Below are 57279 nucleotides of genomic sequence, written 5' to 3'. Positions count from 1 at the left end.
TTGGCAAACCGGTGGCCAAGGCGCCGCAATCGCTCGACGATGAAATGACCAGGCTTCTAGGCGAACTTTCAAGCCAGAAGAAATGATTGGCGCCTGAGGCGCCCCGCCGGCCGGGGTTTGCTTTCGCTTGCTGCAACGGATTTGTGATACAACCAACAAAAATGGCCGGAAAGCCCGGCCATTTTTGACAATGACTTCACTTGTAACTGCCTTGAGATGCAGTCCAGAAGCAATGCGTCAGTCGTCGCGATAGACTTTTTCGCGGCGCTCATGCCGTTCCTGCGCTTCGATCGACAAGGTGGCTATCGGACGGGCGTCGAGCCGTTTCAGCGCGATCGGCTCGCCGGTCTCCTCGCAGTAGCCGTAAGTGCCTTCGTCGATGCGCTGCAGCGCCGAATCGATCTTCGCGATGAGTTTGCGCTGACGGTCGCGAGCCCGGAGCTCGATGGCGCGGTCTGTCTCGGAAGAGGCGCGGTCGGCGAGGTCGGGGTGGTTGGCGTTTTCCTGCTGCAGGATTTCGAGAGTTTCGCGCGCTTCGCGCAATATGTCATTTTTCCAGGTGACGAGCTTCAGGCGGAAGTAGGATTTCTGCCGCTCGTTCATGAACGGCTCGTCTTCGGAGGGTACGTAATCGGCGGTAACGATGTCGTTCATTCGACTCACCCAAACTGCCCCAAATTTGGCGCTTATATATTCGCCGCCCGACGCCTGCACAAGCGCAATCAGTCACCGACTCACGCAATTGTTAAAGTGCCCCCGCGGCACCCATTGGGGCGAGATGTCGCTGATTCGATGGAGAAAGTGCCGCATGATTCTTTGCGAGGAAGAACAAGGGGCCATTGTGCGCGGCGCCCTTCTCGTGGCTAATCGTGCCGCGGCTTCGGCATCATCGGAGGTTGGGTGAGCAGGCTCTATCTGTTGCGGCACGCCAAGGCTGGCTGGGCGCTGCCCGGCATGCGCGATTTCGATCGACCGCTTGATGCATCCGGCCGCGCCGATGCCGAGACGATGGGCGCTGCCATGCGCTCCCGTGGTTATGTCCCCGATTTGACATTGTGCTCCAACGCCCGGCGCGCCAAGGAAACGCTCGAAGGGCTGGCCGGCCAGACCGACACCGGCAAGGTGCTGTTTTTCGACACGCTCTACAGCGAAGACGCGGCCGGCTATCTCCGCCTCATCCGGGAACATGGCGGGCCGGGGTCACTGCTGGTCATCGGTCACAATCCGATGACGGAGGACCTTGCCATGGCAGTGTCAGGCGATGGCGACGAGACGGCGCGTGCCATGCTCAACCATGGGTTCCCGACCTCGGGCCTGGCGGTCGTGCGTTTCCTCGACGATCTGACCAAAGCGGCCCAGGAAACGGGTTATCTCGAGGCGTTCCTGACACCGGCCGATCTCTAACTCTCTGTTTTGGCGCGATTTCGGACGGGAAAACCGCTCCGCACTTTCCTGGAATTGCTTCGGCATCGATTTCCGGCGCCATTTCAAAGCCGGGTTCCAACGCCTATATCGGACGGACCGCAGCCCCGAGAGATCACATTTTGGCATCATCGCTGACCACCTTCACCGACGAGGCAAGAATTGCCCTCGATACGCTGTCGGGACGCGCCACCGGGCTTTTTTCTCCCTCGCTGCGGCTGGGTGTGACGGGCCTTTCGCGCGCCGGCAAAACGGTGTTCATCTCCGCGCTGGTCCACAATCTGATCCACGGCGGACGCCTGCCGCTGTTCGAGGCACAGAAATCCGGGCGTATCGCCCGCGCCTTCCTGGAAGAGCAGCCCGACGACGCCGTGCCGCGCTTCCAGTACGAGGATCATATCGCTGCATTGGTCAACGACCGTGCCTGGCCCGATTCCACGCGCGCTATTTCGGAACTGCGGCTGACCATCGAATACGAATCGGCCTCCGGCTGGAGCCGTATGTTCTCATCCGGCAAACTGTCGGTCGACATCGTCGATTATCCCGGCGAATGGCTGCTCGACCTGCCGCTGCTCGGCAAGTCCTTCGCCGATTTTTCACGCGAGGCCGTGGAGATGGCCACTTTGCCGGTGCGCGAGGACCTTTCGCGGGCCTGGCGGGCAATCTCGGCGGAAATCGACCCGAATGCCGACGCCGACGAGATGACCGCCCGCCGCCTCGCCGAAAGCTTCGCCGCCTATCTCAAGGCCTGCAAGCTCGACGAGCGCGCGCTTTCGACCCTGCCGCCCGGCCGTTTCCTGATGCCTGGCGACCTCGAAGGTTCGCCCGCGCTGACCTTCGCACCGCTGGCCGGCCTCGACAGGCGCCAGCGCCCGGGATCGCTGCACGCCATGATGGAGAGGCGCTACGAGGCCTACAAGACGCATGTCGTCAAACCCTTCTTCCGCGAACACATCACCCGCCTCGATCGCCAGATCGTCCTGATCGACGCCATGCAGGCGTTGAACGCCGGCCCCGGCGCCATGGCCGACCTCGAGCGTGCGGTGACCGAGATCCTCGGCTGCTTTCGTCCCGGCCGGGGCAGCTTCCTCACCGACCTCTTTTCGCGGCGCATCGATCGCATCCTGGTCGCCGCGACCAAGGCCGATCACCTGCACCACGAAAGCCATGACCGGTTGCAGGCGATCGTGCGGCGGCTGGCCGACCGCGCCGTGGCGCGAGCGAACTTCACCGGCGCCGACGTCGACGTGGTCGCCATGGCGGCGGTGCGCGCGACCCGCGAAGGCACGGTCAAGCAAGGCCGTGAGGCGTTGCCTGTCATCATCGGCACGCCGATCGCCGGCGAGAAGATCAACGGTGAAACGTTCGACGGAAAGACCGAAACTGCCATATTTCCCGGTGACTTACCGGAGAAGATTGATGCGGTGTTCGACGTCTCAGGACCCGACCACAGGCAGGATTCCACGGACCCGGCAATCCGCTTTGTCCGATTCCGCCCGCCAAAACTCGAACGCACGGCCGAAGGTGTCACGCTGTCTCTGCCGCATATCAGGCTCGACCGTGCCTTGCAGTTCCTGATCGGAGACCATCTGGCATGACCGCGCCCCGCAAACCGGCGGCCTTCCGCATCGAGCCGGAGGCCGCGCCGACACAAGAGGCGTCAAAGACGCGGCAGGCCGAGCCCCCGCGCAAACCCCGCGGGCTGAAGACCGATGTCGCGCTGGTCATACCGGCGGAAGTCGACGTCTTCGACGAACCCGACATCGTTGCCGCCGAACCGCCACCGGCGGTCGCCCCCAGGAAACGCTCGTTGTTCGGCGGCATCTTCTTCGGCGCGATCGGCGTGCTGGTTTCGCTGGCTGTCGGCCTGTGGACCGACCAGCTGATTCGCGATCTCTTCGCCCGCGCCGAATGGCTGGGTTGGCTGGCCGCCGGCATGGCAGCGATCGCCATATTGGCGCTTGTGGTGATCATGATTCGCGAATTCCTGGCGATCGCCCGCCTTGCCGAAGTCGAGAAACTGCAAAAACGCGCGCTCGACGCCATCGCGCGCGACGACCCCAAGGCGGCACGATCGGTGGTCGACGAGCTTTCGGCTTTCGTCGCGGCCAAGCCCGAGACCGCGGCCGGCCGGCGCGCCCTGGCCGAACTGCGCGGCGAAATCATCGACGGCGGCAATCTGGTGCGTCTAGCTGAAGCGGAAATCCTCGGCCCCCTCGATGCCAGGGCCAAGGTGATGATTCTCGAAGCCGCCAAACGCGTCTCGCTGGTGACGGCGGTCAGCCCGCGCGCGCTCGTCGATGTCGCCTATGTCGTGTTCGAGGCCGGACGCCTCATTCGCCGTCTCTCGGAACTCTATGGCGGACGCCCGGGAACGCTGGGGTTCTTCCGCCTGGCGCGCAGCGTGCTGGCACATCTGGCGGTCACCGGCTCGATCGCCGTCGGCGACAGTTTCGTCCAGCAGATCGTCGGCCATGGCCTGGCGGCACGGCTTTCGGCCAAGCTTGGCGAGGGCGTCGTCAACGGCATGATGACTGCGCGCATCGGCATCGCGGCGATGGAAACCGCGCGTCCCCTGCCCTTCAGCGCCGCGAAGCGCCCGGGACTGGGCGATTTCCTCTCGGCATTGACATCGTTTGCCGCGAAGAAGGACACCGAAACCACGGGCTCCGGCAAATAGCGTCCTGTTCTTCCTAACGATGAGCGGATTGCCGTTTCGAGGCCCCGCAGTGACGAAGCATTAACCAATCTTCTTCATGGTCGAACCGGTTCCAAACAGCCTCTTTGTTGCCGGGTGTCGTCGATGAAAAGCGTAATTCTGTCCAGCGTCCTGCCCCTGGCCGTTGCGATCACAGCAGTCGTCGGTCTCGCCTCGCAGGCTTCCGCCGCAGAGCCCGACAAGCAGTTCTTCCAGTCGGCGGAAGGCAAATGGGTCGGCCCGGGCGAAATCGTCGCCGGCAAGTACAAGGGCACGAAATTCAACTGCAGCTTCACCGGCTCCACGCCGGACGGCAAGATGGGCATGACTCTGGATGGCGGCTGCCGGGTCGGTATGTTCACCCAGCAGATGTCGGCCAAGATCGAACGCAAGGGCCGCGATTACAAGGGTTCCTTCATGGGGGGCGCTGACGGTGCGGGCCTGGACATCATCGGCGGCAACGTCGTCGATGCCCGCAAGGTGGTCTTCACCATCAACCGCAACCAGCTGCGCGGCGTCATGCAAGCCCGTATTCCCGACGACAATTCGATGACCGTGACGGTTGCCGTGCGGGTCCAGGATCAGCTGGTGCCGGTCATTGGTATGAGCCTGAAGCGCGTCGATGCCGTCGAAGTCGGCTCCATCGCCCCGAACTGAGCGCATTATCGCGCCCTACCCCCAAACACATCCCCAAAAGCAAAGAGGCGGCGGCCCATCGCCACCGCCCCCTTTTGAACCAGTCGAAAGGCGCTTAGCCCTTGATGGCGGCCGTCACCTCGTCATACGCCTTGCAGGCGTCGGCGAGTGTCGTGGTGCCCTGGTACTTGGTTGTCACCGCCTGGACCTTGGCGGTCAGGTCAGCCGCCTTGGACGGATCCTTGGTGATCGCTTCCTGCAGTGCGGCGGCCATATCCTGTGCCTTCTTGGTCGCGATCTCGGCCGTGCATTCCGGCGCCTTCGAACAGGCCGAACCCGCAAGCACCGCCAGGCCGACGGCAACAAGCAAAAACTTCTTCATGTCAGTCATCTCCTCAAAAGGGCGCGACTTGATCGTCGCTCACCCTCCAATGGCCGAAGCCGAGCGTCCTTAGCCTTCGATTGTGGCAACAAGCAACGCGCGCATTGCGTAAACTTGTGTAACGCGTCTGCAATATTATCCGGGCCGGATTCGGGCTGCCCGCGTCAGCGGCGGCAAAGTTCAGCTGCGCGGCTGTAACATCGCCAATACGGCTGTCGATGCTGCAAGGATGGCAGTCACGGTCAAAGGCGCTGTAGGGCCATAGGTGTCGACGACATAGCCGCCGACAACCGCGCCGATGGTGATGGCGACCTGAAAAGAGGCGACCATCAGGCTGCCCGCCGCCTCCAGCGCGTCCGGCGCTGCGCGAGACAGATTTGTCGGCAGCACCACCGGCGCCATGCCGAAGGCGAAGCCCCACAGCGTCGCGAAGCCAAAGGCAACGCCAATGTGCACGCCCCAAAGCACCAATGACAGCGCCGCAAACGCCATCAATGCGGCGGTGACCACGAGAGCCACGTGGATATTGGCGTCGGCCATGCGGCCACCGGCAATATTGCCGATCACCGCGGCGATGCCAAATCCGAGCAAAGCCAGGGCAATTGGCCCGGTTGCAAGGTGCGTCACATGTTCGAGAAAGGGACGCACATAGACCGAGCCGGCAAAATGCCCCGTCATCAGCAAAAGGATGGCAAGCATACCAAGTTGAACGCCACGTCTCCGTGTCAGACGAAGGACGTCTGCAAGACTATTGCTTGCCGTTGCAGGCAAGGACGGCAGGCTAAGCAACTGCAGCAGCATGGCAAGCAAGGCCAACCCCGCTGTCATGGCCATGGCGCTGCGCCAACCCAGCCAGTCGCTGATCAACGCGCCCATCGACGGTGCGGCAATGGTTGCGAGCGAGACGCCGAGGGTGACGATAGCCATGCCCCGCCCAGTCGCATTGGCGCCAACCAGCCTCGCCACCACGGCGACCGAAAGTGCCCAGAAAGCGCTGAGTGCGATCCCCAGTCCGGCCCGACCCAGCAACAATAACCAGAAATCGGTCGCCAGCGCCGCAAGAATGTTGGAACCGACCGCCAAGGCGCTGAGACCAACCAGCACTGCCTTGCGGTTCAATCGGCCGATGAGAACATTGCTCAACATGGCCGTCACGGCGCCGACAGAAGCTGTGGCGGTGACGACCTGTCCGGCTGTTCCTTCACTGATACCGAGATCGCGCGCCAGGGGCGTCAGCAGACCTGCCGGCAGAAATTCGGCTGACACCAGAGCAAAGCTGGTGGCGGCCAATGAAATGACCGCGAACCAGGTGGTTGCGCCCCACCTGGCCGGCGCAGCCGCATCAACGTCTATCGCCGCGTCTTCAAGCTGTAATGTTGTGTCTGTCACGGACGTATCTCCAAAGTTTGGAGATCTTCATAACCGAGTCCGGTCGGATGAAATGTATCTTAGAATCCGAAATTCATGTCTATTCGTCCGGGAATTGTGCGACGCACAACGCCAGGGGAGACATTGGTGATGCGCTTGAAGGCGCGAGCGAAGGATGCCTCGGAATCATAGCCCAAGCGGGTAGCAACCTCGGCCACCGACAAACCGTTTTGCCCCAACAACTCGCGGGCAAGCTGCATGCGCAAACGGGCGAGATAGTGTGCCGCGCCTTCTCCCAATACAGCGCTGAAGCGCTCGGCGAAAATGGAGCGCGATTGGCCTGCCAGGCTGGCGAGGCTTTCGAGCGTCCAGTTATGGCCGGGGTCTTTGTGCATGGCTGCCAGAGCGCGGCCAATATTGGGGTCGCGGATGGCGGCGAGCCAACCGGTCGTCGAAGCTCCCGTGCAATTGACCCAGCAGCGAATGAGCCGGGCTGTCAGCAAGTCCGCCATACGCGACAAGATGGTGGCGCTGCCCATCTGTGGTTGCGCGGCCTCCGCGGTCATGGCCGCCAGCAAAGGGCCAATGACCGGGTCATTGCCGGCCACGTCGCAACCCTTGATGATAGGCGGCATCAGCGTGATCAACGGGTTCAACGCATAGGCGCCCAAGGCCATTGAGCCGCAGAAAAGGGTGCTTGTCGTGCCCGTGCCTTCCCGTACGACTTCGCAGACGTTGCCCCCCAACTTGGTCACCCGGCAATCATCGAGCGAGCCGCCTGCAACGTCTGGCGCGCTGGCCAGCCGATGGGTGATGCCTTGTGGCAGCAGCACCAGATCGCCATCGCGCAGCTGCTGCCAGCCTTGCACTTCGGTGTGGATCCAGCATGGACCCTGACCGACAAAGTGAAAACGAAGCAGCGATTGTTGCGGAAATTCTATGCTCCAAGGATGTCGGAGCTCGCAGCGGCCATAATTGACGCCACTCAGGCGAAAGTCTTGCAGGACTTCGCTGAGCGCATCCATCGGAATATGCGGCGCAGGAGACGGCCAGGACGAATGGTCGGTCATCTTGCCGATATATATACCAATCGTCCGGCAGGCAAGCGGAGACCGTAGTGCCACCAGGGGAAACGCTTCGACGGCATCCTACCCGTCCTGGCAGACTACCCGGCCTTGCCTCCCGCTCCAACTGCATGCAAGGAGTGCTGTAGGACATAGGGACAAGAGGCATGGCAGCGGAAACATCAGGCAGCGATCTCATTCAGGTGGTAGCGCTGCTTGCTGCGGGGGTCGTCGCCGTCCCTATCTTCAAACGCATGGGCCTCGGCTCGATCCTGGGCTATCTGGCGGCCGGCGTGGTGATCGGCCCGTTTGGTCTTCGCATCTTTTCCGAATCGGGAGCCATCCTCCACGTCGCCGAACTCGGCGTCGTCATGTTCCTGTTCATCATCGGGCTGGAAATGCAGCCGTCGCGGCTTTGGGGCCTGCGGCGCGAAATCTTCGGGCTCGGCGCGCTGCAGGTCGGAGTCTGCGCGGTCCTGTTGACCGGCGTGGGAATGGCCGGCGGTTTTCCGGTCTCGCAATCCTTCGTCGCCGGCGCCGGTTTCGTGCTGACCTCGACGGCGATCGTCATGCAGCTTCTCGAGGAACGCGGCGACATCGCCTCGCCGAAAGGCCAGCGCATCGTCTCCATCCTGCTGCTGGAAGATCTGGCCATCGTGCCGCTGCTGGCCCTGATCGCGTTCCTGGCGCCCGGCGGCGCCGACACCAGCCTGTCGGAAAGGCTGACCGAGGTCGGCATCGGCCTTGCCGCGATCATCGGACTTGTGCTGGCGGGGCGCTATCTGCTCAACCCGTTCTTCCGCATCCTGGCGGATGCCCGTGCCCGCGAGGTGATGACGGCCGCGGCACTGCTGGTGGTGCTTGGATCGGCGCTTGCCATGCAGCTCAGCGGCCTGTCGATGGCGATGGGCGCGTTCCTGGCCGGCGTGCTTCTGTCGGAATCGACCTTCCGCCATCAACTGGAAGCCGACATCGAGCCGTTCCGCGGCATCCTGCTCGGCCTGTTCTTCCTTGCGGTCGGCATGTCGCTCGACCTGCATGTGGTCGCCGCGAACTGGAAGCTGATCGCCATCTATGTCGTCGCCTACATGATCATGAAGGCGCTCGGCATCTACATCGTCGCCCGCATCCTCAAGACCGGCCATCGCGAAGCCTTGGAACGCGCGGTCTTCATGGCGCAAGGCGGCGAATTCGCCTTCGTCCTCTACTCAGCCGCCGCCGTCGTCGGCATCATCGACAACCAGGCCAACGCGATGCTGACGGCGATCGTCATCATCTCCATGGTGCTGACGCCGCTGGCGATCATCGCCTTGCGCTATGTCACCCCGCGCGACGAGCAGTCGCTCGACGGCATCGACGTCGCCGACGGACTGACCGGCAGCGTGCTGATCATCGGTTTCGGCCGCTTCGGCCAGATCGCCAGCCAGCCGCTGCTGCTGCGCGGCATCGATGTGTCGATCATCGACAACGATGTCGAGATGATCCAGGCGGCCGCCGACTTCGGCTTCAAGGTCTATTATGGCGATGGCACCCGGCTGGATATCCTGCACGCGGCCGGCGCCGGCCGGGCGCGCGCCGTGCTGATCTGCGTCGACAAGGCCGATGCGGCCGTTCGCATCGCCCAGTTGATCAAGGCCGAATTTCCGCTGCTCACCGTGCTTGCCCGGGCTTTCGACCGCGGCACCGCGCTGCAGCTCATTCGCGCCGGCGTCGACTATCAGCTGCGCGAGACCTTCGAATCGGCGCTGGTTTTCGGCGGCTCGGCCCTGGAATCGCTTGGCGTTGATCCCGAAGACGTGGCGGAAACGATCGAGGACGTCAGGCGTCGCGACACCGACCGTTTCGAAACCCAGCTCGCCGAAGGCATTCGCGCCGGCCAGCGCTTCCTGCGTGGCAATATCGGCACGCCGATTCCCACACCGCTCTCCACGCCGCGCCGCCCCGGTCAGGCCCTCAACGAGGAGACGGCTGGCGTTCTGCACAAATCCGAAACAGCCGATTGAACCAAGGAATCATGCATGGAATTGGACAGCAGAGCCCTGTCGGTCACCAAATTCTGGCGCGACGCCGGCGAGGATGCTTGGTTCGAGAAGAGCGACGCTTTCGATGCCGATTTCCGCGATCGCTTTCTCGACCTGCACTATGCCGCGGCACGGCGTGAGTGCGACGCCTGGTCGGGCCATGCCGAAGGTTCGCTGGCGCTGATGATCCTGCTCGACCAGTTTCCGCGCAATTGCTTCCGCGGCACCGGCCACATGTATGCCACCGATCCGCTGGCGAAGCACTTTGCCCATAAAGCGGTCGCTGCCGGGCATGACCTGGCGCTGGAACCGGAAGTCCGCGTGTTCCTGTATTTACCGTTCGAACATGCGGAAAACCTTGCCGACCAGGACATTTCGGTCGAGCTGCACACCGCCAGGGCAGAGTTCAACCTGAAATACGCACTGGAGCATCGCGACATCATCCGCCGCTTCGGGCGGTTTCCGCATCGCAACAGGATGCTTGGCCGCGAGACGACACCGCAGGAGCAGGCGTTTCTCGACGAAGGCGGATTTTCCGGCTGATAGCTAGGTCAGCCACCAGTCCCGGCCGGACGGCAACCGCTCGATTCCGGCGGCGTCGACAGCGCCGAGCCGTTCCGACACGCTTCTCCCGCCGACGGCAAGATCCGGCGCGATTTCGGCCAGCGGCGCCAGGACGAAAGCGCGCTCCAGCATACGCGGATGAGGCACTTCCAGACCGGTCTCATGGATGACGCGGTCACCGAACACCAGAATGTCGATATCGATCAGGCGCGGCCCCCAGCGCTCCTCGCGCACCCGCTTCAGCTTCCGCTCGGCGTCGAGGCAGAGGTCGAGCAGCGCCCGCGGCGAGAGCCGGGTCGACAGTTCGGCGGCGGCGTTGAGGAAATCCGGCTGATCGAGCTTGCCCCAGGGCGGTGTGCGGTAGAGCGACGAAACGGCGGTGACGCGCGTGCCCGCATCGGCGTCGAGAATGCGCAGCGCCGCCGCCATCGAGGCCGCCGGATCACCCAGATTGCCGCCGAGGCTGAGGAAGACGGTGTTACTCGGGCCAGACAACGGTCACCTCGACATGATCGAGCACGCCAGGCACCGGCGCGTTCGGCTTGCGCACGGTGATTTCGGCCCTCTTGATCTGCGGAAACCGCTCCGTCAGCGCCTTTGCCACTTCCATGGCCAGGGCTTCGATCAGGAAGCGCCGCTTCCCGGTGATGATCTTCTCGATCACCGTGAAGGCAATGCCGTAGTTGACGGTTTCCTCGATTGCGTCGTCGACAAGCGCGCGCCCGGGTTCGACCGACAGCACCGCGTCGACATAGAAACGCTGGCCAAGGGCTTCCTCCTCGTCGAGCACGCCATGCCGTGCAAAGAAGGCGCAGTTCTTCAGGCGGATGACATACATGGCTCAGCGTTCCGATGCGGCGGTTTCAAGCGCCAGCATAGCATCCGCCACGGCCAGCGCGTCCACGTTGATTGCGACATCATGGACGCGAAACAGATGCGCGCCCTTGAGCCTGAGAATGACGCTGGTCGCCGCCGTTCCGGCCGCCCGGTCTGCCGCATCGCGGCCGGTGACGGTGCCGATGAAGCGTTTTCGCGAGGTGCCTGCCATCAGCGGAAAGCCAAGCGCATGGAGCTCGGAAAACCGCGCCATCAGGTCGAGATTTTCCTCAGCCGTCTCCTTGGCGAAGCCGAAACCTGGATCAAGCACGATGCGATCGTCCGCAATGCCGTTACGACGGGCGATCTCCAGGGATTTTTCCAGGAACGCAAACTGGTCCGCGATCACGTCGGTCAGCTTCTCGCGATCCCGCCCGGTATGCATGATGATGAGCCCGGCTCCGGTTTCGGCGGCGACCCGCGCGATGTCGGGCTCGCGCTGCAGGCCCCAGACATCGTTGACGATATGCGCGCCGGCAGCCACGGCCAGCCGCGCTGTGTCTGCGCGATAGGTGTCGACCGAAATCAGCACGTCACCGGCGCGCACCAGCGCCTCGATCACCGGCAGGATGCGCGCCTGTTCCTCGCTGGCCGAGATGGCGGCGGCACCCGGCCGGGTCGATTCTCCACCGACATCGATGATCCGTGCCCCTTCCTCGATCATCCGGCGCGCCTGGGTCAGCGCCGCTTCGGGCGCAGCGAACAGTCCGCCGTCGGAAAAGCTGTCGGGAGTGACGTTGAGGATGCCGACGACCACGGCCTTGCCGCCAAGGTCGAGATAACGTCCATGCGCCAGCTGCCATCGCCTCGCCGTCATTGCTCATCAACCATGGCTCATCAACGATGTGTGATCCGCAAAGGATCAATTCCGTTGCGCCGGCAACGGCCGTAACGCAAGGTGGGTAAAGAGGCAATATGATGAAACGATCCCTGCTTTGCGCGCTACTGCTTGCCGTGACCGCTGTTCCGGCGGGCGCGGCCAATCTCCTCAAGACATACAGCTATTTTTCCATTGGCGGCAGCACGCTCGAAGACATCGAGACGCAGCTCTCCAAACATGGGCCGCAGGTCAAAAGCACGGGCTCGCGCCACCCCGGCGCCACCCAGATGGCCTTCACCACCCGGATCAGCTACGCCAGGCAGGCTGACTCCTGCCGGATCGCCGACGCCGCCGTGACGGTCAAGGTCAAGGTGATCCTTCCGGAATGGCGCCGCCCGCGCAAGGCGGATCCCGACGTGAAGCTGTTCTGGGACACGCTGTCGGCCGACATCAAGCGCCATGAAGAACGCCATGTCGAGATCGCCAAGAACTATGGCCGCGAGCTGGAAAACGCGCTGAAGGCGACCTACCGGCGGACGGATTGCGCTGCGGCCAAGGCCAAGGCGGCCGAGATCACCGCCGCCATTCTCGCCAGGCACGACCGCGCCCAGGTGCAGTTCGATCGCGTCGAGAGCGTCAATTTCGAAAGCCGTATCCTGCGGCTCATGCGCTACCGCATCCAGCGCATCGAGAACGGCCGGCTGCCACCTGGCTGAATTTCATCGGCGCACTCGATGGCGCCGGTGCAAGCCAACCGGGCCGAAGCATAGTGCCAGCGTCGGAAAACTTTCGAACGGCGCTCGAAATCGGCCTAAACGGAACGACATATCACGGGTTGGCAAGTACAATCCTCAAGGCACGAGCACCACGACCGATCGCGCGGCGAACGCGTCAGGCAAGCCCAATCGTCGACCCGGATCGCGCGCAAAACACATGGACAAGACTATGGACCAGGCTGTCGACAAGCAGACCATACCGGCTGCCGCCACACCGCTGACCGAAAGCGAGAAGAACGCCATCATCGGCGGCGTCCTTCTGTCCATGCTGCTGGCGGCGCTCGACCAGACCATCATCGCACCCGCCATGCCGACCATCGCGCGAGCGCTCGGCCACGCCGAATATCTGCCCTGGATGGTCACCGGCTATCTCCTGACCGCCACCGCCGTGGCACCGCTCTACGGCAAGATTTCCGACGTCTATGGCCGCCGCCCGACCGTCTACGCGGCGATCCTCATCTTCCTCGCCGGATCACTGGTCAGCGCCATGGCCCCCAACATGTTCGTGCTGGTGATCGGGCGCGCGATCCAGGGTGCCGGCGGCGGCGGCCTGTTTGCGCTGGCGCAAACCGTCATCGGCGACCTCGTGCCGCCGCGCGAACGCGCACGCTATGCGGCCTGGGTGTCAGGCACCTGGGCCGTCGCCAGCATTGCCGGGCCACTGCTGGGCGGCACCTTTGCCGAGCATCTGCACTGGTCGCTGATCTTCTGGATCAACATTCCGCTTGGGCTTTTGGCCATGGCGATCATCAACAAGCCGCTGAAGAAGCTGCCGATCGCAGCCAAACATCACCGCATCGACGGGTTGGGCGCCGTGCTTCTGGTTATCGCCACGGCCCTTCTGCTTCTGGCGCTCAACTGGGGTGGCAGCACCTATCCCTGGTTTTCCCACGAAATCCTCGGGCTGGTGGCCGGTTCGGCCGTGTTCTGGGCCCTGTTCGCACTGAGACTGATGAGGGCCGCCGAACCGCTGATCTCGCTTGAAGTGCTGGGCAATCCGATCGTGCTCGCCGGTGCGCTGTCGATGTTCCTGCTGCAGGCGGCCAATATCGGCGCTTCGGTCTACTTGCCGGTCTATCTGCAAACCGTCATCGGGCTGTCCGTCAGCGAATCGGGAATGGCCATGCTCGGCCTTTTGCTCGGCACGGTCGCCGGTGCCGCCACAAGCGGCCGCCTGATCCCCCGCTTCGTGCACTACAAGCGCATCGCCATGATCGGCATCGCCTTGGCCATTGTCAGCATTGGCGTGCTCAGCGCCATTGCTGGACACGCCTCGCTGCTCGAGGTCGAGATCCTGACAACCCTGATCGGCCTGGGCAGCGGAACGACATTCCCGGTCGCGACCGTCTCTGTCCAGAACGCCGTCGATCGAACTCATCTCGGGGTTGCGACAGGCGTGCTGACCTTCCTGCGCACGCTGGGTGGCGCGCTGGGCGTCGCCCTGCTCGGCGCGGTCGCGCTCGGCTATGGCCTGCCGCTCTCCGCCGAGGGTTCGCAGACACATGTCCAGCTGACATCAGCCTTGCCGTTCGTGATGATCTTCATCACCGCCGGCATCACCCTGGTGCTGGCGCTCGTCGCCATGATGCTGATGCCGGAAAAGGCGCTGCGCGGACGCGACGAAGCGGTTGCGCCCGTCCTCGCGGAATAGGAGCGGTCTTTACTCCACCACGCCGAGCTTCTTCTGCAGGCTGGTCGACGAGGTCGTGTATTGGAACACGATCCGCTCGCCGGGGCTGACGATGCGCTTGGCCGCCTGCGCCATCAGCGCCACTTCATGGAAGCCCGACAGGATCAGCTTCAGCTTTCCCGGATACGAGTTGATGTCGCCCACCGCGAAAATGCCGGGCACCGATGTCTGAAATTTCTCGGTGTCGACCGGAATCAGGTTCTCGTGGAGATTGAGCCCCCATTCCGCGATCGGCCCGAGCTTCATCGTCAGGCCGAAGAAGGGCAGCATGCGTGTGCATGGCACTTCGATATCGCCTTCCGGACCACCCTTGATGGTGGCCGATGACAGCTGGCCGTCGGCGCCGGTCAGGCCGGTCACCTGGCCGACCTTGAACGCAAGCTGCTTCATCTCTTGCATGGCATACATTTTGTTGACGCTGTCGGGCGCCGCGCGGAATTCAGGGCGCCGGTGGACCAGCGTCACGCTTTTTGCCACCGGCTGCAGGTTCAGTGTCCAGTCGAGCGCCGAGTCGCCGCCGCCGACAATGACAAGGTCGTGGCCGCGAAAATCCTCCATCCGGCGCACCGAATAGAAGACGCTCTTGCCTTCATAGGGCTCGATGCCCGGGATCGGGGGGCGTTTGGGTTGAAACGAGCCGCCGCCGGCGGCGATCACCACCACCTTGGCCTCGAACACCTCGTTCTCGTCGGTGGTGACGCGAAAGCTGCCATCCTCCAGTTTCTGGAGGCTGGAGACCATGCGGTTGTAGGTGAAGTCAGGCTTGAACGGATGGATCTGCTCGAGCAGCTTGTCGACCAGCCCTTGCGCCGAAATCGAGGGCCAGCCGGGAATGTCGTAGATCGGCTTTTCCGGATAGAGTTCCGCGCATTGGCCGCCGGGTTTGTCGAGGATATCGATCAGGTGGCATTTCATGTCGAACAGGCCGAGCTCGAACACGGCGAAAAGGCCGACAGGCCCTGCCCCGACAATGAGAACATCCGTCTTGATTGTTTCGGTCATGCGATGTGGTCCCCTTGGGAATGGGGCGAGACTGCATGAGCCGTGGCCTGCTGCCAAGCAGCCAATGTCAAAGAAATTGGAACGTCGCCGAAGGCATATTGAGTTTCAGGTCAGGCCGAGCCGGAGTCGAAGACGGCGCGAAGCGACCAAACAGGGTTGATACCGAGAACCGGAGCGCAACGTACTTTTCATATGCGAGTACCGGCCTACCCGGGCCATAGCCCTAGCTGCCACGATCCCTCGTCAAGTGCTTCGGCCGGCGAAGGCCGGAGGAAGCCGCCGTTTGCAGGCCGGCATCACCCGAATATCAACACGCCCTAGCCCTGGCGCTCCGGCACCCGCACCACCAGGCCGTCAAGCGCGTCGCGTACCTTGATCTGGCAGGACAGACGCGAGTTCGGCTGGACGTCGTAGGCGAAGTCCAGCATGTCCTCTTCCATCGCTTCCGGCTCGCCCACTTCCGCCGTCCAGGCCTCGTCGACATAGACATGGCAGGTGGCGCAGGCGCAGGCGCCACCGCACTCCGCCTCGATCCCCGGCACGGCGTTGCGGATGGCGTTTTCCATGACCGTCGAGCCGTTTTCGGCGTCCACGTCGAATTGTGTGCCGTCATGGGCGATGAACGTCAACTTGGTCATTTGTCACCTGAAGGGAGTTTCCGCCGAGATAATCACTCCGGCAGACAAGTCAACTGCCGTGCGAAAGCGCCGCTCGGTGACGTTTTTCCACAAACCGGGTCAGCGATTGATGGCGGCGATGAAATCGCGCACTTCGTCGATCAGTTTGCCGAGCCGCTTGAGGGTCTGGCCGTCTTCCGGCTGCCGCTCGATCTCGGTGGCACAATCGGCGATGGCGAAGGCGCCAACGCCGCGAGCAGACCCTTTCAACCCATGCGCCAGCAGAAGCCGGTCCTTGAGATCGGCATCGACAATTTTGTCGCGTACCGACAGCGCCTGCTGTACAAACAGCGCCAGCACCTCTTGCTCGAGGGCGCGGTCGCCCATCGTTTGCCGGGCAAGGTGTGCCAAATCGACCGGTCGGGACTGCCTGGTTCCCGAGACGTCGCCTCCGGGCATTGAAAAGGCAATGCCGCTTTCGCCACGCATGAACTCGAACTCCGTTTTCTTCGGCCGCCTGAAAAATTAGGCGAATCCAATGGACAACGGGTTAATGAATGGCCCGGAAAAATGTTGCGAAAGCGGCGCACGGATCACGGTTCCGTTAACCTTATATTTAAAGTTTTACGTATCCCGCGGAATGCATGTTTTCTTTACCCCCCTGTGTCATTACGATACGAGGGTCCATTTTCAGCCTCCTGCGCGGGGGTACGACAAAGACAATTATAAGCCCCGCGGCAGCTAGTACAGGGTAGCGAAGGCATGGCAAAGAAACCAACGACGACGACGAGAAATCTCGACAGCGACGTGGCCAGGGAACTGGAAAAAGCGCTCGATCTCGACCTCAGCGGCGACATCGGCAGCGGCGATCTCGATATCGCGGCTTCGATGGAAGATCTGGAAGCGCAGATATCCCAGGCCGCCGACGAGCTGGCACGCGAGGGACGCAACCAGAAGCCGGCACCCGCCGCCAATCAGGCCCCCATTGCCAATCAGCCCGCGAGTCCCGCGCCGAAGGCCAAGCCGGCAGAACTGCGCCCCGTGGAGACACGCAATGGCAATGGCAACGGCGCGCAGCCCACGGGCTTCGCGCCGGCCAATGATGATCGCCAGAAGGATTACAAGACCCTGCTGCACGGCCTCAACAGGCGCGCCTCCAACACCGTCTACTGGATCGTCGCCTTCGTCTCGCTCGCCTGGATCGCCGGCGCCGGCGGGCTCGCCAACCTGCTATTCGGACCGAGCATCTGGAGGATCCGCACTCTCGACCAGTTCCTTGCCCGTCCCGAACTGATTGGCCTCGCCGTCGCGGCGATCGTGCCGATCATCCTGTTCTGGGCCTTCGCAGCCATGATTCGCCGCGCCCAGGACATGCGGATTGCCGCCCAGTCGATGACGGAAGTGGCCTTCCGCCTGACCGAGCCGGAAAACATGGCGCAGGATCGCGTCATGATGATCGGCCAGGCCGTTCGCCGCGAGGTGGCGGCCATGGGCGAAGGCATCGAACGCACGCTGGCCCGCGCCGTGGAGCTGGAAACGCTGGTCCACAGCGAAGTCAACCAGATCGAGCGCTCCTATTCGGAAAACGAAACCCGCATCCGTTCGCTCGTCGACGGGCTTGGCAGCGAGCGCGAGGCGGTCGTCAGCCATGCCGAGCGCGTCCGTGCCTCGATTGCCGGTGCGCATGAGACGCTCAGGGATGAAATCGGCTCCGCCAGCGACATCATCCGCGACTCGATCCTCAATGCGTCGACCAAGCTGTCGATGACGATCACCAATTCCGGCGACACGCTCATCGACCGCATCAATGAAAGCTCGATGTCGATCTTCGATTCGGTGGAAGGCCGGCTCGACACCATCACCGACAAGCTTTCGACCTCCGGCGAGGCCTTCGCCAGCCTGCTCGACACGCGCATCGCCAAGCTGACGGATACGACGGACGGCCTGACCCGGTCGCTGACCGATCTGCTCGACGATCGCACCACCGGCATGGTTTCGCTGCTCGGCGGCGCCGCGCGCACCCTCAATTCGGAATTCGAAGCCAGCCTCAACGGCATCGAACGTACGCTGGCCGAACGCGGTCAGGCCCTGATCAGCGAATTCCAGACCCGCGCCGAAGCGCTGGACACCGGCACGCAGAAGCTCAACGCAGCGCTCGAGGCCCGCGCCCGCCAGATCAACGAGACGCTGGTCGAGCGCGCCCGCGAAATTGCCCACACCTTCGCCGAGAGCAAGGATACGCTGGCCGCGATGATCGATCAGGGCAAGACCCAGATCGGCGCCGACATGGCCGACATCGTCACCTCGACATCGAGCATGCTGGAGGCTCGCGCCAGCGACTTTGCCGGTCGCATGGAAGCGGCGCGTCATGTCGTCTCGCGCTCTTTCGATAGCGACATCCAGCGGCTCGCCGACGCCCGTGTCGGCATCGAGGAAGCCGTCGAAAACCACAGCCGCAAGCTGTCCGAAAGCCGCGAGCGCATGGCGGCCGCCATGCAGGCGGACCTGGAGAAATTCGCCGAAAGCCGCGACGGCATCGATGCCGCGGTGACCAACCAGGTGCAGAAGCTGGCCGAAGGCCGCAGCCTGATCGCGCGCGCCCTCGAAGAGGATCTGCGCAAGGTCAACGAATCGCGGGCCGCCATCGACGCGTCGCTCGGCAGCCACCTCGAAAGGCTGGAAGAAGGCCGCAACAGGCTTTCGCTGGCTCTCAACGAAGACTCCGGAAAACTCGTGCAAGCCCGCACGATCATTGATGAAATGGTCGCCGGCCATGTTGGAAAGCTCGCCGAAGGCCGCAACATCCTGTCGCGTGCCCTGGAAGCCGACCTCGGCAAACTGTCCGACAGCCGTGCCAGCATTGACGGGCTGGTCGCCGGTCAGGTCGAGAAGATCGCCGAAGGTCGTGCGGTGCTCGCCAAGGCCTTGGAAAACGATATCGCCGGCATCAAGGGCCTGATCGAGGCGCATTCGGCAAAGCTCGTGGATGACCGCAGCCAACTCGGCCGTTCGCTCGAGGACGACCTATCTGGCATCAGGGGCTTGCTTGACGATCATTCGGTCAAACTCGCCAACGACCGCAGCCTGCTGTCGCAGACGCTGGAAGCCGACCTTGCCAAGCTGGCCGAAAGCCGCTCGAGCATTGACGGCCTCGTCGCCGGCCAGGTCGAGAAGCTGGCCGAGGGCCGCGACATTCTCAAGCGCGCGCTGGAATCGGACCTCAACACCATCAAGGGTGTCATATCGAGCCAATCGGAAAGGCTGGCGGAGGATCGCGGACTGCTTTCGCAGGTCCTCGAAGCCGACTTGCAGAATGTGAACAGCGTAATCGCCGACCACATGAACAGGCTCGTTCAGGATCGTTCGACATTGTCGAAGGCTCTCGAGGACGACCTCGCCAAGCTGGCCGACAGCCGCTCCAGCATCGACGGGCTGGTCGCTGGTCAGGTCGAGAAGCTGGCCGAAGGCCGCGACATTCTCAAGCGCGCGCTCGAAGCCGACCTCAACACCATCAAGAACACCGTTGCCGACCAGTCGCAGAAGCTGGTCGACGACCGCGCCCAGTTCGCCAGGGCGCTCGAAGCCGATCTCGAAAGCGTCAATAGCCTGGTCAGCAGCCATTCCGATCGGCTCGTCCAGGATCGTTCGACCCTGTCGAAGGCGCTGGAAGTCGACCTCGACAACGTCAACGGCCTGGTCAACAGCCATGCCGAGCGACTCATCCAGGACCGTTCGACGCTGTCGAAGGCGCTGGAAGCCGACCTCGAAAGCGTCAGCGGCCTGGTCGGCAGCCACGCCGACAGGCTTGTCCAGGAGCGCTCGACCCTGTCCAGGGCGCTCGAGGACGACCTTGCCAAGCTGGCCGAGAGCCGTTCGAGCATCGACGGCCTGGTCGCCGGCCAGGTGGAGAAACTGGCCGAAGGCCGCGACGTTCTCAAACGCGCCCTCGAAGCCGATCTCGCCAAGCTCGCCGAAAGCCGCTCCAGCATCGACGGGCTGGTGGCCGGCCAGGTGGAAAAGCTCGCCGAAGGCCGCGACATTCTCAAGCGCGCCCTCGAGGCCGACCTGCAGAAGCTGAGCGAAAGCCGCGGCGAGATCGACGGCGTCATCGCTGGCCATGTCGGCAAGCTGGCCGAAGGCCGCAACATGCTGAGCCGCGCGCTGGAAGACGATCTCGGCAAGCTCGCAGAGACCCGCAAGGACGTCGACCGTTCGCTGTCCGGCCACATCGACCAGATCGCTGCCAGAAGCACCGACATTTCGGCCGCGATCGCCGCCGATGTAGAGAAGATCGAGCAGGCGTTCAGCCGTCAGACCGGGATCATCGAGGAACGCGCCGGAACCATGGAGCGCGCGCTCTCGACCGGCGTCGACAATGTCCGCAGCGTGCTCGAAAAGAGCGCGGTCTTCGTCGCCGGCGCCTTGCGCGAAAAGGTCCTGGAGGTCACCAGCGCGCTGCATGAGCAGGCCGGTGCAGCCTTCAGCGATGCCGACCGCAAGATCGCCGAGCGCGCCGAACAGACGTCCGCCGCCCTTTTGGCGCGGGCCGAAGACATCGCCCGCACCTTCGAGGAAGCCGACCGTCGCCTGCACGCCCGTGCGGAAGATACGTCCAACGCCTTGCTCGCCCGCGCCGACGACGCCTCCAGCTCGCTGCTGGCCCGCGCCCACGAAACCGCCGATCAACTGGCCGCCCGCGCCGGCGAGATCGCCGGCACCTTCGAGCTGGCGGACCAGAAGCTCGCCGCCCGCGCCCAGGAAACGGCCGACCAGCTGGCTGCCCGGGCCCAGGATACTGCGGACCATCTGGCGGCCCGTGCAAGCGAGATTGCCGGCACCTTCGACGCAGCCGACCAGAAACTGGTCGCCCGCGCTGTCGAGACGGCACAATCGCTGGCCGCCCGCGCCGGGGACATCCTGCGCAACTTCGAAAGCGCCGACCAGCGGCTCGGCATGCGCATCGGCGAATCCGCCGAGGCGCTCGCCGCCCGCGCAACCGACCTTGGCCGCATCTTCGATGCCGCCGATCAGCAATTGGTCTCGCGCATCGCCGAAGGTTCGGATGCTCTGTCCAGCCGTGCGTCCGAGATCGGCCGCATCTTCGACGAGGCCGACCAACGCCTGGTCTCGCGCATCGCCGACAGCTCTTCGACGATCGGCGAGCATGCGCAGACCATCGTCGGGGCTTTCGCCAGCACCGAGCAGAAGGTCGCCGACCGTGCGCGCCAGACCGGCCAGGAACTGGCCGTGCACGCCCGCGAAATCGAGCAGGCACTTGCCGGCGCCGACGAGCGTCTTGCATCGACCGCGGCGGCTGCGGCCGCCCGTGTCGAGGAGCAGATCGCCAGCGTCGAGAACCGCCTCGCCCATACCACCGAAACAATGGGCCAGAGGCTCAATGAGCAGGTGTCGAGCGCCGAGGCACAGCTCGTTTCGCGCGCCAATGTGATCGCCGAGACCTTCACCGCTGTAGGCCAGCATATCGGCCAGAGCACCAACGACGCCGCCAAGACGATCGGCGCCAACACACGCGAACTCAACACCATGCTCGCGGCGCGGTCGGCCGAAATGTCGAAGATCCTCGACGAAACCGCGCGGCCTTTGGTCGAACGCTTCGCCCAGGGTGGCTCGGAACTGCAAAAGAGCATGGAAGAGGTCACCGAACGCGCCACCGAGAAGCTGCGCAGCGAAAATGCCGCCCTGGTCAACGCGCTCGCCAACCGCACCGCCGAGACTTTGTCGGCGGTCGAAGGCGCCCGCTCGTCGCTGTCCGACAGTGTTGCCGATCTCATCGGCCGCATGACCAAGTCCAGCTCGCAGCTCGGTCAGCTGATCGAGCAGGCCGCGGTCAATCTCGGTCAGGTCGACGAACGCCTGACCGGCAGCACGCAGAGCTTCGCGGCGACAACAGAAAAGGCGGCGCAGACCTTTGCCAGCTCGGCGCGCCTTGTCGATTCGAACACCACAAGGCTGACGGAACTGTCGTCGTCGACCTTGCGCGAAGTGGCCTCGATCGCCACCAAGTTCGATGAACACAGCCGCCTCCTGGCCAGCGCCTCGGACCTGTTGAGCTCGGCCCAGAGCAACCTCGAGCACACGCTGGAAAGGCAGTCATCGCTCGAAGACCTCGCCGTCGGTCTGGTCAAGAAGTCGGAGGATCTCGAAAGGGTCATGCGCTCGTTCGAAAACCTCGTCGGCCAGACGCTGCAGAACGCCGAAGGCAAGACGATGGAGTCGGCCGACAAGATCCGCAATGCCATCACCGACGTGGTCGATTCGGCAACCAAGCGCTTCGCCGATGCCACCGATGAGATGCGGCGCACCGCGAGCTCGATCAAGAGCGAACTCGATCTCACCCGCGCCGAACTCAAGAAGGGCGTCATCGAGATGCCGGAAGAGGCAAAGGAATCGACCTCGGCGATCCGCCGCGCCGTTTCCGAGCAGATCAACGCCTTGAAGGAGCTTTCCGACATCGTCGCGAAGTCCGGCCGCGGCGGCGGCGACACCTCGGAGCCACGCAATCTGCGCCCGGCGTCGCAAGCGCCGGCAGCACGTCCCGCCGAACCGCCACGTCGCGCGCCGGCACCGCAGCCGGAGCTTCGCACGCCTCAGGCGCCGTTGGGCGGCACGGCGCTGCGCGGCACGCTCGATCTCGAGCGTCCGGCCGAGCCGCGCCAGCGTCCCGAAGCCGGCGCCCGCACGCCACAGGGCGGCTGGGTGCGCGACCTCCTGACAGCGGCGTCGAACGATGCGGATCTCAGGCCGGCGGCAGCACCCTCGGCGCCCGTGGAAGCGCCGCGCGCGGCCCCTGCCCAGCGCTCGCCGCTGCATGTCGTGGAATCGCTGAACTCGCTATCCGTCGACATCGCACGGGCAATTGACCACGATGCTTCGATCGAGCTGTGGAACCGCTATCGGCGTGGCGAGCGGGACGTGTTCACGCGCCGGCTCTACACGCTGAAGGGCCAGCAGACGTTCGACGAAATCCGCCGCAAGTATCAGGGCGAGGCCGAATTCCGCGCCGCCGTCGACCGTTACTGCGACGACTTCGAAAAACTGCTCAAGGACGTCTCGCGCAACGACCGCGACAACATCATGGCGCAGACCTACCTGACCTCGGACACCGGCAAGGTCTACACCATGCTGGCCCACGCCAGCGGGCGCCTGCACTAAGCGTCAGCGGCCAGATGGCCGGGATCTGCTTGCGGAAACCTCTGCGTTTCCGCAAGCAGGCACCCAAACGCCCGGTTCACCGATAAAAGGGTGCTGACCGTGAAGACGGCAATCATATTCGACTGCGAATTTCTCTGCCTTGAGGGGTCGCAACGTCGGTTTTGGTGCGCGGCTCACGATCCCGACCCTGTCATCGCGCAGATCGGCGCGGTCAAGTTTGGTCTCGAAGACGACTTTCCGCTGCTCGGCACGCACAAGGCCTATATCAGACCGATCGACCGGTTTGGCCGGAAATACGAACTCGATCCGTTCTTCACCAGACTGACCGGCATAACCGAGAAAAACATCGAGACCGAAGGGGTTGCGCTTGGAGAAGCACTTGCCGGGGTCGATCGCTTTTCCGATGGCGCGCGGTTCTGGTCCTGGGGCAAGGACGAACTGAACATGATCGCCATCAGTTGCTATGTCGCGGGCATTCAGCCGTCCATCCCCGCCACCCGGTTCGACAACGCCGTCAAGCTGCTGATCGCGGCGGGGATGCCGCTCGAGGATCTCGCACGGACGCCAAGCAACAAGCTTGCGGACTATCATGGCGTCGAACACCCGCCATTGCAGGGACATGACGCGCTCGACGACGCGCTGTCCGTCACCTACACGCTGCAGCACTTGATGAAGACTGGAAAGCTGCAGCCGGAAGCCTTCGACAGCTTGTAGCTTGAAGCGTCTGGCGGGATTGCGCTCAGATCACCGAATCGGTCCAGCGAACGATCTGTTTGGCGGCATCGCCGAACGCGCTGTCGAGCGCACTGACATAGGCAGGATTGCCGCTGCCCGAAACCGGCGCGGACGCGGTGAAGCTCTTGGAAGCGCGTACCTCGCCGTTGCGATCGTTGAGCAGGCGCACGAACAGGTCGACTTCGGCATGTTCGCCACCGTCGACACTCACTTCGAAGGAACGGATCTCGACGATCACCTGGTAGTCGATCGCCAGGCCCTCGCCCGGCTTGCCGACGCCGGCAAAGCTGCCCGAACGCTGGAAGGTCTCCGCCAGCCGCGCCTGCACGATCACCGGCAGCCGGTCGGCCCATTGCGCGCCCTTCAGATACTGGATCGAGCGGTCGGAGGGTTTGATGACGATGTTCTGGCTGTCCAGCGCCTTGAGTGCCGAGGGCTGGGCGATCAGGATTTGCTTGCGGCTATGGCCGCGGGCGTCAACCGACGGCGCCGAAAGCTCGAATGTGTCGAGCGGCGCAGGCTTGCCGCCCAGTACCGCACAGCCGGCAAGCGATAGCGCAAGCAGCGCCGCAGCCGGTGTCAATCCACCCGTTCTCACCCATACCGACTTCACGCGCGATCCCCGTTGTCCCCGGATCGTAAGATCAACCCGCATCCGCGGCTCATGTTCTTGGGGCGAGCAGACGCCGAAGTCAACGCCGCGCCCTGCCGTCGAATTGCCGAACCTCGCCCTCGCCACCTGAAAGAATGCGCTGCGGATTGCGGCTGAGATCCGTGACCGCTTCCTCGATACGCGTGATCGAGCGGCGGCTGTCCTGCACCAGCGCCTCGACATTCGAGAGGCCTTGGCCTGAGAAGCGCGACAGATTGTCGGTGATGGTGCCAAGGCGCGCATTCAGCGTGTCGGCGACCTGCTTGAACGACTTCAGCGTGGCCCTGGCGTCCGCCATCACACCGTTGGCCTCGCCGGAGCCGAGCAAATTGTCGACCTTGGCCAGAATGCCGTCGACCCGCACCGAGGCATCGTTGAGGCGCTGCGCGAGTTGTTTGGCGTCCTTGATCGTCTGATTGATATCGTCGGCGCGGTTGGCGAACTTGTCGGTCACCATTGCAATGTCGGCGGCGGCCTTGTTGGCGTTTTCGCTGGCCTTCTGGATGTTGGCCAGAGCCGTACGCACCTGTGCCGGGTCGACACCGTCGAGCACGCCGTCGACCTTGGTCAGCGTGCCTTGCGTCTGCTTGGCGAAATCATTGACGGACCCGACCGCCGTGTCGACATTCTTGATCACGCCGTCGAGCTGCTGCGATGTCTGCTTGAGGTTCGCGGTCACCGTATCGACATTGGCGACGATGCTCTTGATCTTGTCCCTGTCGACGGCGTTGAGCAGGCCCTCCGCCGCCTTCAGCGTGCCGTCGAGCTTGCCGGACACGCCCTTCAGCTCTTCGGACAGCGCGCTGACGCTGGACAGGAACTTGTCGATGCCGTCGGAATTCTTGGCCAGCGCATCGGAGAATGTCTGCACGTTCTGGACAGTCTGTGTCAGCGGCCCGCGAACATCCCTGGTGAAGCCCTCGAGTTCGGACAGCACCTTGTCGGCGCGGGTGAAGATGTTCTGCGCCGTCTGCAGCAGATTGGTCACGGCGGAAGGGTTGGCTACGATCTCGGCGACCTTGCCTTCCTTCTCGGCCTGATCGAGAAGTTTCACTTCCTTGGGATCGGCTCCCTTGAGCTCGATATTGGCCTGCCCGGTGAGGCCGGCAAGCCCGATATCGGCCTGCGTCGACTTGGTGATCGGCGTCATCCGATCGATCTCGGTGTCGGCGATGGCGACCGTCGGATTGTCGACGTCGATATAGACGCGCTTGACGTCACCGACCTTGACGCCGTTGAACAGCACGAAGCTGCCGCGGCCAAGACCGGAAGCCGAACCAGGGATGCGCACGCGCAGCAGCGTCGTCTCGCCCCTGTCACCGATCGCCGCCGTCCAGTAGACGAAGCCGAACGCCGCCAGGATCGCAACCAGCGTAAAGATGCCGACAATGACGTAGTTGGCTCTGGTTTCCATTATTTCACTTATGGCTATGCACGTGCGGCAAGATCAAGTTGGCGGGCGCGTTTTCCGCGGAAATAGGATTTCACCCACGGTTCCTCGCTCTTCAGCATGTCGTCGATGGTGCCCTCGACCAATACTTTCTTCTTGCCGAGCACCGCCACGTGGTCACAAGCGGTAAACAGCGTGTCGAGGTCGTGCGTGACCATATAGACGGTCAGATCCATGGTGTCGCGCAGCTTGACGACGAGTTCGTCGAACTCGGCAGCACTGATGGGATCGAGGCCGGACGTCGGCTCGTCGAGAAAGACGATATCCGGATCGAGCGCCAGGGCGCGCGCAAGTGCTGCGCGCTTGATCATGCCGCCGGAAAGTTCTGATGGGAATTTCTGCGCCGCGTCCGGCGGCAGCCCGACCAGCTCGATCTTGAGCAGTGCCAGCTCGTCCATCAGCTTCCTTGGCAGGTCGAGATATTCGCGCATCGGCACCTGCACATTCTCCTGCACGGTCAGCGCCGAAAACAGCGCGCCATGCTGGAACAGCACGCCAAGCCGCATGTCGATGCGCAGGCGCTCGATATCGCTTGCTTTGTCGACGTCGACGCCAAACAGCCTGATCGTCCCGGACTGCTTGGGCATCAGCCCGAGAATGGTGCGCAACAGGACGGACTTGCCGGCGCCCGAAGCGCCGACGAACCCCAGGATCTCGCCGCGCTTGATGTCGAGCGAAAGCTTGTCGAGGATCAGCTTGTCGTCGATGGCAACGGTGACGTCACGCACCGAAAGGACGATCTCGTTCTGGTCCTTTTCCTCCGTCTTGATGCCATTGCCCTTCGCCATTGTGTCAGAACTCGATAGCTGCGTAGAACATGGCGAAAAGCCCATCGAGGATGATGACGACGAAGATCGACTTCACCACGGAGGCAGTCACGTGCTGGCCGAGAGATTCGGCGCTGCCGCCGACCTTCATGCCTTCGACCGAGGCGATCGTGCCGATGATCATGGCCATGAACGGCGCCTTGATCAGCCCGGCGAAAATCGTGCTGAGATCGATGGCGACACGCAGGCGGTCGATGAATGCGGCGGGTGGGATATCGGAGTAGAGCCAGGCCGCGGCAATGCCGCCGCCGAGTGCCGCGAAATTGGCGATGATCGTCAGGCACGGCAAGGCGATCACCAGCGCAACCAGGCGCGGAAAGACCAGGACGCCAATCGGATTGAGACCGATGACCTTCAGTGCGTCGACCTCCTCGCGCATCTTCATCGAGCCGATCTCGGCGGTGATCGCGCTGCCGGAGCGGCCGGCGATCATGATTGCCGTCATCAGCACGCCGAGTTCGCGCAGGATCAGCACGCCGACGAGGTCGACGACGAAGATGTCGGCGCCGAAATAGCTGAGCTGGTAGGCGCCTTGCTGGGCAACGATGGCGCCGACGATCGCCGACATCAGCACCACCACGGGAATGGCGCCGACGCCCATGCGGTCGATCTGGTTGAAGATCGCCGCCGGGTTGACGGCATGGCCACGGCCGAGCTTCATCTGCGCGCCGCGGATGGTGGCGCCCAGAATATTCATCGAGGCGAGGAAATCGTCACGCATCTCGTAGACGCGCCGGCCAACCGCCTCGAGGGCACGAATGGCGATATTGGGCGGCCGCGCCGGGCCGGATTCGGGTTCGCGCCGGACAGCCTCGCCGACCGCGTCGAGCAGGATGGCGGCGATCTCGCTTTGGCCTTGCAGCCGAACCTCGACCTTCTTCTTCTCGAAGGCGCTGACGAGCCGGTCGATTAACCAGGCGCCGGCGGTATCGATCTTCTCGATTTTCGAAAGATCGAGCGCCAAAGTCTTGAAACCGTTTCGTTTCTCGATCTTGCGCATGTCGGCGTCGACCAGCGCCACAGTCCGTGTCGTCCAGATTCCGGAGAACGCGCAGCCGAGCACGCCACCCTCCTCGCCGACCGCGACGCGCGGTTGGTGGTCAGCCTCCGAGGCGGTGGTGCCGCTTGCGTCGCGCTTGCCGATGGTCAACATGGCGTCCTGTTTAGCCTGATGGGTCCGACCTTGTCGATTTGCCGACAACCCTTCTCGCACAGCCGGAGCAGAAAAATATGGCGCGTGTCATTTCGGTTGAGGCCGAGCGTTTTCCAATCGCCGGCACTTTCACCATTTCGCGCGGCTCCAAGACCGAGGCCGAGGTCATCACCTGCACGATCAGCCAGGACGGTCATAGCGGGCGCGGCGAATGCGTCCCCTACAAGCGCTATGGGGAAACCATGGACGGCGTACACGCCGCGATTGAGGCCATGCGCGAGCGGATCGCCGGTGGCATCGACCGGACCACGTTGCTCGACGCTATGCCGGCGGGAGCCGCCCGCAACGCCGTCGACTGCGCGCTGTGGGACCTTGAAGCCAAGATCAGCGGCAAGCCGGTGGCAAACGCAATCTGGCCGGCGCCGCTGCGCCCGCTGGAAACCGCATATACATTGTCGCTCGGCGAAGCCGAAGCGATGGCGGCACAGGCCCGCGCCAATGCCGGCCGGCCACTGCTGAAGGTCAAGATCGGCGGCGACAACGACACCGCCAGGATTCGCGCCGTGACGGAGGCCGCGCCTCGGAGCCGAATCATCCTCGATGCCAATGAGGGCTGGACCGACGACAACATCGTGGCAAACCTCGCTTTTGCGGCGGAGCGAGGCATTGCGCTGGTCGAACAGCCCCTGCCCGCTGGCCATGACCAGGTCCTGCGCCACATCGCCCATCCTGTGCCGATCTGCGCCGATGAAAGCGTGCATGAGGCGAAGAACCTGGAAACGCTGGTCGGCCTTTACGACGCCGTCAACATCAAGCTCGACAAGTCGGGCGGACTGACGGCGGCGCTCATGCTGCGCGACCGCGCCCGCGAGCTCGGTTTCGGCATCATGGTCGGCTGCATGGTCGGCACGTCGCTTGCCATGGCGCCGGCGGTGCTGCTCGCCCAGGACGCCGATTTCGTCGACCTTGACGGTCCGCTGCTACTTGCCCGCGACCGTGTGCCGGGTCTCGTCTACCAGGGATCGCTCGTCTCCCCCCCGGACCGGGCGCTTTGGGGCTGAGCGCGCAGCAAGCCCGATCAGCACCAGGCCGGCGATCGCGATCGGGATCATCACCAGGAAACCATCGACGCCGAGACGGTCATAGAGCGGGCCGGAAGCCAGCGTAACGGCGGCCATGAAGAAGCCGTTGAAGAAATAGGCGATGCCTTGCGCTGCACCCGTGCGCTCTTCGGAGACGGTCTCGGCGATCATTCTCTGCAGGCCGATGAGCACCATGGCGACAGACACCGAGTGCAGTGACTGCACGGCGAAGAAGCCGGCGATACCGAGCCCGAGCGGCCAGACCAATGGAAAGATGATCCAGCGCACGATGGAGCCGATGCCGGCGATCACCATCACCTTGACGACCGACACGGAAGCGAAAATGCGGTTGAAAAACAAAAACATGCAGACTTCGGACACCACGCCCCATGCCCACAGCAGGCCGACGACGGAATCGCTGATGCCGATCGATTTCCAGTAGATGGAAACGAAACCGTAGAGGAAGGCGTGGCTGGCGGTGATAATGCCGACGCCAAATGTGAAGTAGAGGAAATAGGCGTTGAACAGGCTCGGGGCCGCGTGCTGGATTTCCATGGCCGACAACGGCGAGGCCTTGCGCGGGCGCCCCATGCGCGGCGCCAGCAGGCCGGCGACGAGCGCCGCGCCAAGGGCAAGGAGTATGATCACCGGAACGGCTTGGGGTCCGGTGGCCGCCAGGATGAAGCCGCCCGCGACATTGGCGCAGAGATAACAGATCGATCCCCATTTGCGCATGCTTGCATAGTTCGAGCCGAAGCGGCGCACGCCCGAAAGCGCCAGCGAATCGGCGATCGGCGAATGCGGCGTCCAGACAACGGTGAGCGCCAGCGACACAGCCAGCACCATCGCGTAGGTCGGGGTGAGGAAATAGCCCGCCGAGAGCAGCAGCGAGGCTGCCACCAGCGCGACATAGACATTGGCGCGGTCCCTCGCGCGATCGGCCAGCGTCGTCAGCAGCGGCGTGGTCACCACGCGCAGGAACATGGGCGCGGCCAGGATGACGGCGATCTGCTCGGCGTGAAACCCCTTGGCCTGCAGCCAGAGCGGAAAATAGGGCAGATGCGTGCCGAGCGATATGAACAGTGTGCCGAAGATCAGGCTCATGCGCAGTTCGAAATGGCGCGGCTTGACGAGCTGTTCTGGCGAAAGCGGCGGCAGGGACATGAATCGATCCAATTACGCCGCGCTCGATCAGCCTGCGACGTGGATCGATCCCTTAACATGGCGGAAAAGCAGGCGAAACCGGCTGGACCAATGATTGACGCTTAAAGTCGTCGCGACCTTCGTGTCAGGCCGCCTGCCCGACCCGATCCTCGATGAGCATCGGGATGAAAGGTTCGTCCAGCGACTCCGGCAGCACCTGCGCCCAGGTCAGGATTTCCATCCGGCCATCGAAGTGCTCGACCACGGCCGTGCAGCTCTCCACCCAGTCGCCGGTATTGATGTAGCGCACGTCGTCGAAATTCTCGATCGCCGCATGGTGGATATGGCCGCAAATGACGCCGTCGACATGCGAGCGGCGGGCTTCCTCGGTCAGCACGGTCTGGAACGAACCGATGAAGTTGACCGCCTTCTTGACCTTGACCTTGGCCCAGGACGAGAACGACCAGTAAGGCAGGCCGAGCAGTTGGCGCAGCCGCGTCACCACCCGGTTGACGTTCATAGCCGCGTCGTAGGCGTGGTCGCCGAGATAGGCGAGCCAGCGCTGATTGTGGACGACGGTGTCGAACTGGTCACCATGGATGACGAGGAGGCGCTTGCCGTCGGCGGTTTCATGGATGGCGCGGTCGGCGACGACGATGCCGCCGAAATGCACGCCCTGGAACTGGCGGGCGAATTCGTCGTGATTGCCGGCGATATAGGTGATCGAGGCGCCCTTGCGCGCCTTGCGCAGCAATTTCTGCACGACATCATTGTGGCTTTGCGGCCAGTGCCAGCTGCGCCGCAGCCGCCAGCCATCGACGATGTCGCCCACCAGATAGATGATATCGGCGTCATGGTAGCGCAGAAAATCGATCAGGAACTCGGCCTTCGCCGCCTTCGAGCCGAGATGGACGTCGGAAATGAACATGCTGCGGAAAGTGCGGGGCTCGTGGCCTGGCATCGCGATTTCATCCTTGCTTTCGCGCAGCCTATGCCCCGATTCATGCAACAACCGTGTGACGGTTGCGATTGGTCCAGCCTAGGGACTAGCTTGCCGGCCAAATCACAGGAGAAATCGTCATGGATCTTGGTATCCGCGGAAAGAAGGCCATCGTCTGCGCTTCGAGCAAGGGTCTTGGAAAAGGCTGCGCCATGGCGCTCGCCGAGGCCGGTTGCGATATCGTCGTCAATGGGCGCAACGCCGAACTGGTGGCCAAGACCGCAGCGGAACTGCGCGCGCGTTACGGCGTGACGGTGACGGAAGTCGTCGGCGACGTTTCGAAACCGGAAGTGCAGAAGGCGCTGCTCGCCGCCTGCCCGGAGCCCGACATCCTCGTCAACAACAATGGCGGCCCGCCGCTACGCGATTTCCGCGAACTCGATCGTGCGAAAATCCTCGAAGGCGTGACCCAGAACATGGTGACGCCGATCGAACTGGTGCAGGCCGTCCTCGACGGCATGGCGAAGCGCGGCTTCGGCCGCATCGTCAACATCACCTCGCTGTCGGTCTATGTCCCAATTCCCGGTCTCGACCTGTCGTCGGGCGCGCGCGCCGGCCTGACCTCCTTCCTCGCCGGCGTGGCGCGAACGGTGATCGACCGCAACGTCACCATCAACAGCCTATTGCCCGGCAAGCTCGACACCGACCGGCTGCGCGGCCCGCATGAGGCCGGCACCGTCGAGGACCCTGCCGCGGCAGCCGCGCGCAAGAGCCGCATCAGCGCCGATGTCCCGGCCAAGCGGCTCGGCACGCCGGAGGAATTCGGCCAGATCTGCGCCTTCCTCTGCTCGGTCCATGCCGGCTATCTCACGGGCCAGAACATACCGGTCGATGGCGGCCTCTACGTCAGCGCGTTTTGATCGCAAGGTCTGCGAAGCGGCGCGACTCATCTGGCATGAAGTTGCCATAAGAGTTTGATATTAAATGATTTTCTATGCGCCGCCACTTAATGCTGCCGGCGCGTCAATTAGCGTCGCGAAAAATCTTGGCCGCATGCTAAAAGGACTCCCGACACAGGTTTCGAGGGAGCGGCCGTATGGAAGGCGAGAACAAGAAAACGGCACGTTCGGACCTCGACGAAGCCGCCCTCTACTTCCACAAGCACCCGACGCCGGGAAAGCTCGAGATCCAGGCAACCAAGCCGCTCGGCAACCAGCGCGACCTGGCGCTCGCCTATTCTCCCGGCGTGGCGGCGCCTTGTCTTGAGATCCGCGACAATCCGGCAACCGCCGCCGATTACACGGCGCGCGCCAACCTCGTCGGCGTCGTCTCCAATGGCTCGGCCGTGCTCGGCCTCGGCAATATCGGCCCGCTGGCCTCCAAGCCGGTCATGGAAGGCAAGGCGGTTCTGTTCAAGAAGTTCGCCGGCATCGACGTCTTCGACATCGAGATCGACGCACCCGAGATCGAGCGCATGGTGGAGACCGTCGCCGCTCTCGAACCCACTTTCGGCGGCATCAACCTCGAGGACATCAAGGCGCCGGAGTGTTTTGAAGTCGAGGAACGGCTGAAAGCTCGCATGAGCATACCGGTGTTCCACGACGACCAGCATGGCACCGCCATCATCGTCGCCGCCGCCGTGCTCAACGGACTGGAATTCGCCGGCAAGACCATCTCGGACATCAAGGTCGTCACCTCCGGCGCCGGTGCCGCCGCCCTTGCCTGCCTGAACCTGCTGGTCTCGCTCGGCGTGCGCATCGAAAACATCTGGGTCACCGATCGTTTCGGCGTCGCCTACAAGGGCCGCACCGACGAGATGGACCGCTGGAAAGACCCCTATGTGAAGGATACCGAGGCGCGCACGCTGGCCGATGTCATCCCTGGCGCCGACGTTTTCCTCGGCCTGTCAGCGGCGGGTGTGCTGAAGCCGGAACTGCTGCAGCACATGGCGCCAAAACCTCTGATCCTGGCGCTCGCCAATCCCAATCCCGAGATCATGCCGGAAGTGGCGCGCGCGGCGCGTCCCGATGCCATGATCTGCACCGGCCGCTCCGATTTTCCCAATCAGGTCAACAACGTCCTGTGCTTTCCTTACATTTTCCGTGGCGCGCTCGACTGCGGCGCCAGCGCCATCAACGAGGAGATGAAGATGGCTGCGGTGCGGGCCATCGCCGCCCTTGCCCGCGAAGAGCCTTCGGACGTCGCCGCACGCGCCTATTCGGGCGAGACGCCGATCTTCGGACCAGATTTCCTGATTCCCTCGCCTTTCGATCCCAGGCTCATCCTGCGCATCGCGCCGGCCGTCGCCAAGGCGGCCTGCGACACCGGTGTGGCGACACGGCCGATCACCGACTTCGCCGCCTATATCGACAAGCTCAATCGCTTCGTCTTCCGCTCCGGCCTGGTGATGAAGCCGGTGTTCTCGTCCGCCAAGGCATCGAGCGCCAAGCGCGTCATCTATGCCGATGGCGAGGACGAGCGCGTGCTGCGCGCCGCCCAGGTGGTGCTCGAAGAAGGTATCGCCGAGCCGATCCTGATCGGCCGTCCGCACGTCATCGAGGTCAGGCTGAAGCGCTACGGGCTGCGCATCAAGCCGGGTGTCGATTTCGGCCTGATCAATCCCGAGGACGATCCGCGCTATCGACACTATGTCGACCTGCTGATCGAACTCGCTGGCCGGCGTGGCGTCACGACGGAGGCCGCGCGCACCATGGTGCGCACCGACAACACCGTGATCGCAGCGCTGGCGCTCAAGCGCGGCGACGCCGATGCCATGGTCTGCGGCCTCGAAGGGCGCTTCGAGCGGCATCTGCGCAACGTGACACTGATCATCGGGCCGCGCGCGGGCATCAAGGACTATGACCTGTCGACGCTTTCGATGCTGATTTCGCAGCGCGGCATCATCTTCCTCACCGACACCCACGTCTCCGTCGACCCGACGGCCGAGGAGATCGCCGAGATGACCGTGCTGGCGGCCGAGGAAATCCAGCGCTTCGGCATCGAGCCGAAGGCGGCCCTTCTGTCGCATTCGGATTTCGGTTCGCGCGATTCACCAAGCGCGCTCAAGATGCGCCAGGCGGCGGCAATCCTGGCGCGCATCGCGCCGGAGTTGCAGTGCGACGGCGAAATGCATGCCGATTCCGCGCTGTCCGAGCATCTACGCCAGCGCGTCTATCCGCATTCGCGGCTCAAGGGCGAAGCCAATCTGTTGGTGTTCCCCAACCTCGATTCGGCCAACATCACGCTGACGGCGTTGCGCGCCATGATGGATGCGCTGCATGTGGGGCCGATCCTGCTCGGCACCGACAAGCCGGCGCACATACTGACGCCCTCGGTCACGTCGCGCGGTGTGGTCAACATGACGGCTCTCGCCGTGGTCGAGGCAGCGCACAAGGCGCAGGCCGTCGCCAATCTGGACTAGGCTGAAGCCGGCTTCAACAGGCCGGCCCGGTCTTCCGGGCGGCATCCTCACATGCCGGCGACAACTTGTTGCAAACGGGGTGTTGCCGACCGGCAACTTGCGATTGCGGAAAATCAACGTTGCCCGGAAGCGGATTTCGCGGGGAAGACCGACCTGATATGGTTGCGCATCTGATCTGACGGCGAGGACGTCATGAAAGGCTTGTTGCTCGCATCCGCATTGCTGTCGCTGATCGGCGGACAAGCTCTGGCCGCGGACGCCATCAGTGCCGAGCCCGCGACGGTCCATGACTGGTCCGGGGTCTATGTCGGCGGTCAGATTGGCTACGGTTTTGGACGGACTGACGCGACGTACAATTTGCCGAACACCCCAACGATCCGGGGTTCGCAGGATTACGATACCGATGGTTTCCTGGGCGGCGTGCAGATCGGCTACAACTATCAGATCAACTCCGCGGTTCTTGGCGTCGAGGCCGATGTTTCCGGAGCCGACATCAAGGGGCACTCCGACGAGATCACCTCCGGCTTGGGCGATGTTTACGACACCAAGGTGGACTGGTTTGGAACGCTGCGCGCCAGGGCGGGCTACGCGCTCGATCGTAGCCTGATCTACGGCACCGGTGGCCTGGCGTTTGGAAACGTCGAAAACCGGTATCTCGACGGTCCCCTCGACTCCTTTTCCGAGAAGAACACCAAGGTTGGCTGGACCATCGGCGCCGGACTGGAGCAGGCGATCACGGACCATTGGTCGGCGAAGTTCGAATATCAATATGTCGATCTGAGGGACCAGACCATCGACTATGCCCCGAACTCCAACACCACGTTCGACAACACGTTCAACGCGGTCAAGATCGGTATGAATTACAAGTTCTGACAGTCGGTGGAGAGATCTGCCGCGCCCCGTCGCTTTCCGGCTGATTGAACCCCGCCCGCTGCCGCGATCGAGGGCAGGTAGCGGACCGCATCCGAAATAGACGATTAACCGGCAACGGGGTAGTTTGGCGGGCACAGGCCAGCGGGATTGAGGCGGATGACAAGCGGAGGGTTGAAGCGGGCGCATGCTGCCATGCTGCTTGGCCTCCTGCTGTCAGGCGCCACCATCGCCGAGCCACAGGCCGCCTCGCGGGTCTGCCGTCAATTGGAGGCCGATCTTGCCGCGGCTTCGCGTGGCGGCGGCGGTGGTCCGGCAATGATCCGCAAATACGATGCCGCGATCGACCGGCAGCGCGAACAGATCTCCAAGGCCCGCAGCCAGGCGGACAATGCCGGTTGCGGGTTTTCGCTGTTTTCCCGCAACATCAATCGATGCGCCGGGCTCAACGCCACCATCGACCGCATGAACGCCAATCTCGACGGTCTCCAGGCCAAGCGTGCCCAACTCGCCGGTGGCGGCGGCTCGCGTCGCGACCGTGGCCGCATCCTGGCCGCACTCGACGCCAATGGCTGCCGCGACGACACGGTTGCGCCGCGCCGCGCGCCGCTGCAGGAAGCCGACCGCGAGGAAGACGGCAACACCAACCTGTTCGACCAGCTTTTCGGCGGCGACGACCAGCCGAGCGACACGCCTGACCAGCCGGACGATCCCGGTGAGGAACGCAATGTCGGCCGCGTCCTGAACCTGCCCGGCGTTCCAGACGCTCCGGGCACCGGCGGCGAGTTCCACACCACCTGCGTGCGCACCTGCGACGGCTATTTCTTCCCGATGTCGAATGCCGCCTCGGTCGGCGATTTCGAGCGAGACCAGAAGAATTGCGAATCCAGCTGCCCCGGCACGGAGATGCAGGTCTTCTATTCGCGCGGCATGGACGACGATTCGGCCTCGATGACCTCATCGGTCACCGGAAGGCCCTACAGCGAGCTGCCGACCGCCTATCTCTACAAGCAGTCCAACATGTCGCGGCCGCCGGCCTGCGGCTGCAATGCCGCGCAGAACTTCCAGATCATTGGCGGCAACCCGCCGGCCCCGCAACAGTCGCTGCCGGAAACGGAAGCGGCACCGTTGGTTCCCATGCCGGCCTCCAAGCCCGATCCGGGGGCCGACCCGGAAACCCTGGCCAACAGGGACGGTGGGCTCGACCGCGAGGCCATCAAGCGGCTTTCCGCCAAGCCGGTGACGTCGCCGGTATCCGCCTTGCCGCCGGAGCAGCGCAAGGTCAGGGTCGTCGGGCCAACGTTCCTTCCCGACCCATCAGCGGCAATAAATCTGCAAGCTCCGGCCCGGAAGGCAGTCCAGTAAGGGCAAGCCTCAGTGGCATGAACAGCCCCTTGCCCTTGCGCCCTGTCGCTTCCCTGATCTTGCCGGTCCAGTCCTTCCAGACCGCTCCGTTCCAGGGCTCTTCGGGCAGGACTTCGAAGGCCTGTCCGAGGAAGTCACGATCGTCGTCGGAGAACTCCGGTCTGTCCTGCGGCCCCTCGCGCAGGATGCGCCACCAGCCCACCGCATCGGCGAGCCGGTCGAGATTGCCGCGTACCGCCAGCCAGAACGGCTCGGCCTGTTCGCCGGAGATGCCAAGCACCATCAGCCTGTCGCGCGCCTCGTCGAACGGCATGTGGTGCAGCAGCACGCGGTTGAGCACGAACAGTTCGTCCGGATCGAACTTGGCCGATGATTTCGAGGTCGCGGCCGGGTCGAAATGGCCGGCGAGATCGGCGAGATCATGCGCGGCCGCGACATTCTCCGAGGTGCCGACCAGAACGGCGAGCGACGCGACGGCCATCGGCTCGATGCCATCCTCGCGCAGGCTTTCGATGGAGAGTGCGCCGCTGCGCTTAGACAGCCCTTCGCCCGAGACGGTGGTCAAGAGATTGTGGTGGCCGAAGACAGGCGGCTCGGCGTCCAGAGCCTTGAACAGGGCAATCTGCACGCCGGTGTTGGTGACATGGTCGTCGCCGCGGATGACGTGGCTGACACCCATCTCGATGTCGTCGACGACCGATGGCAAAGTGTAGAGATAGGTGCCGTCCTCGCGCACCAGCACTGGATCCGAGAGCGAAGCGAGATCGACCGTTTCCTCGCCACGCACCAGATCGTTCCAATGAACCTCCGTGCGTTCGGGCTGCAGCGGATCGCTGGTGAAATTGGGCAGCAGGAAGCGCCAGTGCGGCCGGCGCCCGTCGGCCTGGTATTCGGCCACCTGCTCCTGTGTCAGCGCCAGGGCCTCGCGGCCATAGACCGGCGGCAGGCCCCGCGTGCGGCGCACCTTGCGCCTCAGGTCGAGTTCTTCCGGCGTTTCATAGCAGGCGTAGAGAACGCCCGCCGCCTTCAGCCGCTCGACCGCCGCGTCATAGACCTCGAAGCGCCGCGACTGATATTCGGTGGCATCGGGGAAGATGCCCAGCCAATGCAGGTCGTAGAGGATGGCGTCGGCGAATTCCTGCTTCGAACGGCCAATGTCGGTGTCGTCGAAGCGCTGGATGAAGCGGCCCTTGTTGTTCAGGGCAAACAGCCAGTTGAACAGAGCGGTGCGCGCATTGCCGATATGGATGCGGCCGGTCGGTGACGGGGCGAAACGAACGGTAACTGTCATGAGCGGGGCGTACCGGATGCCTTTGTGATTGACAAGATGCGCCCCCGCGCTGGTCGGCACACATAGAACATGACGCGGGCGATGAAAAGACTGAGGCCATGCGCGGCGCATGGCCCTTATCCGATCAGAACAGCTGGTTGAAAGCGATCAGCGGCCGAAGTCGTCGGAACTGAGGCGGGTCCAGCGGTCGCCCATCAACCCACCGATAAAGATGTCGCCGGAGCGGACCGCTTGCGCGACCTCGGGGATGCGCGAGCGCACCATCGTCCCCCCGGCATAGCGGAAGAAGACATTCTTGTAGCTGAAGAGTTGCGGCATGAACCTGCTCTGCGTCTGCCCGATGATGCCGGCGCAGCCCATATTCCACGCGTCCTCCATCACGCCATCCAGCGTCGCACCCCAGTGAGGTCCAGAGGACTGGAGTTGCAGCAGGTTCGCGATGCCGCCGGCCTGACCGTAGAAAGCGTAGCAACCGAGCATTTTACCGGCTTCGTCGTAGGTCCCAGCAAAATGAAGGGGGCCGTCGGCCCGTTTCTCGGCCGCCAGCGCCAGCAGCCGTGGCAGCTCGCCATCCTGCCAGCGCGGCCGCAGCGAGTAATCTGAGACAAGGGTCGGCAGCCGCTCCGCAAATAGCGCGGCATCCATCGGTTCGCGATGGATCCGGTGTGACGAGGAATGCTGGACAGGCGGCTCAAACCTTTTTCTCGTAAAAGCATCGAATGCTCGGGCGCAGGGATCGAGCACGAAGCGCGGCAGGCCCGGCCATTTACCGCGCGCCACGGCCGATGCCACCGCGGCCGGGCGGAAAATGCGGGTCCATCCCAGACAATGCGTCGGCAGCAACTGGTATTTCATCGGGCGCGCGAAGGCCAGGGATACCCGGTTGGCCGAATCGGTCAGGTGCAGATCGAATTCGCCTTGATGCACGGCACGCAGCAATTGCGGCCCGGCCGAACCGTGATCGGTGCCGGTGTCAGCCATGAGCGGACCGATGATCGCGGCATTCAATGTCGCGCCGTTGAGCTCGTAGCGGGCCTTCAGGACACCGAGGAAGCCACCCAGATCTCCCTGCGGGTTGATCTGGACAAGAGCGTTGCTCGCGCCTGGCTGGCCGGCAGGGTCGAGATAGATCTTTCTCATATACTCGGCCGTCTCAGCGATGGCGCGATCGAGGAGGTGACGTCGCCGACGGCGAAACTTCGTCAGGAAGAGTGCGGCGACCCGCTCGAGATCTTCGGCGGCGAGTGGCCGAACCGAGCCATGGTGAATTGCCAGCACCGGCGGCGCAGCTACTTTTTCCGCACCGGTATCTTCGGAAGCAAGATGCATAGTGAAGCCGAAATCCTGCGCTGACCAGTTTGATCCCAGGGCACGGGCTTACGATCCCTGGGTTGCTTTTGCGTAAACAACCCGCAACCAGTGGTAGAAATAGCGTGTTGTACCCCGGCATTATAAAAAAGTATGCCGCGCAGGTCACTCTGTCTGACAGCGCCTGATGGAGATGGCCTCCGGCCGATGGCGGAGGCCATCTCAGGTCAGATGACCAGTCCCTTGGTGAGTTCGAGCGCCTGACGCTCGAACAGGCGGCGGTAGATGCCACCCTTCAGCCGGATCAGTTCGTCATGCGAGCCTTCCTCGACGACGTTGCCGCGATCGAAGACCAGCAGCCTGTCGAGCGCTCGCACCGTCGACAGCCGGTGCGCGATGACCAGCGTGGTGCGGCCGACCATCAGCCGCTCCATCGCCTGCTGGATCAGCACCTCCGATTCCGAATCGAGGCTCGACGTCGCCTCGTCCAGGATCAGGATGCGCGCATCGGCCAGGAAGGCGCGCGCGATGGCCACGCGCTGCCGCTCGCCGCCCGACAATTTCACGCCGCGCTCGCCGACCAGCGTGCCATAACCCTTCGGCAGGCTGGTGATGAAGTCATGCGCGCTGGCCAGCTTCGCGGCATGCTCGATCTCCTCCTGCGTCGCGTTTGGCCTGGCATAGGCGATGTTTTCGGCCAGCGAGCGATGGAACAGGATCGGCTCCTGCTGGACGATCGCGATCTGCCCGCGCAGCGACGCCTGCGCCACCCGCGAGATGTCCTGGCCGTCGATCAGGATCTTGCCCGCATTGACGTCATAGAGCCTCTGGATCAGCTTGACGAAGGTCGTCTTGCCCGAACCGGAGTGACCGACGAGCCCGACGCGTTCACCCGGCGCGATATCGACCGAAAAGTCGCGATAGAGCGGCGACCGGTGATTGCCGTAGTGAAAAGTGACCTTGTCGAAGCTGATCGACCCTTGCGTGATCCGGATCGGCCTGGCGCCGGGCCGGTCCTCGATGCCGAGCGGTTCGGACTGGAAATCGACCAGTTCCTCCATGTCGTTGATCGAACGCTGCAAATTGCGGATATGCGTGCCGATATCCCTGAGATAGCCCTGCAGCACGAAGAACGAGGTCAGCACGAAGGCGACGTCGCCGGCGCTCGCCTGCCCCCACGACCACAGCAGCAGCGACAGGCCGATCACCGCGGCGCGCATGACCAGCAGCAACGCCCCTTGCGTGGTGCCGTTGACGGTGCCGCGCACCCAGGTGCGCCGCGTGCGCGCCCGCCATTTGGCGACAACCTTGGCGAGGCGGCGCTCTTCGCGCACCTCGGCGCCAAAGCCCTTGACCACGGCGTTGCAGCTGACAGCGTCGGCAAGCGAACCGCCAAGGCGCGTGTCCCAGGTGTTGGCGAGCCTGGCCGCCGGCGCGACAAAGCCAAGCGACAGCATCGCCGTCACCATGATGAACAGCACCGAGCCGGCGGCAACGACCACACCCATCAGCGGCCAGAACCAGCCAAGCAGCAGCGTCGAGCCGACGAGCATGACGACCGATGGCAAGAGCGCGATCAGGATGGTGTCGTTGAGCAGGTCGAGCGCCCACATGCCGCGCGTCACCTTGCGCACGGTCGAGCCGGCAAAGCTGTTGGCGTGCCAGTCGGTGGAAAAGCGCTGGACGCGATGGAAAGCATCGGCGGCAATGTCGGCCATCATCTTCAGCGTCAGTTCGACGATGCCCATGAACGCCAGGTTGCGCAGCACGACGCCCGTCAAGGCAAGCGCCATCAATATCGAAAACGCCGTCATGGCGGCGTTCCAGGCAATGGCGTCCGCGCCGGCGCTGCTGGCGACGGCGTCGACCAGGCGGCCGGAATAGAGCGGCGTCAGGACGTCGGCCAGCGTCGACAGCAGGAAACCACCTATGACCAGCGAAAGCCGCCACGGCTGGCGCCGCCAATGGGTAAGTGTGAAACCAAGAACGCTGCGAAAGGCGCTCGCGCGCAAATCGATCTTGAAACGAGCCATGATGTCATTCGGGCGCAAACGAGCCCGATCCCAGTAAGGTCGAAAATTGAAGAAGCCGCGCAAGGGGCGAATGATTGCCCAGAAGCGGGATGGCATATTTTGGCGTCACGCCCGCAATCGGGCGGCGACCGGCATCGGCATAAGCCTGTGCTCAATTTGGCTCCGATGCGAAGGACGGACCTTCGCGCGGCGCCAGATGAGGCCTAGGCTTCGCGGCCTCGCATTACCATTTTAAATACTGCCATTCGGACCTCCCGCAAATGAATCGCGGAGTGGTCCTTATAGAGACGCTCTGATGCAACGCCAAGACGGGCCTTGCCAAAAAGCGTATCCGGTGCAACCAGTGCGATTATTTTGCAACAACGGCGGCGGGAGCTTTCGCCGCGTTGCGGTCACTGGGCGTGCGGTCCAAGCGCATCTATCGGCCATCGGTCGATGCCTTGAAGCCCAGCTTTTCGTAGACCCCATGCGCATCACCGGTCGACAGGCTCCAGTGCGAGACGGTGCCGAGCTCGGGATGATCGATGAGTGCCTGCACCAGCCGCTGGCCAATGCCCTGCCCGCGATTCTCGGGCCAGACGATGATGTCGGCGAGATAGGCGAACACCGTGCGGTCGGTGATCGCCCTGCCGAAACCGACCTGCTTTCCGTCGATGTAGGCGGCGGCGCAGAACGAATTGGCGAAGGCCCGGCGATGAAACTCGTCGCTGCGTCCCGCCCCCCAATAGCTCGCCATCAGCAGGTTGGAGGTCGCACGGAAGTCGATTCGCGCAAGGTCGAAGCTGATCTCACAGTCCAGCATGGCTGTCTCGCCCCGCGGCATCGCGTATTTTCGCCCATTGGACGAACTGCGCGTTACCCACGATCCCTGAAACGGTTGGTGATGGGATAGCGGCGATCGCGGCCGAAATTCTTACGGGTGATCTTCACCCCCGGTGCCGCCTGCCGGCGCTTGTATTCAGCGATGTAAAGCAGGTGTTCGATGCGCGTCACCGTCGCCCGGTCATGGCCGCGCGCGACTATGTCGTCGACGCCCATCTCATTCTCGACCAGGCATTCGAGGATGTCGTCCAGCACCGGATAGGGCGGCAGTGAATCCTGGTCGGTCTGGTTCTCGCGCAACTCCGCCGACGGTGCCTTGTCGATGATGTTCTTCGGGATGATCTGGCCCGATGGCCCGAGCGCGCCCGGCGGCACATGGCTGTTGCGCCAACGCGACAGCGCGTAGACCTGCATCTTGTAGAGATCCTTGATCGGATTGAAGCCGCCATTCATGTCGCCATAGAGCGTGGCATAGCCGACCGACATCTCGCTCTTGTTGCCTGTCGTGACCACCATCGAGCCGAATTTGTTGGAAATCGCCATCAGAATGGTGCCGCGCGCGCGGCTCTGTAAATTTTCCTCGGTGATGCCTTCCTTGGTGCCCTCGAAGAGCTGCGTCAGCGCATGCAGGAAACCTTCAACCGGCTCGAAGATCGGCACGATGTCATAGCGGCAGCCGAGCGCGCGGGCGCAATCCTCGGCGTCCTTGAGCGAATCCTTCGAGGTGTAGCGGTAGGGCATCATCACCGCGCGCAACCGCTCTTCGCCGAGCGCGTCGACGGCAAGGGCGGCACAGATCGCCGAATCGATGCCGCCGGACAGGCCGAGCACCACATTCTTGAAGCCGTTCTTGTTGACGTAGTCGCGCAGGCCCAGCATGCAGGCGCGATAGTCGGCCTCCTCCCGCTCGGGGATCTTCGACATTGGCCCTTCCGAGCAGACCCAGCCGTCCTCCCCGCGCTTCCATGTGATGACGTCGACCGCTTCCTCGAACTGGCTCATCTGGAAAGCCAATGTCTTGTCGGCGCCGATGGCAAACGACGCGCCGTCGAAGATCAGCTCATCCTGACCGCCAAGCTGATTGGCATAGGTGATGGGCAATCCGCATTCGATGACCTGGCGGATGACGACCTGATGGCGGACATCGATCTTGGCCCGATAGTAAGGCGAGCCGTTCGGCACCAGCAGGATTTCTGCCCCGCTTTCCGCCAGCGATTCGCAGATGCCGACATCGCCCCAGATGTCCTCGCAAATCGGAATGCCGATGCGCACGCCACGGAAATTGACAGGTCCCTGGATCTCGGGTCCTGCCTGGAACACGCGCTTCTCATCGAACTCGCCATAATTCGGCAGGTCGAGCTTGTAGCGTTCGGCGATGATCTTGCCACCATCGGCGACGACGATCGAATTGTGCGTCCCGCTCTTGCGCTTCAGCGGCGTGCCGATGATGACGCCGGGGCCGCCATCCGATGTATCGGCGGCAAACTCCTGCGCCGCCTTTTCGCAGGCCTTCAGGAAGGCCGGCTTCAGCACCAGGTCCTCGGGAGGATAACCGGCGAGGAAAAGCTCGGTGTAGAGCACGAGATCGGCGCCCTGGCGCGCGGCATCCGCCCTCGCCTCGCGGGCCTTGGCGAGATTGCCGGCGACATCGCCGACGGTCGGGTTGAGCTGGGCGATCGCGATGCGCAGTAGGTCGGGCTTCTTGGTCATGCCTGCTGACTTAGCGCGGCACAATTCGCCTCGCAATGGCGTTGGCTTGGACCACCCCGACCGAGACCGTCGATCAGTCGTCGCCCATATATTCGCGCAGCGACTGCGGAGAATGGTTCTCGCCGATCGACATCGCCAGGATGCGCGAAATGTGCCGGCGCGGCAGGCTGGTGTCCGCCACCCATTGATTGATCTGCGCCTGGATCTTGTCGAGGTCCCTCTTCGAGGTCGGGCTTTCGGCGATGTCGAGGCCGGCGTCACGAAGCGCTGCTGCCATGTCGGCCGAGATGACGAAGGCATCCCAGCCCAGCCAGCGCAGGAAATACTGGCCCGTATTGCCGCCCAGCCGGCTGCCATGCTTGCCGAGATAGGCCATCAGCCCGACCTGGTCGTCGGCAGGCCAGTTGGCGAGGAATTCGCCGAAGCCGCCATGCTCCTTCGACGCGCGTTCGACGAAGGCAGCGTTGTCGCGCACGGATTTGATTTTCTGCGGGTTGCGCACAATGCGCTGGTCGGAAGCCAGATCGTGCCAGAAATCGTCAGGCTGGAACAACAGCCGCTTCGGCTCGAAGCGCAGAAACGCCTCCTCGAAACCGGGCCATTTCTGCTCGATGACCCGCCAGACGAAACCGGCGGCAAAGATCCGCTCGGCCATGGTCGAGAGAATGCGGTCGTCCGGGGTATCGGCGACCGCGGCATTGTCGGGCACTGGCCCAAGCAGCGTTGCAAGCTCGGCTTCGCCGCCCTTGCGCTTTGCCGCGCGCAGGCGAATTTTCTGGAAATCGGCCATGGGTCCCTCGCTGTTGGCTTGAATGTAACACTTCCCGCGAGAGGCGGCAGCCTCTACGTCTATCTCCACTGACGACGGAGACGGCCATGAACAAGACAATCGACGACCTGGCGAACCGCTGGCTCAAGCGACGGCCGGACGGCCTCAGCCAGTTGGAGAGCCGCGTGCTGCAATCGACGCTCGAGCGCACCACTATCTCCAGGGACACCAACAAGGCCGTCGCTTTCCACCAGACCTTTGGCGACCGCCTCGCCGATACGATCGCCCGCATCGGCGGTTCCTGGTCCTTCATCCTGGGCTTCATCGCTTTCCTGGTTGTCTGGACAGTCGGCAATGTCTGGCTTTTGACGCGCGATGCCTTCGACCCTTACCCGTTCATCTTCCTCAATCTGGTGCTGTCGATGGTCGCCGCCTTGCAGGCGCCGGTGATCATGATGGCGCAGAACCGCCAGACCGAACGCGACCGCATCGACGCCGCCCATGATTATGAGGTCAATCTGAAGGCCGAGATCGAGATCATGGCGCTGCACGAGAAACTCGATGAACTGCGCCACAGCCAGATCATCGGCATGCGCGACGAGATCGTGCGGCTGACGGAAGCGGTCAAGCGCATCGACGAGAGGCTGGCGCGGCAGCAGTCGGCCTCATGACCGAAGCCATCCATCCTTTCATCGAACAATATGGGCTGCTTGCCGTCTTTCTCGGCTGCGTCGCCGAAGGGGAAAGCGCCGCCATCCTCGGCGGTTTCTTCGCCCACCAGAATGTTTTCGTGCTGTGGCACGCTGTTGTCGCGGCAGCGCTCGGCGCCTTCGCCGGCGACACCTGCTTCTTCATCCTGGGCAGAAGTTTTGCCGATAACCGCCATGTCGTCAGGCTGCGCAGGCGGCCGGGCTTCCGCCGCGCCTACCGTCTGCTCAACACCCATCCCAACATCTTCGTGCTGTCGAATCGCTATGTCTACGGCATGCGCCTGGTTGGTGGCATCGCGGCCGGCCTGTCGACCATAGCAGCACCCCGCTTCGTCATCCTCAACGCCATCTCATCGACGATCTGGGCGGTGCTGTTCAGTACGATCGGCTATGTCTTCGGGCTGGGCGCCGAGCATTTCGTCGGCCAGGCGCTGATGCGCCACGAGCGGCTGTTCATCGGGCTCGGCATTGGCCTCACCGTGGCCGTGCTGGCCTGGCTTGTCGCCCGCCACATCGCCAAGCGGGAACGTCGCCGGGAGCAGTGATGCCGCCGGCCTCGCTCGGAAGGTCAGATCGGAAAGCCGGTGATCCGCTCGATGAGCGCGATACCCCAGACGCCGGCGACGATGACCACCGAGATCAGCACCGCCAGCGAACCGCAATCCTTGGCCAGCTGGATGTCGACATTGAACTCGCGGCTGAAGGCATCGCAGGCCGCCTCGATGCCGGTGTTCAGCACCTCGACCATGATCAGCAACAGCACCGCCCCGACCAGAAGCGCATAACCACGCCAGGAGACTGAAACGAACCACGCAGCGGGCAAGGCGAGCACCAGCAGCATCAGTTCCTGCTGGAAAGCCTTCTCGCTGGCGGCCAGCTTGCGAAACGCCCGCACCGAATTGAAAAAAGCGTCGATCAGCCGCTGCATGCCCAAACCTCTTTGCGAGTTACCGGCACGAGATAAAGCAACGGCCCGATCAAGGGAATAAGGCGTCTTGTCCAAAATTCATTCAGCGACCGCTATCGAAGGCGTCGACTTTTCAAACTGCGGCAACCCGTCGTCGATCGAATAATAGTCGCCCTTGTCACCAACGAAGATATGACAGTCGCCCTTGAGACCTGTCGGCTTGTCGAACGCTCCCGCCATGACCGAAATATAATCTTGAGCCCTTGGCTTCCAGAACAGCACGGAGCCGCAAGTCTTGCAGAAGCCGCGCCCGGCGAAAGCGGACGCTTCATACCATGTGATGCTTTCGGCGCCTTCGATCACGATGTCGGCGTCGGCGACATTGGTCGCGGCATAGAAATGCCCGCTTTGCTTCCGGCATTGCGAGCAATGACAGTAGACGACGCCGCGCAATGCTCCCCTTGTCCGGAAGCGGACCGCTCCGCACAGGCATGATCCCTGGTGACTGTCACTCATTTCGGCGCTCCTGGAGAAACCTCGCCCAGCATCATTGCCAGGATTCCAGCTTTGCGGTGGTTGCGCGCAAGCAAATGCGACATCGATTGGCGTGACAGATTCGAAATTCCATCGGGACAACAGGCGGATTTCGAAGTCAAAGCCCTCAAACCGGACGCTTTCCCGCTGTGGTGGTACAAGATTTATGCTTCTACAGCCACAGGTAGCGAAAAACCCATGGAGGTCGTGCGGATTAAGGAAACTTTAGCGCCACCGCATCTATGGTCACGCCAAGCGAAGATGGCGGGTGGGGACGCGTCTCTTCGCAAGATGTTCTGGACTATCGGGTCGCGCTCCCCAGGTCGGCGATCAATGGAACCCGCAAATTCCGCGTCGGGATCCGAGGGGAAGAGTGGATCAGACATGCAGCCGGCAGCAGCCACGACCGAACGAAACACCGACATCGCAGCCACGGTTGTCGCGACCATGCGCCAGCTTGGCGTCCTCGGCCTGCCGCGCAACTACGAAATCTTCTACGAGGCATTGAGCGGCACCAACCGCGAGCTCAGTCTCGCCGTCGTGTCGCTGAGCAGCCGGCCGACGCAGGATGAATTGGATAAGATCGGACGCGCCTTCTTTGCCCAGAACCACGGCCCCGGCATCGTCGAGCATGCGCGGGACGTCATCGCCCGGGAACTCGAGGAGGTCGCGGCGCTTTTGCGGAGCGAACGCAGCCACATCGAAAAATACGGCAGGATCCTCGACGAGACATCGAACGGCCTGAGTGGCCGCAGCTTGCTCTCGCAGGACCTTCTGCAAAAAATCGCCAACGCCATGGCCGTTGCCACCAATTCGACGATCGATCACGGCAAGCAGATCGCTTCGACGCTCAGCGACAAGACGGCCGAACTCGAAAGCGTCAAGTCGAAGCTCGAGGAATACAAGCGGCTGGCCGATACGGACCCGTTGACCCAGATTCGGAACCGCCGCGCCTTCGACAAGGAAATCACCCGGATCTACACCAGCAACAAGGGTATCCTGTTCAACGCCTTGATCCTTGCCGACATCGATCGGTTCAAGGACATCAACGACCGCTACGGCCATCCTGTCGGCGACAAGATCATCCAGATCATCGCCGAGATTTTCCAAACCAGCATTCGCGGCGACATGTTCGTCGCCCGCACCGGCGGCGAGGAGTTCGCGCTGATCATCGAGGGTGCCAGCGAAGACGCCACCTACGAGATCGCCGAGCGCATTCGCGCCCTGATCGAGCAGACGCCGTTCACCAGCAGCCAGACCGGCATGAATTACGGAACCGTGACCGTCTCGATGGGCATCTGCATGGCATCCGAGGCCGAAGGCCCGGAGGACCTCTACACCAAGGCCGACCGTGCACTCTACCGTTCGAAAGTGAGCGGCCGCAACCGCGTCACCAAGCATTCGACGATGGCCGGCCGCGCCGGCAAGAGCTGGCTGCTCTACAAGAAGGATTGACGCCTTCTATCAGCTGATCGCGCTGGCAGCTGCCGAGAACACAAACGTGAGCTAAAACGAAGAAGGCGCCGGATTTCTCCAGCGCCTTTCCTTAATCGGGTCATTGGCCGGCATCAGCCGTTGACGGCCTGCTTGTGCTGCACCGGGTGGCTTTTCTTCAGGAGATCCGACACCAGGAAGGCGAGCTCGATCGCCTGGTCGGCATTGAGGCGCGGGTCGCAATGCGTGTGGTAACGGTCCTGCAATTCCTCGGCCGTGATGGCGCGCGCGCCACCCGTGCATTCGGTGACGTTCTTGCCGGTCATCTCGACATGGATGCCGCCCGGATGCGTGCCTTCGGCGCGGTGCACCTCGAAGAAGGTCTGCACCTCCTTCAGGATGCGGTCGAACGGCCGCGTCTTGTAACCGGCGGCCTCAATCGTGTTGCCATGCATGGGGTCCGACGACCAGACCACGCTGCGGCCTTCCTTCTGCACCGCGCGCACCAGCTTCGGCAGATGGTCGGCGACCTTGTCGGAGCCGAAGCGGGCGATCAGCGTCAGCCGGCCGGGCTCGTTCTCGGGGTTGAGCAGGTCGATCAGCTCCAGCAAGCCGTCAGCGGTCAGCGACGGGCCGCATTTCAGGCCGAGCGGGTTCTTGATGCCGCGGCAATACTCGACATGGGCATGATCGGGCTGGCGCGTGCGGTCGCCGATCCAGATCATGTGGCCCGACGTGGCATACCAGTCGCCGGAGGTCGAATCGACGCGGGTCAGAGCTTCCTCATAGCCAAGCAGCAGCGCTTCATGGCTGGTGTAGAAATCGGTCTCGCGCAGCGCGTAATTGGTCTCCGAGGTGATGCCGACGGCCTTCATGAAGTCCATCGTCTCGGTGATGCGGTTGGCGAGCTCACCGTATTTTTCGCCCTGCGGGCTGTCGGCGACGAAGCCGAGCATCCAGCTATGCACGTTCTCCAAGCTGGCATAGCCGCCCTGGGCGAAGGCGCGCAGAAGGTTGAGCGTCGCCGCCGACTGGCGGTACGCCATTTCCTGGCGGGCAGGATCGGGAATACGGGACTTGGCGTCGAATTCGATGCCGTTGATGATGTCGCCGCGATAGCTCGGCAGCGTCACCTCGCCCTTGGTCTCATTGTCAGACGAACGCGGCTTGGCGAACTGGCCGGCGACGCGTCCGACCTTCACCACCGGCTGTGCGCCGGCGAAGGTCAGCACGACCGACATCTGCAGGAAGACGCGGAAGAAGTCGCGGATGTTGTCGGCGCCGTGCTCGGCAAAGCTTTCAGCGCAGTCGCCGCCCTGGAGCAGGAACGCCTCACCGGCAGCGACCGCCGCGAGCTGCTTCTTGAGCTTGCGCGCCTCGCCGGCAAAGACCAGTGGCGGGTAGGTGGCGAGTTGGGCTTCGGTGTTCTTGAGCGCGGCAAGGTCCGGATAGGCAGGAACCTGCTTGATCGGCTTTGCTCTCCACGAATTTGGCGACCATTTCGTCATCGCTGCACCCAACACTCTTTCCGGCGAGCACCCTCGCCCGCCATTTCCGCCCCTATATGGGTTGGCGGCTCCATACACGAAGCCGATTTCCTATTCTAGACCGGAATTTCAGCGCTGGCGAATGGGTCGGGGGGCTACGCAGCCTTCTCAACCAGGCGCGCCAGTTGTGTCATGACCACCGCCGAGCCCGCCAGCCGTTTCTCGGCGGTCGGCCATTCGCGGGCGAAGACGACGCTGTGATCCGGGCGGATCTTGGCCAGCGAACCCTGCTCGCCGATGAACTTGACCAGGCCGACCGGGTTGGAGAACTCGCGCTTGCGGAAATGAATGACGACGCCCTTCGGCCCGGCGTCGAGCTTCTCGACATTGGCCTTGCGGCAAAGCGCCTTGATGAAGACGATTTTCAACAGATGCTTCACCTCGTCCGGCAGCGGGCCGAAACGGTCGATCAGTTCGGCGCCGAAAGCGTCGATCTCCTCAGTGTCTTCGAGGTCGCCGAGGCGGCGGTAGAGCGCCAGCCTGAGCTGCAGGTCCGGCACGTAGCTTTCGGGGATCATCACCGCCGTGCCGACGGCGATCTGCGGCGACCAGCCGCCATCCAGGACCTCGCCGGAATCCTTCACCTCGGCGACAGCCTCTTCCAGCATCTGCTGGTAGAGTTCGAAGCCGACCTCCTTGATATGGCCGGACTGCTCTTCGCCCAGGAGATTGCCGGCGCCCCTTATATCGAGATCGTGGCTGGCGAGCTGGAAGCCGGCGCCCAGCGTGTCGAGCGATTGCAGCACCTTCAGCCGGCGCTCGGCCGTATCGGTGAGCTTGCGGTTGGCCGGCAGCGTGAACAACGCATAGGCGCGCACCTTCGAGCGCCCGACCCGGCCGCGCAGCTGGTAGAGCTGCGACAGGCCGAACATGTCGGCGCGGTGGATGATCAGCGTGTTGGCGGTCGGGATGTCGAGGCCGGATTCGACGATGGTGGTCGACAGAAGTACGTCGTATTGCCCGTCATAGAAGGCATTCATGATGTCGTCGAGCTCGCCCGGCGGCATCTGGCCATGGGCAACCGCCACTTTCAGTTCGGGCACGGATTCTTTCAGGAAATCATGGATTTCCGAGAGGTCGCTGATACGTGGAACGACATAGAAGGAGTGGCCGCCACGATAGCGCTCGCGCAGCAGCGTCTCGCGAATGACCAGCGGATCGAAGGGCGAGATGAAAGTGCGCACCGCCATGCGGTCGACCGGCGGCGTGGCGATCAACGACAGCTCGCGCACCCCGGTCAGTGCCAGTTGAAGCGTGCGCGGGATCGGCGTCGCCGACAGCGTCAGCACATGGACGTCGGTCTTCAGATCCTTCAGCCTTTCCTTGTGCTTGACGCCAAAGTGCTGCTCCTCGTCGATGATCAGCAGGCCGAGATTCTTGAACGAGATCGACGAACCGAGCAGCGCATGCGTGCCGACAACGATGTCGACCTGCCCCTCGGCCAAAGCCTTCTTCGTCTCCGCCAGTTCCTTGGCGCCGACCAGCCGCGAGGCCTGGGCGACGCGGATGGGAAGGCCTGAGAAACGCTGCAAGAACGTCTTGTAATGCTGGCGCGACAACAGCGTCGTCGGCACCACGACCGCGACCTGGAACCCTTCCATCGCCGCGATGAAGGCGGCGCGCAGCGCCACTTCCGTCTTGCCGAAGCCGACATCGCCGCAGATCAGCCGGTCCATCGGCTTGCCGGCGCCGAGGTCATCCCTGACGGAGTCGATGGCCGTCTGCTGGTCGTCGGTTTCCTCGTAGGGGAAACGCGCGGCGAATTCGTCATAGAGGCCTTCGGCCGGCACCAGAGCCGGCGCGGCGCGCATCTGCCGCTCGGCGGCGATGCGGATCAGCTGCCCGGCCATGTCGAGCAGGCGCCGCTTCAGCTTGGCCTTGCGCGACTGCCAGGCGCCGCCGCCGAGCTTGTCCAGCGTCGCTTCGGCCGTGTCAGAACCGTAGCGCGACAGCAGCTCGATGTTTTCCACCGGCAGGAACAGCCGGTCGTCGCCGGCATAGTGGATTTCCAGGCAATCATGCGGCGCGCCGACCGCCTCGATGGTGCGCAGACCGATGAAGCGGCCAATGCCATGGTCGGCATGGACAACGATATCGCCGGCCGACAGCGCCGAAGCCTCAGCAATGAAGTCGGAGGCGCGCTTCTTGCGCTTTGAACGCCTGATCAGCCGGTCGCCCAGAATATCCTGTTCGGCAACGACGACCAGTTTTTCGGTCTCGAAGCCGGATTCGAGCGGCAGCACGGCCAATGCCGCCTGCCCCGGCTCGAGCTGTTCGGCTTCCGCCAGCGTCCCGACCTGCTTGAGATTGCCGAGGTGATGCTCGGTGAGGATCTGGCCAAGCCGGTCGAGCGAACCTTCCGTCCAGCCGGCGATGACAATACGCCGACGTGCCGCGCGCTCGTCGGCGATATGCCTGACGACGACGTCGAAGACGTTGACGTTCGGATCGGCGCGCTCCTCAACGAAACTGCGGCCATGGCGCGAGCCGGCGTGGTAGACCTTTTTCGCGCCGGCATCGGGCGCGTCGAAGGGCGTGAAGTCGATCGCGTCGCGCGGACCGAGCGAGGCGATCAGGTTTTCCGGCGAGAGATAGAGCAGATCGGGCGCAACCGGCTTGTAGGGCACCGCATCCTTCAGCGCGGCGTCGGCCTGCTTTTTGCGCGCTTCATAATGGTCGAGGATCAGCGTGTGACGCTCCGCCAGCGCTTCATGCGCCAGATGGTCGAAAACGACAGGCGTATCCGGCAGATAGTCGAACACCGTCTCCAGCCGCTCATAGAAGAACGGCAGCCAATGCTCCATGCCGGCGAACCGCCTGCCCTCGCTGACTGCCGTGTAGAGCCCGTCGTCGCGCTGCGGCGCGCCGAACGCTTCGATATAGGAGCGGCGGAAGCGGCTGATGGTTTCAGGCGTCAGCGCCACTTCGCTCATCGCCTGCAGCGCCATCGACTTGCGCTGGCCGGTGGTGCGCTGGGTGGCGGCATCGAAGACGCGGATCGATTCCAGCGTATCGCCGAAGAAATCGAGGCGCAGCGCCTCGGTCCAACCCGGAGCAAACAGGTCGAGAATGCCGCCGCGCACCGCGAACTCGCCGATGCCGCGAACTGTCGGCACCCGCTCGAAGCCGGACGTTTCCAGCCGCGCAATCAGCACGTTCATGTCGATCTGGTTGCCAGGCCTGGCATGAAAGGTCTGTGCCTCGACCAGGTCGGCCGGCGGAACGCGCTGCAGAAGCGCATTGGCGGTGGTGAGGATGACGGCGCGATGCGGCTTCTTCGCCAGCGCGATCATCGCTGTCAGGGCATCGAGGCGCTTGGCGGCGGCATCCGAGCCGGGCGAGACGCGATCGTAGGGCAGACAGTCCCAAGCCGGCAGTTCCAGCACCGGCAGGCCAGGCGCGGCAAAGGCCAGTGCCTCGATGATAACAGGCAGGCGCTGGCCGTCACGCGCCACGAACAGCACCGGCTTGTCGGGCGCGATCTCGAGTGCGGCCTGCACCAGTGCGAACGCCTCGTACCCATCGGCGACACCATCGACGATGAATTGGCCGGCACGGCCTTTCGGCAGACCAATGGTGGGAATGAGGCTCATCAAATCACGGTCTTTGTTTGTCGCAATTCCTGTGGGAAAACCGCTTCGCACTTTTCCTGGAATTGCTGTTGTTCAGAAAGTCATGGTCCGGCGGGACGCCAGGATCTTTTGCAGGACAGGACAATCGATATCCGCCGGGATCGGGCGTTCACCGGTGATAAGCGGTAGGAATTCGGTGTCGGAAATGTCGAGGAGCCCCTCATATTGTTCGATTTCATCAGCCGTCAAGGCGCCGATCTCGGCGTCGGCGAAGGTGCCGAGGATGAGATCCATCTCGCGCATGCCGCGATGCCAGGAGCGGAACAACAGCTTGCGGCGGTGGGCGTCCAGCCCCTCGCTTGATCGTTTCGTTCCGGTCATTGTGGCGCATCCTCACTTGCTGCGGCGCATATAGCGTGGATAGAAGGGGCTGTCAGCCTTGCGCTGTAGCCGTCGCGACATAAGCTGACATCATGCGTCCTTCCATCCTCGATCCGCTGTTTGTTCCGATTACTTCGCTTGCCGGCGTCGGACCGAAGGTCGGCGCGCTGATCGAGAAGGTCGTCACCGCTGATCTTGGTGATCGAGCGGCCCGCGCCGGCGAGCTTCTGTTCGTGCTGCCGCATACCGTCATCGACCGCCGCAGTCGGCCGGGCATTGCCGGTTCCGCGGAAGGCCAGATCGTGACCCTCGACGTGCGCATCGATCGCCACCAGCCGCCGCCACGCGGCAACCGGTCGGTGCCTTACAGGGTCTACGCCCATGACGATACCGGCGAGATCGGCCTGACCTTCTTTCATGCGCACGCCGCCTATCTCGAAAAGGCAATGCCCGTGGGCGAGCATGTCGTGGTCTCGGGCCGCATGGAATGGTTCAACGGCCGCCCGACCATGGTTCACCCCGACCACATCGCGCTGGCCAGCGAAGCGGAGAACCTGCCGCTGGTCGAACCGGTCTATCCGCTCACCGCGGGCCTCTCGGGCAAGGTGCTGCGCCGCGCGATCGGCCAGGCGCTGGCGCGACTGCCCGAATTTCCGGAGTGGCAGGACGGCGCCTTCATGCGCCGGCACACCTTTCCCAGCTTTGCCGACGCGCTTACCCGCATCCACAATCCGGCCGATCCCATCGACGTTTCCATCGACGGCGCGGCCTGGCGGCGTCTTGCCTATGACGAGTTGCTGGCGGGCCAGGTCTCGCTGGCGCTGGTGCGGGCAAAGATCCGCCGCCTGTCCGGCCGCCCCCTGGTCGGCGACGGCCGCATCGTCGAGAAACTCCGTGCAGCCCTTCCCTATTCGCTGACCGCAAGCCAGGAATTCGCGCTGGCCGAAATCAATGCCGACCTTGCCGACCCCGAGCGCATGCTGCGGCTGCTGCAGGGCGATGTCGGCTCGGGCAAGACGGTGGTCGCGCTGCTTGCCATGGCGCGCGCCGTCGAGGCCGGCGGCCAGGCGGCACTGATGGCACCGACCGAAATCCTGGCGCGCCAGCATCTGGCGACGATCGCGCCGCTCGCCGCCAAGGTCGGCCTGCGCATCGCCATCCTCACCGGCCGCGAAAAGGGCCGCGAACGCACCGAAACATTGGCCGGCCTGGCAAGCGGCGAGCTCGACATCGTCGTCGGCACCCACGCGCTGTTCCAGGAGACGGTGACCTTCCACGATCTGGTGCTCGCCGTCATCGACGAGCAGCATCGTTTCGGCGTCCACCAGCGGCTTGCCATCACCGCCAAGGGCGACGCGCCAGACATGCTGGTGATGACCGCCACACCGATCCCACGCACGCTGGTGCTGACCGCCTTCGGCGACATGGATGTCTCCAAGCTGACGGAAAAGCCCGCCGGGCGACAGCCGATCCGCACCGTCACGCTGCCGCTGGAGCGTCTCGACGAACTGGTCGACCGCATGGAGGATGCCGTCGCCGGGGGCCAGAAAATCTACTGGATCTGCCCGCTGGTCGAGGAATCCGAAGAGATCAAGCTGATGTCGGCCGAGGATCGCTTTGCCTCGCTGAAACCGTTGTTCGGCGACCGCATCGGCCTTGTCCACGGCCGCATGAAGGGCACCGAGAAGGACGAGGCGATGCGCGCCTTCAAGGAGGGCGAGACGCGCATCCTGATCGCCACCACGGTCATCGAGGTCGGCGTCGACGTGCCCGATGCCACCGTCATGGTCATCGAGCATGCCGAGCGCTTCGGCCTTGCGCAACTGCACCAGCTGCGCGGCCGGGTCGGGCGCGGCGACAAGCCATCCTCTTGCGTGCTGCTCTACAAGGACCCGCTCGGCGAGACGGCAAAACGCCGGCTGTCGGTGATGCGCGAGACCGAGGACGGCTTTTTGATCGCCGAGGAAGACCTGAAATTGCGCGGCGAAGGCGAGCTGTTGGGCACCCGCCAGTCCGGCACACCCGGCTTCCAGGTGGCGCGCATCGAGGCGCATGCCGATCTCCTGGAGGCTGCCCGCGACGATGCAAGGCTTATCCTGTCACGCGACCCGGAGCTGCAATCCGACCGCGGCGAGGCGCTGCGCCTGCTGCTCTATTTGTTCGGCCGCGACGCGGCCGTTCGGCTTCTGCGCGCCGGGTGAGGCCCCAATGGCGGATTGGCGACGGTTCCGTTGATCGGCTCGCCATTCAGCGTCACCATCTTGCTTTTCACCTCGGGCGCCACCAGTCCGGCCGAAACGATTAGCTTGGCGCCGTCCTCGATCGTCATGTCGAGCAGCACGATGTCCGACTTCAGCACATACATCAGGAACCCGGTCGTCGGGTTCGGCGTGCAGGGCATGAACACGGCGATCAGCGGGTCGCCTTCCTGATCGAGCTTCTCATTGATCTCGGTTTCCTTCTCGCTTGCGACGAACACCAGCGACCACACGCCCTTGCGCGGATATTCGACCAGTCCGACCTGGCGGAACATGTCGCCCTTGTTCGACAGCACGGTCTCGAAGATCTGCTTCAGCGAGCCATAGATGCCGCGCACCAGCGGCATGCGGCCAAGCAGGCGCTCGCCGAAACCGACAATGGCGCGGCCGACAATGTTGGCGGTGAGGAAACCGATCAGCGTGACCAGGATCAGTGCGACGATCAGCCCGAACCCGGGGACCGGAAACGGCAGATAGGTATCGGGGCTGTAACGCGCCGGAATATAGGGCTTTACCCAGGAATCGACCCAGCCGATGAACGACCAGGCGATATAGGCGGTGATCGCCAGCGGTGCGCAGACGACGAACCCCGTGAGGAAATAGTTCCTCAGCCGGGTCATGCCTGAGGTCTTGGAAGCATCGGACATGGTTCACCGGGCGCGGGTTGCAGCGCAACATTAGTGAACCGGGACGCCGTTTGGAACTGCGAAGTTTTTAAAAGGACTCGCTCTATGACGCGGCTCTCAGTGTTCCAAACGGAAGCTGCTGCCGTTCGCGATTAGGCCGAAACATCCCTCCCTCGTCATCCTCGGGTCTGCGCAGAAGCTTTGCTCCTGCTCCGCCCGTGGATGACGAAAGAAGGGCTATCGCCAGCTGGACTTCGAATTGCTGCCCGCCAAGCAAGCAGTGACAGTGCTATTCCACCGTGACCGATTTCGCCAGATTGCGCGGCTGGTCGACGTCGGTGCCCATGAACACGGCGGCGAAATAGGCCAGCATCTGGATCGGCAGCGCGTAGATGATCGGCGAGATGATTTCCGGCACGTCCGGCAGGATGATCGTCTCCATCGTCTTGACGCTCACCTGTGCGGCGCCCTTGGCATCGGTGATCAGGATGATCTTGCCGCCACGCGCCGCCACTTCCTGCATGTTCGACACGGTCTTCTCGAAAATGCGGTCATGCGGCGCAATGACGATGACCGGCATGTTCTCGTCGATCAGCGCGATCGGCCCATGCTTCAACTCGCCCGCCGCAT

The 57279-nt window shown here is 63.4% G+C and carries 49 protein-coding genes (1 of these 49 only partly in view); 20 read left to right on the top strand and 29 right to left on the bottom strand.

The window, feature by feature from the left end:
* Positions 1-86, top strand: partial view of a flagellar biosynthetic protein FliO gene (locus tag CK228_RS26300; RefSeq protein ID WP_095789693.1) — the final stretch only. The gene continues 658 nt to the left of window position 1, outside the view; 86 of the gene's 744 nt are visible here — the last part of the coding sequence; the start codon falls outside the window, past its left edge; its stop codon occupies positions 84-86.
* A 151-nt stretch (positions 87-237) separates the two neighbouring features.
* On the opposite strand, the gene dksA is transcribed toward CK228_RS26300, so the two are convergent.
* The gene (gene dksA / locus CK228_RS26295; protein ID WP_010909647.1) at positions 238-654 is read right to left on the bottom strand and encodes an RNA polymerase-binding protein DksA; all 417 of its coding nucleotides are present in this window, start codon (positions 652-654) and stop codon (positions 238-240) included.
* Between the two features lie 246 nt (positions 655-900).
* Between dksA and CK228_RS26290 the strand changes: the two genes are divergently transcribed.
* The 4 genes from CK228_RS26290 (at position 901) to CK228_RS26275 (ending at position 4777) form a co-directional block, all read left to right on the top strand.
* Complete coding sequence (locus CK228_RS26290) at positions 901-1404, top strand: histidine phosphatase family protein (protein ID WP_095789692.1); 504 nt, start codon at positions 901-903, stop codon at positions 1402-1404.
* Positions 1405-1544: 140 nt separating this feature from the next.
* Entirely contained in the window at positions 1545-3020 is a 1476-nt protein-coding gene (locus CK228_RS26285) for a YcjX family protein (RefSeq protein ID WP_095789691.1), read from the top strand.
* Positions 3017-4102, top strand: a complete 1086-nt coding sequence (locus CK228_RS26280) for a YcjF family protein (protein ID WP_095789690.1) — start codon at positions 3017-3019, stop codon at positions 4100-4102. The genes CK228_RS26285 and CK228_RS26280 overlap by 4 nt, the downstream gene beginning before the upstream one ends.
* A gap of 123 nt (positions 4103-4225) precedes the next feature.
* The gene (locus CK228_RS26275) at positions 4226-4777 is read left to right on the top strand and encodes a hypothetical protein (protein ID WP_095775365.1); all 552 of its coding nucleotides are present in this window, start codon (positions 4226-4228) and stop codon (positions 4775-4777) included.
* Positions 4778-4871: 94 nt separating this feature from the next.
* Here CK228_RS26275 and CK228_RS26270 read toward each other — a convergent pair whose 3' ends face one another.
* The 3 genes from CK228_RS26270 to CK228_RS26260 form a co-directional block, all read right to left on the bottom strand.
* A complete protein-coding gene (locus tag CK228_RS26270) occupies positions 4872-5138 on the bottom strand; it encodes a hypothetical protein (protein ID WP_019858327.1) in 267 nt (88 codons plus the stop codon).
* Positions 5139-5318: 180 nt separating this feature from the next.
* The gene (locus CK228_RS26265) at positions 5319-6527 is read right to left on the bottom strand and encodes an MFS transporter (protein WP_095775364.1); all 1209 of its coding nucleotides are present in this window, start codon (positions 6525-6527) and stop codon (positions 5319-5321) included.
* A gap of 59 nt (positions 6528-6586) precedes the next feature.
* Positions 6587-7576 (bottom strand): AraC family transcriptional regulator, encoded by a 990-nt coding sequence (locus CK228_RS26260; protein WP_179296056.1) that lies wholly within the window; start codon positions 7574-7576, stop codon positions 6587-6589.
* A 161-nt stretch (positions 7577-7737) separates the two neighbouring features.
* Here CK228_RS26260 and CK228_RS26255 point away from each other — a divergent pair, with 161 nt between their 5' ends.
* Together CK228_RS26255 and CK228_RS26250 are read left to right on the top strand one after the other, a co-directional pair.
* Positions 7738-9573 carry a monovalent cation:proton antiporter-2 (CPA2) family protein gene (locus CK228_RS26255; protein ID WP_095789688.1) on the top strand — a complete coding sequence of 612 codons (1836 nt, stop codon included), beginning with the start codon at positions 7738-7740 and terminating at the stop codon, positions 9571-9573.
* Positions 9574-9588: 15 nt separating this feature from the next.
* Complete coding sequence (locus CK228_RS26250; protein ID WP_095789687.1) at positions 9589-10134, top strand: DUF924 family protein; 546 nt, start codon at positions 9589-9591, stop codon at positions 10132-10134.
* Positions 10135-10137: 3 nt separating this feature from the next.
* Here CK228_RS26250 and folK read toward each other — a convergent pair whose 3' ends face one another.
* The 3 genes from folK to folP are packed head-to-tail and all read right to left on the bottom strand — an operon-like array spanning position 10138 to position 11848.
* Complete coding sequence (gene folK / locus CK228_RS26245; protein WP_095775360.1) at positions 10138-10650, bottom strand: 2-amino-4-hydroxy-6-hydroxymethyldihydropteridine diphosphokinase; 513 nt, start codon at positions 10648-10650, stop codon at positions 10138-10140.
* Positions 10634-10993, bottom strand: coding sequence for a dihydroneopterin aldolase (gene folB, locus CK228_RS26240; RefSeq protein WP_095775359.1), 360 nt, complete (start codon positions 10991-10993; stop codon positions 10634-10636). Before folB ends, folK begins: the two co-directional genes overlap by 17 nt.
* A 3-nt stretch (positions 10994-10996) precedes the next feature.
* On the bottom strand, positions 10997-11848 hold the full coding sequence (gene folP, locus CK228_RS26235) for a dihydropteroate synthase (protein ID WP_095789686.1): 852 nt from the start codon (positions 11846-11848) through the stop codon (positions 10997-10999).
* Between the two features lie 98 nt (positions 11849-11946).
* On the opposite strand from folP, the gene CK228_RS26230 reads away from it, so the two are divergent.
* Together CK228_RS26230 and CK228_RS26225 are read left to right on the top strand one after the other, a co-directional pair.
* Positions 11947-12567 carry a DUF922 domain-containing protein gene (locus CK228_RS26230; protein ID WP_095789685.1) on the top strand — a complete coding sequence of 207 codons (621 nt, stop codon included), beginning with the start codon at positions 11947-11949 and terminating at the stop codon, positions 12565-12567.
* Positions 12568-12784: 217 nt separating this feature from the next.
* Positions 12785-14278, top strand: coding sequence for an MDR family MFS transporter (locus tag CK228_RS26225; RefSeq protein WP_245438114.1), 1494 nt, complete (start codon positions 12785-12787; stop codon positions 14276-14278).
* A 9-nt stretch (positions 14279-14287) separates the two neighbouring features.
* Here the strand turns inward: CK228_RS26225 and CK228_RS26220 are convergent, their stop codons facing one another.
* The 3 genes from CK228_RS26220 to CK228_RS26210 form a co-directional block, all read right to left on the bottom strand.
* The gene (locus tag CK228_RS26220) at positions 14288-15319 is read right to left on the bottom strand and encodes an NAD(P)/FAD-dependent oxidoreductase (RefSeq protein ID WP_095789684.1); all 1032 of its coding nucleotides are present in this window, start codon (positions 15317-15319) and stop codon (positions 14288-14290) included.
* A gap of 317 nt (positions 15320-15636) precedes the next feature.
* Positions 15637-15957, bottom strand: coding sequence for a 2Fe-2S iron-sulfur cluster-binding protein (locus tag CK228_RS26215; protein WP_010909663.1), 321 nt, complete (start codon positions 15955-15957; stop codon positions 15637-15639).
* A gap of 99 nt (positions 15958-16056) precedes the next feature.
* Positions 16057-16425 carry an Hpt domain-containing protein gene (locus CK228_RS26210; RefSeq protein ID WP_032930394.1) on the bottom strand — a complete coding sequence of 123 codons (369 nt, stop codon included), beginning with the start codon at positions 16423-16425 and terminating at the stop codon, positions 16057-16059.
* 273 nt (positions 16426-16698) lie between these two features.
* Here CK228_RS26210 and CK228_RS26205 point away from each other — a divergent pair, with 273 nt between their 5' ends.
* Both CK228_RS26205 and CK228_RS26200 read left to right on the top strand, forming a co-directional pair.
* A complete protein-coding gene (locus CK228_RS26205) occupies positions 16699-23109 on the top strand; it encodes a kinesin (protein WP_095789683.1) in 6411 nt (2136 codons plus the stop codon).
* A 99-nt stretch (positions 23110-23208) separates the two neighbouring features.
* Positions 23209-23823 (top strand): exonuclease, encoded by a 615-nt coding sequence (locus tag CK228_RS26200; protein WP_095789737.1) that lies wholly within the window; start codon positions 23209-23211, stop codon positions 23821-23823.
* A 25-nt stretch (positions 23824-23848) separates the two neighbouring features.
* Here CK228_RS26200 and CK228_RS26195 read toward each other — a convergent pair whose 3' ends face one another.
* Genes CK228_RS26195 through CK228_RS26180 form a run of 4 tightly spaced genes read right to left on the bottom strand, consistent with a single transcriptional unit; the run spans position 23849 to position 27926 of the window.
* Positions 23849-24499, bottom strand: coding sequence for an ABC-type transport auxiliary lipoprotein family protein (locus CK228_RS26195; RefSeq protein WP_095775353.1), 651 nt, complete (start codon positions 24497-24499; stop codon positions 23849-23851).
* Between the two features lie 37 nt (positions 24500-24536).
* A complete protein-coding gene (locus CK228_RS26190; protein ID WP_095789682.1) occupies positions 24537-25910 on the bottom strand; it encodes an MlaD family protein in 1374 nt (457 codons plus the stop codon).
* Positions 25911-25924: 14 nt separating this feature from the next.
* Positions 25925-26734: an ABC transporter ATP-binding protein gene (locus CK228_RS26185; RefSeq protein WP_095775351.1), complete on the bottom strand. Its 810-nt coding sequence runs from the start codon at positions 26732-26734 to the stop codon at positions 25925-25927.
* A 4-nt stretch (positions 26735-26738) separates the two neighbouring features.
* Positions 26739-27926, bottom strand: a complete 1188-nt coding sequence (locus tag CK228_RS26180) for an ABC transporter permease (RefSeq protein WP_095789681.1) — start codon at positions 27924-27926, stop codon at positions 26739-26741.
* A 77-nt stretch (positions 27927-28003) separates the two neighbouring features.
* Here CK228_RS26180 and dgcA point away from each other — a divergent pair, with 77 nt between their 5' ends.
* A complete protein-coding gene (gene dgcA, locus CK228_RS26175) occupies positions 28004-28987 on the top strand; it encodes an N-acetyl-D-Glu racemase DgcA (RefSeq protein ID WP_095789680.1) in 984 nt (327 codons plus the stop codon).
* On the opposite strand, the gene CK228_RS26170 is transcribed toward dgcA, so the two are convergent.
* Both CK228_RS26170 and CK228_RS26165 read right to left on the bottom strand, forming a co-directional pair.
* Positions 28907-30172, bottom strand: coding sequence for an MFS transporter (locus tag CK228_RS26170; protein ID WP_095789679.1), 1266 nt, complete (start codon positions 30170-30172; stop codon positions 28907-28909). The two genes, dgcA and CK228_RS26170, sit on opposite strands and share 81 nt — an antisense overlap.
* A gap of 124 nt (positions 30173-30296) precedes the next feature.
* Entirely contained in the window at positions 30297-31112 is an 816-nt protein-coding gene (locus CK228_RS26165; RefSeq protein ID WP_095789736.1) for a UDP-2,3-diacylglucosamine diphosphatase, read from the bottom strand.
* A 119-nt stretch (positions 31113-31231) separates the two neighbouring features.
* Here CK228_RS26165 and CK228_RS26160 point away from each other — a divergent pair, with 119 nt between their 5' ends.
* The 4 genes from CK228_RS26160 (at position 31232) to CK228_RS26145 (ending at position 36747) form a co-directional block, all read left to right on the top strand.
* Positions 31232-32011, top strand: a complete 780-nt coding sequence (locus CK228_RS26160) for an SDR family oxidoreductase (protein WP_095789678.1) — start codon at positions 31232-31234, stop codon at positions 32009-32011.
* Positions 32012-32187: 176 nt separating this feature from the next.
* The gene (locus tag CK228_RS26155; RefSeq protein WP_095789677.1) at positions 32188-34512 is read left to right on the top strand and encodes an NADP-dependent malic enzyme; all 2325 of its coding nucleotides are present in this window, start codon (positions 32188-32190) and stop codon (positions 34510-34512) included.
* A 192-nt stretch (positions 34513-34704) separates the two neighbouring features.
* On the top strand, positions 34705-35385 hold the full coding sequence (locus tag CK228_RS26150; RefSeq protein WP_095775345.1) for an outer membrane protein: 681 nt from the start codon (positions 34705-34707) through the stop codon (positions 35383-35385).
* A gap of 156 nt (positions 35386-35541) precedes the next feature.
* Positions 35542-36747, top strand: a complete 1206-nt coding sequence (locus tag CK228_RS26145) for a DUF2865 domain-containing protein (RefSeq protein ID WP_095789676.1) — start codon at positions 35542-35544, stop codon at positions 36745-36747.
* Here CK228_RS26145 and CK228_RS26140 read toward each other — a convergent pair.
* From CK228_RS26140 to CK228_RS26115, 6 genes are all read right to left on the bottom strand, one after another.
* Complete coding sequence (locus CK228_RS26140; protein WP_095789675.1) at positions 36665-38038, bottom strand: glutamate--tRNA ligase; 1374 nt, start codon at positions 38036-38038, stop codon at positions 36665-36667. The genes CK228_RS26145 and CK228_RS26140 overlap by 83 nt on opposite strands.
* Positions 38039-38185: 147 nt before the next feature.
* Positions 38186-39367 carry a hypothetical protein gene (locus CK228_RS26135; RefSeq protein ID WP_095789674.1) on the bottom strand — a complete coding sequence of 394 codons (1182 nt, stop codon included), beginning with the start codon at positions 39365-39367 and terminating at the stop codon, positions 38186-38188.
* Between the two features lie 206 nt (positions 39368-39573).
* On the bottom strand, positions 39574-41379 hold the full coding sequence (locus tag CK228_RS26130; RefSeq protein ID WP_095789735.1) for an ABC transporter ATP-binding protein: 1806 nt from the start codon (positions 41377-41379) through the stop codon (positions 39574-39576).
* A gap of 418 nt (positions 41380-41797) precedes the next feature.
* Complete coding sequence (locus tag CK228_RS26125; protein WP_095789734.1) at positions 41798-42181, bottom strand: GNAT family N-acetyltransferase; 384 nt, start codon at positions 42179-42181, stop codon at positions 41798-41800.
* A 53-nt stretch (positions 42182-42234) separates the two neighbouring features.
* On the bottom strand, positions 42235-43911 hold the full coding sequence (locus CK228_RS26120) for an NAD+ synthase (RefSeq protein WP_095789673.1): 1677 nt from the start codon (positions 43909-43911) through the stop codon (positions 42235-42237).
* A gap of 73 nt (positions 43912-43984) precedes the next feature.
* Positions 43985-44701 (bottom strand): DNA-3-methyladenine glycosylase I, encoded by a 717-nt coding sequence (locus tag CK228_RS26115; RefSeq protein ID WP_095789672.1) that lies wholly within the window; start codon positions 44699-44701, stop codon positions 43985-43987.
* Between the two features lie 86 nt (positions 44702-44787).
* On the opposite strand from CK228_RS26115, the gene CK228_RS26110 reads away from it, so the two are divergent.
* Complete coding sequence (locus CK228_RS26110; RefSeq protein ID WP_095775339.1) at positions 44788-45351, top strand: DUF1003 domain-containing protein; 564 nt, start codon at positions 44788-44790, stop codon at positions 45349-45351.
* On the top strand, positions 45348-45935 hold the full coding sequence (locus tag CK228_RS26105) for a DedA family protein (RefSeq protein ID WP_095775338.1): 588 nt from the start codon (positions 45348-45350) through the stop codon (positions 45933-45935). Before CK228_RS26110 ends, CK228_RS26105 begins: the two co-directional genes overlap by 4 nt.
* Positions 45936-45958: 23 nt before the next feature.
* Here the strand turns inward: CK228_RS26105 and CK228_RS26100 are convergent, their stop codons facing one another.
* Both CK228_RS26100 and CK228_RS26095 read right to left on the bottom strand, forming a co-directional pair.
* A complete protein-coding gene (locus tag CK228_RS26100) occupies positions 45959-46318 on the bottom strand; it encodes a diacylglycerol kinase (RefSeq protein WP_095775337.1) in 360 nt (119 codons plus the stop codon).
* Positions 46319-46396: 78 nt separating this feature from the next.
* On the bottom strand, positions 46397-46813 hold the full coding sequence (locus CK228_RS26095; RefSeq protein ID WP_095775336.1) for a GFA family protein: 417 nt from the start codon (positions 46811-46813) through the stop codon (positions 46397-46399).
* 402 nt (positions 46814-47215) lie between these two features.
* On the opposite strand from CK228_RS26095, the gene CK228_RS26090 reads away from it, so the two are divergent.
* Positions 47216-48286, top strand: a complete 1071-nt coding sequence (locus tag CK228_RS26090) for a diguanylate cyclase (RefSeq protein ID WP_095775335.1) — start codon at positions 47216-47218, stop codon at positions 48284-48286.
* A 113-nt stretch (positions 48287-48399) separates the two neighbouring features.
* On the opposite strand, the gene CK228_RS26085 is transcribed toward CK228_RS26090, so the two are convergent.
* The 3 genes from CK228_RS26085 to CK228_RS26075 form a co-directional block, all read right to left on the bottom strand.
* Positions 48400-49773, bottom strand: coding sequence for a 3-deoxy-7-phosphoheptulonate synthase class II (locus CK228_RS26085; RefSeq protein ID WP_095775334.1), 1374 nt, complete (start codon positions 49771-49773; stop codon positions 48400-48402).
* A gap of 134 nt (positions 49774-49907) precedes the next feature.
* The gene (gene mfd, locus CK228_RS26080) at positions 49908-53405 is read right to left on the bottom strand and encodes a transcription-repair coupling factor (RefSeq protein WP_095789671.1); all 3498 of its coding nucleotides are present in this window, start codon (positions 53403-53405) and stop codon (positions 49908-49910) included.
* A gap of 72 nt (positions 53406-53477) precedes the next feature.
* Positions 53478-53765, bottom strand: coding sequence for a succinate dehydrogenase assembly factor 2 (locus CK228_RS26075; protein WP_095775332.1), 288 nt, complete (start codon positions 53763-53765; stop codon positions 53478-53480).
* Positions 53766-53857: 92 nt separating this feature from the next.
* Here CK228_RS26075 and recG point away from each other — a divergent pair, with 92 nt between their 5' ends.
* Positions 53858-55966, top strand: a complete 2109-nt coding sequence (gene recG / locus CK228_RS26070) for an ATP-dependent DNA helicase RecG (protein WP_095789670.1) — start codon at positions 53858-53860, stop codon at positions 55964-55966.
* Here recG and CK228_RS26065 read toward each other — a convergent pair.
* Together CK228_RS26065 and CK228_RS26060 are read right to left on the bottom strand one after the other, a co-directional pair.
* Positions 55918-56670 (bottom strand): DUF502 domain-containing protein, encoded by a 753-nt coding sequence (locus tag CK228_RS26065; protein ID WP_095789669.1) that lies wholly within the window; start codon positions 56668-56670, stop codon positions 55918-55920. The two genes, recG and CK228_RS26065, sit on opposite strands and share 49 nt — an antisense overlap.
* 268 nt (positions 56671-56938) lie before the next feature.
* Positions 56939-57279 (bottom strand): SIS domain-containing protein (locus tag CK228_RS26060; protein ID WP_143750627.1); only part of this gene is annotated, 341 nt, incomplete at its 5' end.

Source organism: Mesorhizobium sp. WSM4312, assembly GCF_002294875.1.
GTDB lineage: Bacteria > Pseudomonadota > Alphaproteobacteria > Rhizobiales > Rhizobiaceae > Mesorhizobium.
Note: the sequence above shows the minus strand (reverse complement) of the source record. Positions and strands in the feature narration are given on the sequence as shown.

What these genes read in the sequence shown, in the direction of transcription:
- dksA (WP_010909647.1), bottom strand. Translation starts at nt 654, where the DNA reads ATGAACGACATCGTTACCGCCGATTACGTACCCTCCGAAGACGAGCCG.
- CK228_RS26280 (WP_095789690.1), top strand. Translation starts at nt 3,017, where the DNA reads ATGACCGCGCCCCGCAAACCGGCGGCCTTCCGCATCGAGCCGGAGGCC.
- CK228_RS26275 (WP_095775365.1), top strand. Translation starts at nt 4,226, where the DNA reads ATGAAAAGCGTAATTCTGTCCAGCGTCCTGCCCCTGGCCGTTGCGATC.
- CK228_RS26270 (WP_019858327.1), bottom strand. Translation starts at nt 5,138, where the DNA reads ATGAAGAAGTTTTTGCTTGTTGCCGTCGGCCTGGCGGTGCTTGCGGGT.
- CK228_RS26260 (WP_179296056.1), bottom strand. Translation starts at nt 7,576, where the DNA reads ATGACCGACCATTCGTCCTGGCCGTCTCCTGCGCCGCATATTCCGATG.
- CK228_RS26255 (WP_095789688.1), top strand. Translation starts at nt 7,738, where the DNA reads ATGGCAGCGGAAACATCAGGCAGCGATCTCATTCAGGTGGTAGCGCTG.
- CK228_RS26250 (WP_095789687.1), top strand. Translation starts at nt 9,589, where the DNA reads ATGGAATTGGACAGCAGAGCCCTGTCGGTCACCAAATTCTGGCGCGAC.
- folB (WP_095775359.1), bottom strand. Translation starts at nt 10,993, where the DNA reads ATGTATGTCATCCGCCTGAAGAACTGCGCCTTCTTTGCACGGCATGGC.
- folP (WP_095789686.1), bottom strand. Translation starts at nt 11,848, where the DNA reads ATGACGGCGAGGCGATGGCAGCTGGCGCATGGACGTTATCTCGACCTT.
- CK228_RS26230 (WP_095789685.1), top strand. Translation starts at nt 11,947, where the DNA reads ATGATGAAACGATCCCTGCTTTGCGCGCTACTGCTTGCCGTGACCGCT.
- CK228_RS26225 (WP_245438114.1), top strand. Translation starts at nt 12,785, where the DNA reads ATGGACAAGACTATGGACCAGGCTGTCGACAAGCAGACCATACCGGCT.
- CK228_RS26220 (WP_095789684.1), bottom strand. Translation starts at nt 15,319, where the DNA reads ATGACCGAAACAATCAAGACGGATGTTCTCATTGTCGGGGCAGGGCCT.
- CK228_RS26215 (WP_010909663.1), bottom strand. Translation starts at nt 15,957, where the DNA reads ATGACCAAGTTGACGTTCATCGCCCATGACGGCACACAATTCGACGTG.
- CK228_RS26210 (WP_032930394.1), bottom strand. Translation starts at nt 16,425, where the DNA reads ATGCGTGGCGAAAGCGGCATTGCCTTTTCAATGCCCGGAGGCGACGTC.
- CK228_RS26205 (WP_095789683.1), top strand. Translation starts at nt 16,699, where the DNA reads ATGGCAAAGAAACCAACGACGACGACGAGAAATCTCGACAGCGACGTG.
- CK228_RS26195 (WP_095775353.1), bottom strand. Translation starts at nt 24,499, where the DNA reads ATGCGGGTTGATCTTACGATCCGGGGACAACGGGGATCGCGCGTGAAG.
- CK228_RS26190 (WP_095789682.1), bottom strand. Translation starts at nt 25,910, where the DNA reads ATGGAAACCAGAGCCAACTACGTCATTGTCGGCATCTTTACGCTGGTT.
- CK228_RS26185 (WP_095775351.1), bottom strand. Translation starts at nt 26,734, where the DNA reads ATGGCGAAGGGCAATGGCATCAAGACGGAGGAAAAGGACCAGAACGAG.
- CK228_RS26180 (WP_095789681.1), bottom strand. Translation starts at nt 27,926, where the DNA reads ATGTTGACCATCGGCAAGCGCGACGCAAGCGGCACCACCGCCTCGGAG.
- dgcA (WP_095789680.1), top strand. Translation starts at nt 28,004, where the DNA reads ATGGCGCGTGTCATTTCGGTTGAGGCCGAGCGTTTTCCAATCGCCGGC.
- CK228_RS26170 (WP_095789679.1), bottom strand. Translation starts at nt 30,172, where the DNA reads ATGTCCCTGCCGCCGCTTTCGCCAGAACAGCTCGTCAAGCCGCGCCAT.
- CK228_RS26165 (WP_095789736.1), bottom strand. Translation starts at nt 31,112, where the DNA reads ATGCCAGGCCACGAGCCCCGCACTTTCCGCAGCATGTTCATTTCCGAC.
- CK228_RS26160 (WP_095789678.1), top strand. Translation starts at nt 31,232, where the DNA reads ATGGATCTTGGTATCCGCGGAAAGAAGGCCATCGTCTGCGCTTCGAGC.
- CK228_RS26155 (WP_095789677.1), top strand. Translation starts at nt 32,188, where the DNA reads ATGGAAGGCGAGAACAAGAAAACGGCACGTTCGGACCTCGACGAAGCC.
- CK228_RS26150 (WP_095775345.1), top strand. Translation starts at nt 34,705, where the DNA reads ATGAAAGGCTTGTTGCTCGCATCCGCATTGCTGTCGCTGATCGGCGGA.
- CK228_RS26145 (WP_095789676.1), top strand. Translation starts at nt 35,542, where the DNA reads ATGACAAGCGGAGGGTTGAAGCGGGCGCATGCTGCCATGCTGCTTGGC.
- CK228_RS26140 (WP_095789675.1), bottom strand. Translation starts at nt 38,038, where the DNA reads ATGACAGTTACCGTTCGTTTCGCCCCGTCACCGACCGGCCGCATCCAT.
- CK228_RS26135 (WP_095789674.1), bottom strand. Translation starts at nt 39,367, where the DNA reads ATGCATCTTGCTTCCGAAGATACCGGTGCGGAAAAAGTAGCTGCGCCG.
- CK228_RS26130 (WP_095789735.1), bottom strand. Translation starts at nt 41,379, where the DNA reads ATGGCTCGTTTCAAGATCGATTTGCGCGCGAGCGCCTTTCGCAGCGTT.
- CK228_RS26125 (WP_095789734.1), bottom strand. Translation starts at nt 42,181, where the DNA reads ATGCTGGACTGTGAGATCAGCTTCGACCTTGCGCGAATCGACTTCCGT.
- CK228_RS26120 (WP_095789673.1), bottom strand. Translation starts at nt 43,911, where the DNA reads ATGACCAAGAAGCCCGACCTACTGCGCATCGCGATCGCCCAGCTCAAC.
- CK228_RS26115 (WP_095789672.1), bottom strand. Translation starts at nt 44,701, where the DNA reads ATGGCCGATTTCCAGAAAATTCGCCTGCGCGCGGCAAAGCGCAAGGGC.
- CK228_RS26110 (WP_095775339.1), top strand. Translation starts at nt 44,788, where the DNA reads ATGAACAAGACAATCGACGACCTGGCGAACCGCTGGCTCAAGCGACGG.
- CK228_RS26105 (WP_095775338.1), top strand. Translation starts at nt 45,348, where the DNA reads ATGACCGAAGCCATCCATCCTTTCATCGAACAATATGGGCTGCTTGCC.
- CK228_RS26100 (WP_095775337.1), bottom strand. Translation starts at nt 46,318, where the DNA reads ATGCAGCGGCTGATCGACGCTTTTTTCAATTCGGTGCGGGCGTTTCGC.
- CK228_RS26095 (WP_095775336.1), bottom strand. Translation starts at nt 46,813, where the DNA reads ATGAGTGACAGTCACCAGGGATCATGCCTGTGCGGAGCGGTCCGCTTC.
- CK228_RS26090 (WP_095775335.1), top strand. Translation starts at nt 47,216, where the DNA reads ATGCAGCCGGCAGCAGCCACGACCGAACGAAACACCGACATCGCAGCC.
- CK228_RS26085 (WP_095775334.1), bottom strand. Translation starts at nt 49,773, where the DNA reads ATGACGAAATGGTCGCCAAATTCGTGGAGAGCAAAGCCGATCAAGCAG.
- mfd (WP_095789671.1), bottom strand. Translation starts at nt 53,405, where the DNA reads ATGAGCCTCATTCCCACCATTGGTCTGCCGAAAGGCCGTGCCGGCCAA.
- CK228_RS26075 (WP_095775332.1), bottom strand. Translation starts at nt 53,765, where the DNA reads ATGACCGGAACGAAACGATCAAGCGAGGGGCTGGACGCCCACCGCCGC.
- recG (WP_095789670.1), top strand. Translation starts at nt 53,858, where the DNA reads ATGCGTCCTTCCATCCTCGATCCGCTGTTTGTTCCGATTACTTCGCTT.
- CK228_RS26065 (WP_095789669.1), bottom strand. Translation starts at nt 56,670, where the DNA reads ATGTCCGATGCTTCCAAGACCTCAGGCATGACCCGGCTGAGGAACTAT.